General features: G+C 40.6%; 48 protein-coding genes, 4 tRNA genes and 3 pseudogenes (1 of these 55 cut by a window edge). 26 read left to right on the forward strand and 29 right to left on the reverse strand.

Annotated elements, in window-relative coordinates; all coding sequences use genetic code 11:
• Positions 1–650, forward strand: the 3' end of a protein-coding gene (locus PTET_RS12770) for a fasciclin domain-containing protein (protein WP_096038732.1). 1540 nt of this gene lie to the left of the window's left edge; only the last 650 of its 2190 coding nucleotides appear in the window; the start codon falls outside the window, past its left edge; the stop codon is at positions 648–650.
• A 70-nt stretch (positions 651–720) separates the two neighbouring features.
• Here the strand turns inward: PTET_RS12770 and PTET_RS12775 are convergent, their stop codons facing one another.
• Together PTET_RS12775 and PTET_RS12780 are read right to left on the reverse strand one after the other, a co-directional pair.
• Positions 721–1545, reverse strand: coding sequence for a sterol desaturase family protein (locus tag PTET_RS12775; protein WP_096038733.1), 825 nt, complete (start codon positions 1543–1545; stop codon positions 721–723).
• Positions 1535–1984: an SRPBCC family protein gene (locus tag PTET_RS12780; protein ID WP_096038734.1), complete on the reverse strand. Its 450-nt coding sequence runs from the start codon at positions 1982–1984 to the stop codon at positions 1535–1537. The genes PTET_RS12775 and PTET_RS12780 overlap by 11 nt, the downstream gene beginning before the upstream one ends.
• Before the next feature lie 96 nt (positions 1985–2080).
• Here PTET_RS12780 and PTET_RS12785 point away from each other — a divergent pair, with 96 nt between their 5' ends.
• Both PTET_RS12785 and PTET_RS12790 read left to right on the forward strand, forming a co-directional pair.
• Complete coding sequence (locus PTET_RS12785; protein WP_096038735.1) at positions 2081–3079, forward strand: AraC family transcriptional regulator; 999 nt, start codon at positions 2081–2083, stop codon at positions 3077–3079.
• Positions 3080–3172: 93 nt separating this feature from the next.
• Positions 3173–3934 carry a substrate-binding periplasmic protein gene (locus tag PTET_RS12790; RefSeq protein ID WP_096038736.1) on the forward strand — a complete coding sequence of 254 codons (762 nt, stop codon included), beginning with the start codon at positions 3173–3175 and terminating at the stop codon, positions 3932–3934.
• Here PTET_RS12790 and PTET_RS12795 read toward each other — a convergent pair.
• Positions 3931–4341, reverse strand: coding sequence for a nucleotide triphosphate diphosphatase NUDT15 (locus PTET_RS12795; RefSeq protein ID WP_096038737.1), 411 nt, complete (start codon positions 4339–4341; stop codon positions 3931–3933). The two genes, PTET_RS12790 and PTET_RS12795, sit on opposite strands and share 4 nt — an antisense overlap.
• A 252-nt stretch (positions 4342–4593) precedes the next feature.
• Between PTET_RS12795 and PTET_RS12800 the strand changes: the two genes are divergently transcribed.
• Both PTET_RS12800 and PTET_RS12805 read left to right on the forward strand, forming a co-directional pair.
• Positions 4594–6483, forward strand: coding sequence for an AMP-binding protein (locus tag PTET_RS12800; RefSeq protein WP_096038738.1), 1890 nt, complete (start codon positions 4594–4596; stop codon positions 6481–6483).
• A gap of 119 nt (positions 6484–6602) precedes the next feature.
• On the forward strand, positions 6603–7871 hold the full coding sequence (locus PTET_RS12805; protein ID WP_024601319.1) for a mechanosensitive ion channel family protein: 1269 nt from the start codon (positions 6603–6605) through the stop codon (positions 7869–7871).
• A gap of 2 nt (positions 7872–7873) precedes the next feature.
• Here the strand turns inward: PTET_RS12805 and PTET_RS12810 are convergent, their stop codons facing one another.
• Positions 7874–8758, reverse strand: coding sequence for a LysR family transcriptional regulator (locus tag PTET_RS12810; protein WP_024601320.1), 885 nt, complete (start codon positions 8756–8758; stop codon positions 7874–7876).
• Between the two features lie 110 nt (positions 8759–8868).
• On the opposite strand from PTET_RS12810, the gene PTET_RS12815 reads away from it, so the two are divergent.
• Together PTET_RS12815 and PTET_RS12820 are read left to right on the forward strand one after the other, a co-directional pair.
• The gene (locus PTET_RS12815) at positions 8869–10011 is read left to right on the forward strand and encodes an alkene reductase (protein WP_174818636.1); all 1143 of its coding nucleotides are present in this window, start codon (positions 8869–8871) and stop codon (positions 10009–10011) included.
• Between the two features lie 257 nt (positions 10012–10268).
• Positions 10269–11456 carry a GGDEF domain-containing protein gene (locus PTET_RS12820; protein ID WP_231893602.1) on the forward strand — a complete coding sequence of 396 codons (1188 nt, stop codon included), beginning with the start codon at positions 10269–10271 and terminating at the stop codon, positions 11454–11456.
• 70 nt (positions 11457–11526) lie between these two features.
• On the opposite strand, the gene PTET_RS12825 is transcribed toward PTET_RS12820, so the two are convergent.
• Positions 11527–12054, reverse strand: a complete 528-nt coding sequence (locus tag PTET_RS12825) for a hypothetical protein (protein WP_096038740.1) — start codon at positions 12052–12054, stop codon at positions 11527–11529.
• 290 nt (positions 12055–12344) lie between these two features.
• On the opposite strand from PTET_RS12825, the gene PTET_RS12830 reads away from it, so the two are divergent.
• The gene (locus PTET_RS12830; protein WP_024601432.1) at positions 12345–13685 is read left to right on the forward strand and encodes an L-cystine transporter; all 1341 of its coding nucleotides are present in this window, start codon (positions 12345–12347) and stop codon (positions 13683–13685) included.
• Positions 13686–14000: 315 nt separating this feature from the next.
• The gene (gene katG, locus PTET_RS12835) at positions 14001–16268 is read left to right on the forward strand and encodes a catalase/peroxidase HPI (RefSeq protein WP_096038741.1); all 2268 of its coding nucleotides are present in this window, start codon (positions 14001–14003) and stop codon (positions 16266–16268) included.
• A gap of 58 nt (positions 16269–16326) precedes the next feature.
• Here the strand turns inward: katG and PTET_RS12840 are convergent, their stop codons facing one another.
• On the reverse strand, positions 16327–18207 hold the full coding sequence (locus PTET_RS12840) for an MFS transporter (protein WP_096038742.1): 1881 nt from the start codon (positions 18205–18207) through the stop codon (positions 16327–16329).
• Positions 18208–18433: 226 nt separating this feature from the next.
• Between PTET_RS12840 and PTET_RS12845 the strand changes: the two genes are divergently transcribed.
• The 3 genes from PTET_RS12845 (at position 18434) to PTET_RS12855 (ending at position 20337) form a co-directional block, all read left to right on the forward strand.
• Complete coding sequence (locus PTET_RS12845; RefSeq protein ID WP_016900498.1) at positions 18434–19213, forward strand: DUF2189 domain-containing protein; 780 nt, start codon at positions 18434–18436, stop codon at positions 19211–19213.
• Between the two features lie 177 nt (positions 19214–19390).
• Complete coding sequence (locus tag PTET_RS12850; protein ID WP_016900499.1) at positions 19391–19810, forward strand: CBS domain-containing protein; 420 nt, start codon at positions 19391–19393, stop codon at positions 19808–19810.
• Positions 19811–19974: 164 nt separating this feature from the next.
• Entirely contained in the window at positions 19975–20337 is a 363-nt protein-coding gene (locus tag PTET_RS12855) for a DUF2237 family protein (RefSeq protein ID WP_096038743.1), read from the forward strand.
• A 33-nt stretch (positions 20338–20370) separates the two neighbouring features.
• On the opposite strand, the gene corA is transcribed toward PTET_RS12855, so the two are convergent.
• Complete coding sequence (gene corA, locus PTET_RS12860) at positions 20371–21327, reverse strand: magnesium/cobalt transporter CorA (RefSeq protein WP_016900502.1); 957 nt, start codon at positions 21325–21327, stop codon at positions 20371–20373.
• 348 nt (positions 21328–21675) lie between these two features.
• On the opposite strand from corA, the gene dps reads away from it, so the two are divergent.
• The 3 genes from dps to PTET_RS12875 all read left to right on the forward strand — a co-directional run bounded on the left by dps (position 21676) and on the right by PTET_RS12875 (position 24885).
• Positions 21676–22200: a DNA starvation/stationary phase protection protein Dps gene (gene dps / locus PTET_RS12865; RefSeq protein WP_016900503.1), complete on the forward strand. Its 525-nt coding sequence runs from the start codon at positions 21676–21678 to the stop codon at positions 22198–22200.
• A gap of 185 nt (positions 22201–22385) precedes the next feature.
• Positions 22386–24128 carry a SulP family inorganic anion transporter gene (locus PTET_RS12870; protein ID WP_024601437.1) on the forward strand — a complete coding sequence of 581 codons (1743 nt, stop codon included), beginning with the start codon at positions 22386–22388 and terminating at the stop codon, positions 24126–24128.
• 313 nt (positions 24129–24441) lie between these two features.
• Positions 24442–24885, forward strand: coding sequence for a c-type cytochrome (locus tag PTET_RS12875; protein WP_096038744.1), 444 nt, complete (start codon positions 24442–24444; stop codon positions 24883–24885).
• A 72-nt stretch (positions 24886–24957) separates the two neighbouring features.
• Here the strand turns inward: PTET_RS12875 and PTET_RS12880 are convergent, their stop codons facing one another.
• Complete coding sequence (locus tag PTET_RS12880; protein ID WP_028835687.1) at positions 24958–25668, reverse strand: VC0807 family protein; 711 nt, start codon at positions 25666–25668, stop codon at positions 24958–24960.
• A gap of 255 nt (positions 25669–25923) precedes the next feature.
• On the opposite strand from PTET_RS12880, the gene PTET_RS12885 reads away from it, so the two are divergent.
• Both PTET_RS12885 and PTET_RS12890 read left to right on the forward strand, forming a co-directional pair.
• On the forward strand, positions 25924–26700 hold the full coding sequence (locus PTET_RS12885) for a type 2 periplasmic-binding domain-containing protein (RefSeq protein ID WP_096038745.1): 777 nt from the start codon (positions 25924–25926) through the stop codon (positions 26698–26700).
• Positions 26701–26813: 113 nt separating this feature from the next.
• On the forward strand, positions 26814–28148 hold the full coding sequence (locus tag PTET_RS12890) for an MFS transporter (protein WP_058155210.1): 1335 nt from the start codon (positions 26814–26816) through the stop codon (positions 28146–28148).
• A gap of 77 nt (positions 28149–28225) precedes the next feature.
• Here the strand turns inward: PTET_RS12890 and PTET_RS12895 are convergent, their stop codons facing one another.
• The gene (locus PTET_RS12895; protein WP_096038746.1) at positions 28226–29083 is read right to left on the reverse strand and encodes a hypothetical protein; all 858 of its coding nucleotides are present in this window, start codon (positions 29081–29083) and stop codon (positions 28226–28228) included.
• A 312-nt stretch (positions 29084–29395) separates the two neighbouring features.
• On the opposite strand from PTET_RS12895, the gene PTET_RS12900 reads away from it, so the two are divergent.
• The 4 genes from PTET_RS12900 (at position 29396) to PTET_RS12915 (ending at position 32186) form a co-directional block, all read left to right on the forward strand.
• A complete protein-coding gene (locus tag PTET_RS12900; RefSeq protein ID WP_096038747.1) occupies positions 29396–30028 on the forward strand; it encodes an energy transducer TonB in 633 nt (210 codons plus the stop codon).
• 14 nt (positions 30029–30042) lie between these two features.
• Entirely contained in the window at positions 30043–30633 is a 591-nt protein-coding gene (locus PTET_RS12905) for a sigma-70 family RNA polymerase sigma factor (RefSeq protein ID WP_096038748.1), read from the forward strand.
• Positions 30620–31231, forward strand: coding sequence for a hypothetical protein (locus PTET_RS12910; RefSeq protein ID WP_096038749.1), 612 nt, complete (start codon positions 30620–30622; stop codon positions 31229–31231). The genes PTET_RS12905 and PTET_RS12910 overlap by 14 nt, the downstream gene beginning before the upstream one ends.
• A gap of 157 nt (positions 31232–31388) precedes the next feature.
• Positions 31389–32186, forward strand: coding sequence for a hypothetical protein (locus PTET_RS12915; protein ID WP_090493807.1), 798 nt, complete (start codon positions 31389–31391; stop codon positions 32184–32186).
• A 209-nt stretch (positions 32187–32395) separates the two neighbouring features.
• Here the strand turns inward: PTET_RS12915 and PTET_RS12920 are convergent, their stop codons facing one another.
• The 3 genes from PTET_RS12920 to PTET_RS12930 form a co-directional block, all read right to left on the reverse strand.
• A complete protein-coding gene (locus PTET_RS12920; RefSeq protein ID WP_028835676.1) occupies positions 32396–33772 on the reverse strand; it encodes a Na+/H+ antiporter NhaC family protein in 1377 nt (458 codons plus the stop codon).
• 80 nt (positions 33773–33852) lie between these two features.
• Complete coding sequence (gene pbp4b / locus PTET_RS12925) at positions 33853–35493, reverse strand: penicillin binding protein PBP4B (RefSeq protein ID WP_096038926.1); 1641 nt, start codon at positions 35491–35493, stop codon at positions 33853–33855.
• Between the two features lie 30 nt (positions 35494–35523).
• Positions 35524–36696: an exo-beta-N-acetylmuramidase NamZ family protein gene (locus tag PTET_RS12930; protein WP_096038750.1), complete on the reverse strand. Its 1173-nt coding sequence runs from the start codon at positions 36694–36696 to the stop codon at positions 35524–35526.
• Positions 36697–36839: 143 nt separating this feature from the next.
• On the opposite strand from PTET_RS12930, the pseudogene PTET_RS19345 reads away from it, so the two are divergent.
• The 3 pseudogenes from PTET_RS19345 to PTET_RS19355 all read left to right on the forward strand — a co-directional run.
• Positions 36840–37109: pseudogene (locus PTET_RS19345) on the forward strand (hypothetical protein); the annotation flags it as partial.
• Positions 36997–37242 (forward strand): annotated as a pseudogene (locus tag PTET_RS19350) (hypothetical protein); the annotation flags it as partial. The pseudogenes PTET_RS19345 and PTET_RS19350, both read left to right, overlap by 113 nt.
• Positions 37179–37385, forward strand: a pseudogene (locus PTET_RS19355) (hypothetical protein); the annotation flags it as partial. The pseudogenes PTET_RS19350 and PTET_RS19355, both read left to right, overlap by 64 nt.
• A gap of 310 nt (positions 37386–37695) precedes the next feature.
• Here PTET_RS19355 and PTET_RS12940 read toward each other — a convergent pair.
• The 15 genes from PTET_RS12940 to xerD all read right to left on the reverse strand — a co-directional run bounded on the left by PTET_RS12940 (position 37696) and on the right by xerD (position 54274).
• A complete protein-coding gene (locus PTET_RS12940) occupies positions 37696–38490 on the reverse strand; it encodes a LytR/AlgR family response regulator transcription factor (RefSeq protein ID WP_075169808.1) in 795 nt (264 codons plus the stop codon).
• The gene (locus PTET_RS12945; protein WP_244186362.1) at positions 38490–39458 is read right to left on the reverse strand and encodes a sensor histidine kinase; all 969 of its coding nucleotides are present in this window, start codon (positions 39456–39458) and stop codon (positions 38490–38492) included. The genes PTET_RS12940 and PTET_RS12945 overlap by 1 nt, the downstream gene beginning before the upstream one ends.
• A gap of 148 nt (positions 39459–39606) precedes the next feature.
• Positions 39607–42135: a glycoside hydrolase family 3 protein gene (locus tag PTET_RS12950; RefSeq protein WP_096038751.1), complete on the reverse strand. Its 2529-nt coding sequence runs from the start codon at positions 42133–42135 to the stop codon at positions 39607–39609.
• A gap of 50 nt (positions 42136–42185) precedes the next feature.
• Entirely contained in the window at positions 42186–42962 is a 777-nt protein-coding gene (locus tag PTET_RS12955) for a family 16 glycosylhydrolase (RefSeq protein ID WP_024600785.1), read from the reverse strand.
• 73 nt (positions 42963–43035) lie between these two features.
• Positions 43036–45720 carry a TonB-dependent receptor gene (locus tag PTET_RS12960; protein WP_028835671.1) on the reverse strand — a complete coding sequence of 895 codons (2685 nt, stop codon included), beginning with the start codon at positions 45718–45720 and terminating at the stop codon, positions 43036–43038.
• Between the two features lie 1091 nt (positions 45721–46811).
• Positions 46812–46888, reverse strand: a tRNA-Arg gene (locus PTET_RS12965).
• Between the two features lie 43 nt (positions 46889–46931).
• Positions 46932–47008, reverse strand: a tRNA-Arg gene (locus PTET_RS12970).
• A 58-nt stretch (positions 47009–47066) separates the two neighbouring features.
• Positions 47067–47143, reverse strand: a tRNA-Arg gene (locus tag PTET_RS12975).
• Between the two features lie 34 nt (positions 47144–47177).
• Positions 47178–47270, reverse strand: a tRNA-Ser gene (locus tag PTET_RS12980).
• A 128-nt stretch (positions 47271–47398) separates the two neighbouring features.
• A complete protein-coding gene (locus PTET_RS12985; RefSeq protein ID WP_013465804.1) occupies positions 47399–47581 on the reverse strand; it encodes a hypothetical protein in 183 nt (60 codons plus the stop codon).
• A gap of 354 nt (positions 47582–47935) precedes the next feature.
• Positions 47936–49471, reverse strand: coding sequence for a lysine--tRNA ligase (gene lysS / locus PTET_RS12990; protein ID WP_008467803.1), 1536 nt, complete (start codon positions 49469–49471; stop codon positions 47936–47938).
• A gap of 26 nt (positions 49472–49497) precedes the next feature.
• Positions 49498–50596, reverse strand: a protein-coding gene (prfB, locus tag PTET_RS12995; protein WP_096038752.1) for a peptide chain release factor 2 whose coding sequence is annotated in 2 segments (ribosomal slippage) — positions 49498–50520 and positions 50522–50596 — 1098 coding nt in all. Because the reading frame shifts where the segments join, the coding sequence is not laid out codon by codon here.
• A 145-nt stretch (positions 50597–50741) separates the two neighbouring features.
• Positions 50742–52463, reverse strand: coding sequence for a single-stranded-DNA-specific exonuclease RecJ (gene recJ, locus PTET_RS13000; RefSeq protein ID WP_008467799.1), 1722 nt, complete (start codon positions 52461–52463; stop codon positions 50742–50744).
• 83 nt (positions 52464–52546) lie between these two features.
• A complete protein-coding gene (dsbC, locus tag PTET_RS13005; protein WP_008467797.1) occupies positions 52547–53275 on the reverse strand; it encodes a bifunctional protein-disulfide isomerase/oxidoreductase DsbC in 729 nt (242 codons plus the stop codon).
• A 72-nt stretch (positions 53276–53347) separates the two neighbouring features.
• Positions 53348–54274 (reverse strand): site-specific tyrosine recombinase XerD, encoded by a 927-nt coding sequence (gene xerD, locus PTET_RS13010; RefSeq protein ID WP_096038753.1) that lies wholly within the window; start codon positions 54272–54274, stop codon positions 53348–53350.
• 105 nt (positions 54275–54379) lie between these two features.
• Between xerD and fldB the strand changes: the two genes are divergently transcribed.
• Positions 54380–54901, forward strand: a complete 522-nt coding sequence (fldB, locus tag PTET_RS13015) for a flavodoxin FldB (RefSeq protein ID WP_008467792.1) — start codon at positions 54380–54382, stop codon at positions 54899–54901.
• Between the two features lie 47 nt (positions 54902–54948).
• On the opposite strand, the gene PTET_RS13020 is transcribed toward fldB, so the two are convergent.
• Both PTET_RS13020 and PTET_RS13025 read right to left on the reverse strand, forming a co-directional pair.
• Complete coding sequence (locus PTET_RS13020) at positions 54949–55407, reverse strand: DUF2147 domain-containing protein (RefSeq protein WP_016900533.1); 459 nt, start codon at positions 55405–55407, stop codon at positions 54949–54951.
• A 94-nt stretch (positions 55408–55501) separates the two neighbouring features.
• The gene (locus tag PTET_RS13025) at positions 55502–56200 is read right to left on the reverse strand and encodes a tRNA1(Val) (adenine(37)-N6)-methyltransferase (protein WP_096038754.1); all 699 of its coding nucleotides are present in this window, start codon (positions 56198–56200) and stop codon (positions 55502–55504) included.
• Between the two features lie 76 nt (positions 56201–56276).
• Here PTET_RS13025 and srmB point away from each other — a divergent pair, with 76 nt between their 5' ends.
• A complete protein-coding gene (gene srmB / locus PTET_RS13030) occupies positions 56277–57503 on the forward strand; it encodes an ATP-dependent RNA helicase SrmB (protein ID WP_013465810.1) in 1227 nt (408 codons plus the stop codon).
• The last annotated feature ends 168 nt before the right edge of the window (positions 57504–57671 follow it).

Below are 57671 nucleotides of genomic sequence, written 5' to 3' on the forward strand. Positions count from 1 at the left end.
CAACAAATGCGGCATTTAGTAAAATCCCTTCCGCTGATTTAGATGCCTTATTGGCTGACACCGCTGCACTAACAGGTGTTCTGACTCAACACGTATTAGGCGCTCAAGTTGGAAGTACCGATGCATTTGCAGCCAATGGTAAAATGGTCACTACACTTGCTGATAATATGCTAAGCGTAAACGTGCTAGATTTTACCAGTACAGAAAATACAGCAACAGACAGCGTAGCTTATGATGCAACAAATAATCGTTTAGTAACGGGTATGGCCGATGCAATGCCTGGTAAAACCGTGTATGTATTTGATAACGACTTAGGTGAGGCAATGAGCGTATGTGAAGCAGCTTGTGCAACAACGTGGCCACCCGTGTTAGGCACTGCGGCATCGATTGAAAATATTCCGGGTTTATCATTGATTGCTCGCTCAGATGACAGCATGCAAGTCGCTTATCTTGGTCGTCCTTTATATACCTTCTCAGGTGATACGGCAGCTGGTCAGAATAATGGTCAAGCTGTGAACGATATTTGGTGGCAAGTAAGCTTACCGGCTACATCACTACAAGTAGCTGGCAGCAATGTAACAACCACTGATATTTACACTAATAATGGCGTTGTACACTTAATTGATACAGTGATCACAACGGCCAAATAACTAAATTTTACTGTGAGATAAGCCAGGAGTGATGCTATTTGCTCCTGGCTTTTTTTATATAAAAATAGGCTTACTTATTACTACTTTGAGAGCTTGTTGGGTAGCCAAACAACACGTTTAACTTGGCTTGTAACCCTTTAGCTTGGTAAGTACTTTTAAATAAATACTGCCACTGATGAAAGGTGATTTTGATCGGGTTATTACTGTTTAATTGACCAATAATGCCGTATTTACAGGGCTTGTTTTCATCCTCTTCTACATAAGTGCCAAATAATTTATCCCAAATAATTAAAACGCCAGCGAAGTTTTTATCTAAGTAGCCATTATTTATAGCGTGGTGCACCCGATGATGCGATGGGGTATTAAATAATGCTTCAAACCAACCGAGCTTTTTTACCACTTGCGTGTGTACAAAAAATTGATAAGCCAAATTAAGTGCCACCACCGCAAAAACAATCACAGGCTCAAAGCCTATTAATATCATCGGCAACCAAAATAGCCACATTCCCGCCAGCGGATACATTAAACTTTGCCTAAATGCCGTGGTAAAGTTCATTTTAGTAGAACTATGATGCACTACATGAGCGGCCCATAACCAATGAATATGATGTGATGCACGATGAAACCAATAGTATAAAAAGTCTTGCAGTAAAAAAGCGCCTAATACAGTAAATAGCGTCAATTCAATATCAAATAGCCGAAACTGATACAACCAATAAAAAAACGGCATTAATAATAATAACGCAATGGCATCAGCGCCTTGATGTAATAAAGCAAGTAACGCGTTGGCTAAGCTGTCTTTTATATCGTAGTAACGTCTAAATTTTATAAACTCAACCCCTACAAACAGCAAAAAAATAGGGCTCAGTGCCAATAAAATAATTTCAATGCTCATGATGTTTCTCCTGAAAATAGCTGGCTATTTTTTTAAGTGCTTGGCTAACATCTTTTTTTATAAAAAAAGCCAGTATAAAGTCGGGTAACCACAAAGGCGCAATGCAACGAATATGGTAGCTGATCTCGGTGAGTGATGGCTGAGCATTATTGGCTTTTAAGTAAATATCACCACGGTGCTGTGCAACGGGTTTATCCCCTAAAATACGGTAACTAATGTGGCTATTATCGGCCGTTATTATTTGCTCTTTAAATGTTGTACCTTGCATTTTTATTTGTCTAATAGTGCCTTTTCCACCACTTATTTCACCCGAGTCTTGCGGTGTTAACACTTCAAACTGCGCATTAAAAAAGCGCCCCAAATCAGCATGCGCTAATAATAAGATGCATAATTGTTCAGGCGTTGCTGCCACACTATGTTTAACGTTTATCTCAATCATTGTGTGCCCCATATTATTTTTATAGATCTCTAGCATATAAAAATATTGCATGGCAAACTTGCGATTAGATGACTATTTTTTAGCTTTAGGCGACAAATGAAAACCTTAGCCGATCATTACTTTTCTAGCTGTTTGGATTATCTTCAAAGCACAGGATTAGATAGCCAAGAGATACTAACTGCCATTGAATTTGATGAATATACAAATAAGCAAACACAACAATTAGCGCCTCGTATTAGCTTAAAAAGCTATAATGCGCTGCTTAGTTATGCACAGCAAACGCTAAATGACTCCTTATTCGGGTTTGAATTAGGAAAACAAATACGTACCGCTGATTTTGGTGTACTTGGGTATTTAATTGAATCGAGTACTAATCTAGCCAGTGCCATTACTGCATTACTGAGCTACGACAGTTTAGTGGCTAACATAGGGCGTGCTGAGTTTGAACAGCAACAAACACTTTGCAAGGTAACTTGGTTAGCAGACCCACAGTGCAGTCCACAGGCCGTATTACGAAATATGACCGCGTGGGTAAGTGTTATACGCCAACTGCTTAATCCTCAGCTTTCGCCTAGTTGCGTTTATTTTACAGCACATTTTTCAGACAGTGAGTTACAACAATTAGCGCAATGGTTTAATTGCCCAGTAAAAGCTGGCGCTAACTTTAATCAAGTAGAGTTTCCAAGTAGTTACTTAACCCTTCCTTTTAAAACCGATAACTCCCAGATTAACGCTGTGCTAAAGCAAATGTCAGAGCAACAGCTATCCCAGTTTAAAAGTCAGCAATTATTAACAGAAAAAGTTAATCATATTTTAATGGCTAAATATGATTTGCAGGACTGTTCACTGATCAGAACGGCTAGTGCTTTAAATATGACCCCACGCACAGTGCAACGTCATCTAAAGCAAGAAAACACCAATTTTGCCGCTCTTCTTGAGCGAGAGCAAAAACGCCGTTTGTTAACATATATTCCTCATTATTCGCTAAGCAGTATTGCAACTATGTTGGGGTTTAATGATCAAAGCTCTTTTAATCGCGCCTTTAAGCGCTGGTATCAATGCTCACCTCGTCAATTTATAAAAAACAATAATTAAACAATTTGATTACCTAAAACACACATTTAACGTGTACCTTTTTATTGATTTTATTTACACTAGCCTCATGTATTGCTTTAAAGACAATTATTTATGCGTTTGCGTATGATGTTAACTGTTTTTGTATTGGTTTTTTATAGTGCGGCCTGTCACGCAAACCCGGTTACCTTCATCGCTGAAGATTTGCCCCCTTATCATTTTAAAAACCCTCAAGGTGAAGCGCAGGGTGCCTTAGTAGATATCGCTAAAGCAGTATTAAAAGGCACGGCTTTAACAGCAACGTTTGAAATAATGCCGATGGCGCGTATGTTTCAACAACAACAAGCCAATCCTAATGCCATCATGCTGTCACTGTTAAAAACACCAAACAAAAACAGCCAGTTTAAGTGGCTGGGAAAAGTGTATTTTGCAGATGCATACCTAGTAAGTTTACGCAGTCATAACGATGAAGTGATTCACTTAAACTTTGCCAAAGAATACAAAGTAGCCACTATTCGCGGTTATTCTGCACAAGCTTATTTAGAAGCTCAAGGCTTTACTGAAAGTGAGAATCTAGTCTTAGTGAGTTACTACCAGCAGCTATGGAGAATGCTGTATAAAAATCGTATCGATTTTGTGGTGACTAACACCCTCACTCTTGAAAACGAGTTAAAGCGAGCAGGGCTCGACCCAAGCTTAATTACTAAGCGTATACACTTAGATGAGCTACCTTCTTCTCTTCACTTTGCAGCAAGTAAGCAGCTTAACCCGCAAACAGCGAAAATTATTACTGATAGATTAAACGCGATAAAAGAAAGCGGTGAATACCAACAAATTTTAAATAAATGGCAACTCCCTATTCCAACGCGTCTTTAGTATTGAGTAGGTAAAACGCCTTGCGTTAAGTAATTTTTCAAAGAAGTAAATAAAGGTGAAGGTAAGTTATTAATATCGCACCAACGCCACTGTAAACATTTGTTAGGCTCTTTATTCACAGGCTCGCCACCTTCATACTTTGCCCGTACATATAAAGTAATATAGTGCTTGTTCTCGGCGCTAAATATATCGTTGGTAAAATCGAGTTTACGAATATTAGTAACAGTAAGCCCTGTCTCTTCTGCTACTTCGCGCACTGCACATTGCTCAACCGTTTCACCAAATTCTAAATGCCCCCCAGGGGTTGCCCAGGTATTTGCACCATGTGCGCCTATTCGCTCACCGAGTAAAATTTTATTATCATGCATTACTATCACTGCAACGCCTACTCTGACAACTTGACTCATTATTACCACATTAAATAGTTCATCATTTTTATATGTTACCTCATTTAAATCATCAAACTAGTCGTTAGTTCGTTATAAACCATAGCGTTAGCTAAAAACCACATAACCCGTTCATTATTTAACCGACCATAGTCGAATATCACTCCTGATAAAAAGCGCTTAGTTTTAAGGTCTGTTGATCTTTCAAGCTTTAATTTGCAAAGGTCAACAGACCCTAAATAAAGTTATATTAAATTTTGCTCAGGAGCCTTTATGTCAGGTGAATACAAACAACATTACAACGAGTTTAAACAAAACCCGGCAGCGTTTTGGTTATCGCAAAGTAAACGCCTCCCTTGGTACCAGGCTCCCGAAACAGCTTACACACAAGATGAAAACGGTTTATATCACTGGTATGCCGACGGCCAACTTAATAGCTGCTTTTTAGCGGTAGATCAGCATGTTATTGCAGGCCATGGTGATGAAACAGCGTTAATTTATGACTCACCCGTAACCAATACCGCGCGCAGCTACAGTTACTTTGAACTGCAACAAGAAGTCGCTAAATTCGCAGGAGTAATGCAGTCTTTAGGCGTAACAAAAGGCGACCGCGTGGTTATTTATATGCCCATGATCCCCGAGGCCGTAATTGGTATGTTAGCCTGCGCCCGCATCGGCGCTATTCATTCGGTCGTATTTGGCGGGTTTGCAGCGCATGAGCTTGCCGTAAGAATTGATGACGCCAAGCCTAAGTTAGTACTCAGTGCCTCTTGCGGTATAGAAGTGAATACCGTAATTGAATACAAAGAGTTACTTGATAACGCGCTCGAATCAGCCTCTTATAAAGTAGAACATTGTATTATTTATCAGCGTGAGAAAGTAACTGCACCACTTATGCCTGAGCGTGATATTGACTGGGCTGTTGCAATGCAAACAGCTACTGGCGTTGATCCTGTTCCGGTAAATGGCGATCACCCGCTTTATATTTTATACACGTCAGGCACAACGGGTACTCCCAAGGGAGTTGTTCGTGAAAATGGCGGCCATGCCGTTGCCATGCATTACAGCATGGAAACCGTATACGGAATGAAACCCGGTGACGTGTTTTGGGCCGCTTCGGATATTGGTTGGGTTGTAGGCCATTCGTACATAGTGTATGCCCCGCTTATGTACCGCTGTGCCACTATTTTATTTGAAGGTAAACCAGTTAGAACCCCAGATGCCAGTGCATTTTGGCGAGTGGTTGAACAGTATAAAGTAACGGCTTTATTTAGCGCACCGACAGCCTTTAGAGCGATAAAAAAAGAAGATCCCAATGCCGATGGGTTTAAACAATACGATACTTCAAGTCTGAAACGCTTGTTTTTAGCAGGCGAGCGCTTAGATCCTCCCACCTACGATTGGCTCAAAGAAAAAACAGGCCTACCTGTGCTTGATCATTGGTGGCAAACCGAAACTGGTTGGGCGATAGCCTGTAATCCTGTCGGCATTGAGCACCTACCTACAAAAGCAGGCAGTTCAACGGTTGCGACTCCTGGGTTTGACGTACGTATTTTAGATATGAATGGTGACGAATGCGCCCCCAATGAACAAGGTGCAGTCGTTATTAAACTGCCTTTACCGCCAGGATGTTTACCCACTATTTGGCAAAATACCGAACGCTTTAAAGCCGGTTATTTAAGTGAATATGAAGGCTATTATCTTTCTGGCGACGGCGGTTATATTGATGATGATGGCTACCTATTTATTATGGGCCGCACCGATGATGTGATTAATGTCGCGGGGCATCGTTTATCAACCGGTGAAATGGAAGAAATTGTAGCCGCTCATCCCGCGGTTGCTGAATGTGCCGTATTTGGTGTTAATGATGCGCTCAAGGGTCAAAACCCCATGGCCATGGTGGTATTAAAAAATGATTTTCATGGCTCGCATAAAGAAGTAGAGCAGCAATTGGTGCGAACCGTGCGTAATCAAATCGGCGCTATTGCGTGTCTTAAAAATATTATGTGTGTAGAGCGCTTACCAAAAACACGCTCAGGTAAAATTTTACGCAAAAACTTACGTCAACTTATTGATGGTGAAGAACTACAAATTCCATCAACCATTGACGATCCGAGTATTTTTGAGGAGTTAACTCTGCAACTTGCTGAAAATAAAATATAAATATTATTTTTAAAACGTCTATTTAAGCGCGGCTTAAATAGACTTTTCTCGCCCCATCTGCTTAACTAGATTTCATTAAATAGATGAAACTCACGCAAATAAATCTCTTGGGAATATAAATGACTGAAATACGATCGCAGCTGCGAGAATTTTTACTGCAATGGTTTAGTCTTTATTTTCCTGGGAGTGCGCATTTATGGTACAACATATTAGTACTGTGCTGGGTTGGCTTATTTGCGCTCATATTGCACCTCATCTTAAGGTCAGTTTCAAAACGACTACTTAAAGGCCGCTTTAGTGATAAAGTTGTTCAAACCGATACCCACACGCCTGCCGACTTAGCGCTTAAATTAACACGTAATATTTCCTTTGTTTTACAAGGTGCTGTGGTTGTTATACAAGCTAGGCTCTGGGTTCCAGAAGGAACGGCTTTTTTACATATCATTGAGATGTTTACTGATCAGTGGATCATTTTATTTGCACTGCTCTCGCTGTTTTCTATGCTCAATATTTTTCAAGCAATATCTGACAGGCAACCCATTGCAGCTCACTTTCCATTACGTGGTTTTTTACAAACAATTAAACTGATCGCCAGCGTATTAACCGGTATTTTAGCGATTTCATTATTAATGAATAAATCCCCGTTAATATTACTCAGTGGTTTAGGTGCGCTATCGGCTGTACTGCTACTGGTGTTTAAAGACGCTATTTTAGGGCTGGTGGCCGGTATTCAGCTTTCAGCAAACAATATGCTTGCGGTTGGTGATTGGTTAGAAATGCCCAAATACGGCGCAGATGGCGATGTGATTGATATAGCCTTGACCACAGTTAAAGTAAGAAATTGGGATAAAACCATTACCACTATTCCAACCTATGCGCTAATTTCTGACTCATTTAAAAACTGGCGCGGTATGTCAGAATCCGGTGGGCGGCGCATAAAACGGAGTATCCATATAGAAATGAGCAGTGTGCGCTTTTTAGATGAGCAAGAAATCACCGCGCTGAAAAAAGCAGATTTATTAAGTCACTACCTCGAAATTACCCTACCGGTTATCAACGAGCAAAATACCACGAAAAAAATAGATATGAGCTGTACGTTAAATGGTCGTCGGCTCACTAATGTTGGCACATTTCGTCATTATTTAGTCGCGTTATTAAAACATCACCCACATATTCATCAGGGAATGACACTGATGGTAAGGCAGCTAGAGCCAACTAAAAATGGCTTACCCATTGAGATTTATGCATTTACCAATACAACTAATTGGGGTGAGTATGAAAATATTCAGTCAGATATATTTGACCATATATTAGCGATATTACCCGCCTTTTCGTTACGTGCCCATGAGGCACCAACAGGGAACGATATTCGTCAACTAATTAAATAGTACTAAATCCGTTTTAATTGCGCTATTAACCACTGGTGAATATCGCTGTTATTTGAACGTGGATGCCACGCTGCAATCACCTTAAATGGCGGTGGTAATAATTCAACTTCAAGCTGTTTCACTTTGGCGTTTGGCAGTAAACGCGATGGGTAAAAAGCAATTAAGTCAGTACTGCAAAGCAAATCGGGGACAAATGAAAAGCCAGGCACTGACATAACAATATTGCGCGCATAACCCTTATCAGCAAACCATTGGTCGTGAGAGCCTCGTAAGTTAGCACGTGACGCTGAAACCACTAATTGAGGGTGTGCGGCCACTTCAGCAAGGCTCAACGTCGATGAAGAAAACACCGTGTTTTTCCCCGCAATACAAATATGTTGTTCTTCAAATAATGTGTCATAGATTAAGTTTGCAGGGATAAATTCAGGAAAACTAATTAATAAATCCAGCTCTCCTGCACTTATTAATTGATTAACATTATCAGAGGCAAAGTCACGAATAATCAGCTTTAATCCTGGCGCTTCGCGTCTTGTTATTTCTAATAATTGTGGCAAAAGAGCTGCTATAGCGTAATCAGTCGCACTTATTGTAAATACGCCCTTGTAGCTACTTGGGATAAATTGTTTAGGTATTAATAACGCTTCTACCTGAGTTAATATTTGATTAATGGGCTTCTCTAGTGCAATTGCTTTAGGTGTTGCAACCATTGTATTGCCTTGGCGAATAAAAAGCCGATCGTCAAATAAGTCACGCAATTTTCGCAGCTGCTCACTAATAGCCTGCTGGGTTAAGCCCATTTTGCGCGCCACATCCGACACATTTTTTAGTTTAAGTAATGCACTCAATATTCGTAATTGTTTTATATCAAGCCGAGATATACCATTCATAATTGTATCTTAAACAAAAAAGCATTGTTTCAAATTGTACCTTTTAATCCCTATGCTCACCAGCATTGTAATTGGCGCTAAACAGCATTATTAATTTAAAAGGTATTAAAATGAGTCAACCAAGTAAAAATATCGACAGTCTATTTTCATCAATCAATTTAGGCCCATACACACTTAAAAACCGTATTGTAATGCCGCCACTTACACGTTCACGTAGCACGGTTCCTGGCAATATCCCCAACGAGGTGATGGCCACATATTATGCACAGCGTGCTAGTGCTGGTTTTATGGTTACCGAAGGCACTCAAATTGAACCAAGAGGACAAGGGTATGCCTGGACACCAGGCATTCATTCTAATCAACAAATAGCTGGTTGGAAAAAAGTAACTGATGCAGTACATGCAGAAGGTGGAATTATTTTTGCTCAACTTTGGCATGTTGGCCGCGTTTCACATACTAGCTTACAGCCTAATGAAGCCAAACCTATTGCCCCCTCAGCTCTAATAGCTGATAGCGTTAAAGTCTTTATTGAAACAGGACCGGCTCAAGGCGCTTTAGCCGATCCAAGTGAACCACAAGCTTTGACAACCGATGAAGTAAAAGAGCTTGTTGGCATGTATGCACAAGCTGCCCGTAATGCGCTAGAAGCGGGGTTTGATGGTGTAGAACTGCATTGTGCTAATGGGTATTTAGTAAATCAGTTTATTTCTGAGCACACCAATAAACGAGATGATGAATACGGCGGATCTCTTACTAATCGCCTGCGCTTTTTAAAAGAAATTGTCGCGGCAGTAAGTGACGTAGTAGGCCCTGAGCGCTTAGGGGTTAGATTTGCGCCCTTATTTAGCAGTACTGATGAAACCCGTGTTTATTTAGGGTTAGTAGAATCAGACCCACACCATACCTACATTGAAGCGATTAAAGTACTTGAACAAGCTGGTATTGCCTACCTTTCAATTGCAGAAGCTGATTGGGACAATGCCCCTGATTTACCAGAGCAATTTTATCAAGCAGCTAGAGCTGAATTTTCTGGGCGTATTATTTACGCTGGTAAGTACACTGTTGAAAAAGCGGTGGCGATGTTAGTTAAAGGCTACGGTGATTTATTTGCTTTTGGTCGCCCTTTTATTGCAAACCCTGATTTACCAGCGCGCATAAAAAATCAATGGCCATTAAATGAAGCCGATGCAGCCACTATGTATGGCGGGACTGAGCAAGGTTACAGTGACTACCCTTACTACAAAAACGATTAATTAATAGGCCATGGATGGCCTTATTCAATGTTTAAACGCTTTTTACATCGTCTCCCACCTTGTTGAATTTAATCTGCTCACTATTTTTACATTTACTAAAATGTCATACATTTGGTTAAAAAATGTCGATAAAAAACATTAAAATTAGTTTTAAAGTATTGTTTTTAAATAATTAACAAGCATTAAAGTAGTAATATTTTTTATATATCAATACAATAAGCTTTTATTTTTTTAGGCATCGGTCTTTGGAGCATGGGTTGTTAAAATTAGCAGGAGTTAAATCAACTTCTTTGAGTCTTTTAGCCGTGTGTGGATTATTTTTGTTATTAACTCAATTTCAAACCCAATGGCAAAGTAAGCTCTCTCTTATTAATAATCTTGTTTATCCATTACTGATTATTACCGCTATATTTGCCACTCAGTTTAATCGAAGTCGAGTTGCTATTTTGTGCGCGTTTTGGTTACTTTATTTATGTTCACTTGAGTATGCTTTGCCCTGGTCAAGTTGGCTTAAAGCGCAATCTGATTGGGTTTTACTATGCGCTGCAAGTTTATTAATGTTGTTAGCCGTGATAAAAGATCGCGCACTTTTATCAATACACACTGCGACCCGAACCTTATTAATTATTCTATGTGGCGGCGCAGCATTTGCGTGGCTGGCACTGAGTCTGCATTTACAAGGGCTATCATTACAACCTTCTGTTTATACTCAACTGCTTCCTTATTTACCCATAGCTTTACCACTGTCGCTCATTGGCAGCTTACTCATTTGGCAAAGCGTAAGAACACATAACCTGACGCAAACGGCGTTACTCATCACTTTTATTGTGTGGTGCCTTAACCAACAACATGTTATTGATTTTCCTTGGTCTGTCATTGCTGTACTTATGGCTTCTCTGTATTTATTAGCGGTGAGTACCGACTCTTATTATTTAGCTTACAGAGACGATTTAACGAGCTTACCAACGCGCCGCGCACTTAATCAGCTTGCTCTATCATTAGGGCGAAAATACACTGTTGCTATGCTCGATATTGACCACTTTAAAAAATTCAACGACACCTATGGCCATGATATTGGCGACCAAGTACTTAAGCTAGTGGCAGCAAAAATGAGTGGCGTTAAAGGGGGTGGCAAGATTTACCGCTATGGCGGAGAGGAATTTACCGTTGTATTTCCAAGAAAAACAGCTGAGCAGTCAATTCCTGAACTAGAAACACTGCGTCAAAATATTGCAACTTACGACATGGTGATCAGAAACCCAAAACGCACAGATAAAAAATCTCGCAAAGGTAAACAGCCAAGCGACAATAAAACGGTGAACGTGACTGTTTCTATTGGCGTAGCACAAAGAACAGCAAAACAAAGCTTTGACGAGGCTTTAAAAAATGCTGATTTAGCGCTTTATAGAGCTAAAAAGAAAGGCAGAAACAACGTAAGCGAATAATGCTTTTATAACGTGGCACGCTAACGTTTAGTTATAGCATGCCCAAAGGCATGCTAACTTTACCTGCAACCTATTGCTTTTCAATCACCGCTTTTAAATTATTTAACGCAGAGACCGAAAAGCCACGGTCGTAAAAGTAAATAATTTTGCCACTCTCATCAAGCAGTATTATGCGGCTGTTATTCGGGTTTTCGTTACCAGTAAATGCTTGAACCTTATCGCCATCTTTGTAAATTGTGATCACCCCACCCCACAACTCTTTTGGGATCCCTTTGCGCATACCGCTATCGATTAAGGTACTAAACATGCGAGGAACCATACCCTGAATAGTGGGCAACTCATAAGCGGTCACATTCACTGCGCTCATATCTAAACCAATAAGCCAACGATCAATATCAAACTGGCTATCTTGTTTATAACCAATTAACAGCAACGTATTGGGGTTGTTAAAGTCCTCAGGAATGGTGAATGACTTTTGCTCTAAGCTTTCTCCCGTCACAGTAGGAAATTGCTTACCAAGTAGTGCTTGGTTTGGGTATTGGGTTGAACACCCACTAACCACTAAAACCATCACCAGTGCCATTATTGCCTTTAACATACCTATACTCCCTTTTTAAATAAAAACTAAAGTGAACAAATTAATTTATTACTACGTACTAGGGTTACGATTTTATTTGTAGTTAAGATCTTACTTTCATCTAGTAAACGCCATAAATTAAAGAAAATACAATCATATGGGTTAATTTTTTCAACAATGCGCTCATTCGTTATACTTTAATATTATTACTATATTCATTTTAATTCTATACCATAGCGAAAGCGTATTTTGTTAACGTCTTACAAAGCGTTAAAGTGCCGCGCTAATTCACAGCTATAAAAGAGGGTACTATGTCGCTTGCTGTATTATTAATGTTGGCATTATTTGTCGGTTTGCTGTTCGCGATTTATCTTTTTTCGCAAAAAAGCAGCTCTTTATCTCGTACCGTTTTATTTGGCTTAGTGCTTGGTAGCACCTTTGGCTTAGCCCTACAGTTTTTGTTTGCCCACTCTCCAGAGACGATTAAAGAAATACTCAGCTGGGTAAGCGTGGTGGGTAAAGGCTATGTCGGTTTATTAAAAATGATCATCATGCCATTGGTATTAATTTTTATGATTGCCGCAGTGGTAAAGCTCGAAAACCAAGGCTCTTTAGGTAAAATATCATTTATTAGTATTTCTGTTTTACTCTTTACCACAGCAATTGCCGCTTTGGTGGGTATTGCTGTCACCTATGGATTTGACCTCAGTATTGAAGGGCTTGTTTCGGGTACCCGAGAAGCCGCTCGAATGGACACCCTACAAAGCAAAGCTGCGAATGTAGCCGACTTAAGCGTGCCGCAAATGCTACTGAGCTTTATTCCTGAAAATCCCTTTGCTGATTTAAGTAATCAACGTTCAACCTCTATTATTGCCACGGTTATATTTGGTGTCCTTGTTGGTATAGCTGCACGTAAAGTAATGCTGGAAAAAACAGAACTTGCCAGCCCAATTCGTAACGGTGTAAACGCCCTACAAGCTACGGTAATGAGCTTAGTTCGCATGGTGATTGCACTAACGCCTTATGGTGTTGCGGGCCTAATGGCAAGCGTCGTGGCAAACTCTAGCAGTAACGATATTTTAAATTTACTTGCCTTTATTGTTGCCTCGTATGTAGCTATTTTATTGATGTTTGTTGTGCATGGCTTATTGCTTAGCTTTGTGGGTGTAAATCCAAAGCATTATTTTGAAAAAATCTGGCCAGTACTGACCTTTGCATTTAGCTCACGTAGCTCAGCGGCCTCCATTCCTATGAATGTCGATGTGCAAATTAACCAGTTAAAAGTACCTCCGGCAATTGCAAACTTATCGGCTTCTTTTGGTGCCACTATTGGTCAAAACGGCTGTGCTGGTATTTATCCTGCGATGCTCGCAATGATGGTTGCGCCAAGTGTGGGGATAGACCCACTTACATTTGAGTTTATTTTACCGCTAATTGGCATTGTGGTTATTAGCTCGTTTGGTATTGCAGGTGTTGGTGGTGGTGCTACCTTCGCAGCGTTGGTTGTATTGCCTACCATGGGATTACCTATAGAGGTTGTGGCTTTACTTATTTCTATTGAACCCTTAATAGATATGGCACGCACAGCACTCAACGTATCGGGCTCTATGACCTCAGGTGTGATCACCAGTAAATTAATGAAAAATCAATAACACAGATTTTAATCTAATAGCCCAGCCTACGCTGGGCTTTTTTATGTCTGCCACTTTCAAAGCTCTTTAGTGATTTGTTTATTTAATCATTTAACTTTAATAAATCATTTTTATAGATTGTATCAATCGGTTTATTTCGCACACGGTTTTTAGCCCCTCTACTATACTATTCGCACTGCTTAGTCATTCAAGCTTTGTAAACAACAACTTGAATGGAGTAAAAGCTCACTAATTTTTAAATTATTAGATTCTATTTTTAATAATAGTAATACGCTTTGTATATAACGAAATTCGTTAACTTTAAGGAAGCTGACAATGAAAAACCGATCATTTACTAAAAAAGCACTTGTTGGATTTATAAGTATGGCACTTATGTCTGGCTCTGCTTTTAGCCAAGAAAAACCACAAATGTCTAAGCCACAAGGTGCTGTTGGCATGGGTGAGGCAAAAATGGGTGCAACCAGAACCAACCAATTTTGGTGGCCAGATCAACTTAACCTATCTCCTCTTCGCGATCATGATCTACGTTCAAACCCTTACGGTAGTGACTTTAATTATGCAGAGGCATTTAACAGCCTAGATTTAGACACTGTAAAAAGTGATATCGACGCTCTGCTAACCCAATCTCAAGATTGGTGGCCGGCAGATTTTGGTAACTATGGCCCATTTTTTATTCGTATGACTTGGCACAGTGCAGGTACCTATCGTACGCTTGATGGCCGTGGTGGCGCTGGCGGTGGTCAACAACGTTTTGAACCGCTTAATAGCTGGCCAGATAACGTAAGCTTGGATAAAGCGCGCCGTTTACTTTGGCCAATTAAACAAAAATACGGTGAAGCCCTTTCATGGTCAGACTTAATCGTATTAGCCGGTAATGTTGCCTTAGAAAACATGGGGTTTGAAACCTATGGTTTTGCTGGTGGTCGTACTGACGATTGGGAACCAGACATGGTTTACTGGGGTCCTGAAGTAGAAATGCTTGCCAGCGACCGTGAAGATGCCAGCGGCAAACTAGAACGCCCGCTAGGTGCAACTCACATGGGTTTAATTTATGTAAACCCAGAAGGGCCTAAAGGAGTACCTGATCCTATTGGCTCAGCTAAGAACATTCGCGTTGCGTTTTCTCGCATGGCGATGAACGATGAAGAAACCCTAGCACTTATCGCCGGTGGTCACACCTTTGGTAAAATGCATGGTGCGCACAAACCTAAAGACTGTGTGGGTGCAGAGCCTGCTGCAGCAGGTATTGAAGAGCAAGGTTTAGGCTGGAAAAACAAATGTGGTAAAGGTCACTCTGAAGATACTGTATCTAGTGGTTTAGAAGGCGCATGGACACAAGCACCTACTCGCTGGTCATCACTGTACTTAAGCAACCTACTTAACTTTGAGTGGAAACAAACTCGCAGTCCTGCTGGCGCTATTCAGTGGATCCCAACAGATGAATCATTACATAAGTCAGTACCTGATGCGCACGTCAAAGGTAAATTTAACCCACCGGTAATGACCACTGCCGATTTAGCGTTAAAATTTGATCCTGAATATCGCAAAATTGCTGAACGCTTTTTAAATGACCCTAAAGAGTATCAACTAGCCTTTGCTAAAGCCTGGTACAAATTAACTCACCGAGATATGGGACCACCACGTAACTTTTTAGGTAAAGAAGTACCAAAAGAAGACTTAATTTGGCAAGACCCTATTTCAGCAGAGACTAAATCAAACATTGATGCTGGTGCAGTAAAAGAGCTGAAAGCTGCTATTTTAGACTCGAACCTAAGTGTACCTGAGTTAGTACGTGTGGCATGGGCATCGGCTGCCAGTTACCGTGATTCAGATATGCGCGGCGGAGCCAATGGCGCACGTATTGCGCTAGCACCACAAAAAGATTGGGCAGTAAATAATCCAGCAGAAACCACAAAGGTACTTAAAGTATTAAAAGCGATTCAAGCTGACTTTAACGACAGCTTATTTAGCAAAAGCCATGTATCGCTTGCTGATTTAATTGTACTTGGTGGTAATGCAGCGATTGAAAAAGCAGCCAAAGATGCAGGCTACTCAGTAGACGTGCCGTTTAATGCTGGCCGTGGCGATGCTACACAAGCACAAACTGATGTTAATGCATTTAGCTTATTAGAGTTGCCTGCCGATGGTTTTAGAAACTATTTTGATGCAGAGAAAAGCTATAAATCACCAACAGAAATGCTGATTGATAAAGCGGATCAGCTAGACCTAACAGTCCCTGAAATGACTGTATTAGTCGGTGGCTTACGCTCACTTGATGCAAACTATAAAGGCACTGACTACGGCGTATTTACTGATAAGCCAGGCACTCTAAATAACGACTTCTTTGTTAATTTATTAGATATGTCGACGGTTTGGAAAAAGTCATCAGATGCGGGGATTTATCAAGGCTTTGATCGTCAATCAGGTGAGCAAAAGTACACAGCCACTTCAGTTGATCTGATTTTTGGTTCAAATTCAGAGCTGCGTGCAGTTGCTGAGGTGTATGCCTTTGATACATCAAAGCAAAAGTTTGTAGAAGACTTTGTTGCGGCATGGACTAAAGTAATGAACTTAGACCGTTAATAACCATTAAGTAATACAACCATAGCGCTGCAATTAATTGCAGCGCTTTTTTATTAAGCTACTTTAAAGCAACCACTCGCTCGCGCAAATCATTGGCATTAACCTTCTGTGCAGCCACCATTTCACCAATAGTCACACTGACCAACGACCACTTTGGTCTAGGCAATCGCCACTTTGTTTTTCGACTAAACATACTGCCCCATAGTCCATCTAAATGAACAGGAATAACAGGCACCGGTGTGCGCTGAATTATTTTTTCAATGCCACGGCGAAATACATCAACTTCGCCATCTCCACTGAGCTTGCCTTCAGGAAAAATTCCCACCAGCTCTCCACGCTCTAGTGCCTGAGCGATATCGTCAAAGGCTTTATTAAACGCCTTAGGATTTGCTTTTTCGCTATCAATTGGAATGGCTTTGGCCATTTTAAACAACCAATTAAGTGCTGGTGAATAATAAATAGGGGCAAACACGACAAACCGAATTGGCCTAGGTGACGCGGCTAAAATAAACATCCAATCAACAAAGCTAACATGGTTACTCACCACCACGGCAGCCCCATCATCGGGCATATTAAGCGTTCCCTTAGTGCGTACTCGGTACATGCAAATCGCTAGAATATAAATAATAAAACGTAAGAAAAACTCAGGCACTTTGCTATATATGTACAGCGATATCAGTAAATTAAGCCCTGCTAATAACAACAGTAATTGTGAAATCTCCCAGTGTAAAAGCGTTAGGGTAACAATACTTAAAACAGCGCTGCCCACCATAAATAAGGCGTTTAGTACATTATTGGCAGCAATCACTCGTGAACGGCTATCTGGGTGAGTACGCTGCTGAATAAGTGCATACAGTGGCACCGTATAAAAACCCGCCGCTATACCAATACCAGCCATCCAAATAAAGTGCCAGAGCATATCGCCGGTATTAATCACTTGTTCAAGGGTAAGCAGCGATTCATTAGTTTGGCGATAAAACTCAATGCTTGGCTCTTGGCTTAATAAATATAAAAACAAGCTAATTAAAAGCGCCCCAAAAGGCACAATGCCTAACTCAATACGTGAGCGCGATAGCTTCTCACAAAGTAAAGACCCCAATGCAATACTCAACGAAAACACCACTAAAGCTGAGGTAACCACCAGCTCATCGCCTCCCATTACATGTTTTACATAGTTAGGAAGCGCGGTTAATATCACTGCACCAATCAGCCAAAACCAGCTGATCCCCAATACTGATTTACCCACTGACTCGGTTTGTGTGTTAAGCACATTAAATACACTTTTGGTCGAGGAAATAGGATTAAGCGATACCTTTAAATTAGCATCATTCGCGGCACTTTTTGGTATAAAACGACTACTCAAATAACCAATAACCGCCAAGCTCACTATCGCGATACTGATATAAACAGGGCCTGCAACTTGGGTTATATAATAAGTGCCAAATACGGTGCCCAATAAAATAGCCACAAAGGTGCCAGATTCAACTAACCCATTAGCTTTGGTTAATTCATGAGGAGCCACATGCTGCGGTAAAATAGAGTATTTAAGTGGCCCAAAAAAAGTGCTTTGTAAACCCATTAAAAACACAGTACCCAACATTAACCAAACCTGCTCGGTTAAAATAGATACCACGCCCACCAGCATTATTGGAATTTCGCAAAACTTTACGATGCTGATCAACTTTGATTTTTCCAACTTTTCTGCAATTTGACCAGCCATGCCCGAAAATAAAAAGAATGGCAAAATAAATAATCCCGCAGCCACGTTAGAATAAAAAGCACCATCGGCCACCGTAGCAGCCTGAAAAATTAAAATAAGGAGGATTGATTGCTTGTAAACATTGTCATTTAAAGCGGAGAAAAACTGTGTCACAAACAGAGGTAAAAACCGTTTACTGCTCAGTAAAGCTCCTTGATATTGTTGTTTATTTTCCTTCATTACGGTCTCTTAAAATTAGCTACAGCGTTTAGATTACCACTGTGTAAAAGAAATACGAACCCACTTTTTTAAGTACGTGCTCAAAAATATACCTAATCGCTAACACGCAATAAAAATGATTAACAAATGAACAATGCAACTAAATCTTGCGTATAAGTTGTTTATGAGTTGTAAATAAAACATCTATGTTCTAAAACTAAAAGGTGACTAAAAAAGGAGCATCTTTATGCCAACTACAAACACAATAGAAAAAGACACCAAATTCGCACGTTGTTTAGAGTGCAACAAAGTAAATACATTTGCCGCTTTTCATTGGCTTTCGTTAGCGTTTAAGGATATGGCGCGCGCGCCCATGCTGAGCTTAATTTACGGTTTAATCTTCACACTTATTCCCGTAGCGATTGTTTACTCTGTTGTACTTACCGACAGCCACCTTGCCATACTGCCAGCCACGGTTGCATTTGCCTTAATAGGTCCTGTGTTTGCGGTTGGTTTGTACGATGTGGCTTGGGAGCTTGAAAAAGGCCATAAACCTACTTTAAGCCATTCATTAAAATCGATGTTTCGTAACCCTGTAGGTGAGTGGGGTTTTGCCGTGTTACTTATGGTAATTATGGTTATTTGGATGCGCTTAGCTGCAATTGTTCATGCATTGTACCCAAGCCATGCAAACCCAACATTTGAAGAGCTTTCGGCGTTTTTAACCATAGGCAGTATTATTGGCGGTATTTTACTGGTTAGTGTGTTTTCAATTTCGGCATTTACCCCGCAAATTATGATGGAAAGACGCGTTGATATAATGACTGCCGTGGTTTCTTCAATACATGCAGTTAAAGAAAACTTTGCAGCCATGCTGGTGTGGTCTATTTGTATATTTGTACTTGTGGCACTGGGCTTTGCTGCGGGTGCCGCTGGATTCATTATTATTATGCCACTACTTAGTTACGCTAGTTGGCACGGTTACATTGCGGTTATTAAAACTAAAAAAGAACGTGGTTACGAATAACATTCACCCATAGTCATTTTTTATCACTTAATAAAACGCTTTAGGGTGTTTTATTAAGTGATGCCTGTTTCCCTCCTGTGAATTAAATCTGCAAAAACCTTGATCTCAATAAGGTGCAAAGCTTAAAAAGCGCGCTAATATAATGTGATATACCACACGCTTTATAAAGGAATAAACATGAGTCAAAACGTTGCAGACTTAATGACACCTAACCCATTCTCAGTGAATATAAAAAGTACTTTGCACGACGCACATAATTTAATGAAAGAAAAAAATGTTCGTCACATTCCCGTTATCGACGAAGATGGCGCATTTGTTGGCATGCTTACGCAAAAAATTATGGTTGCCAAAGTAATGGGGATCATGGCTACTTTTGGCGCAAATGCATTACAACGCAAAGAAAAACTCACAAAAGTAGAAGATATTATGGTGAGTGACTTTATTAGTGTTACTCCAGCCCAGCCATTATCAGATGTGGTTAAGTTTTTTGTAGAGAATCGCCATGGCTGTATGCCTGTGGTTAGTGAGCAAGGTCAGCTGGTAGGTATTTTAACCTCTTCTGATTTTGTGCGCTTAGCTGCGGCGCTATTATCTTAACTTAATAGCACAATAAAAAACCTGCGTTTTGAATTTACTCAAAGCGCAGCTATTTTATAAACAAATACCTACCCAGAAGCCTCTTCGCATATAGCTAAGTCACTAACAGCCTGTTATGGTAAGCAGCTCTTTTCAGCAGTTATCACTAAAAGGTAATTTGTTATATGGCTAATCAATTAAATGTACTGGGAACTCGCCTACAACTATGTTGTGGCAATGGCGGCTATACTCGCGAAGGGTTTTGCTATGTGCCAGATTCAGACTTTGGTAATCACAGTGTGTGCGCCATTATGACCGACGAATTTTTGCAATTTTCTAAGGCGCAAGGTAACGATTTAATTAGCCCTAATCCTTTATATGATTTTGCAGGCTTAAAAGCTGGCGATAAATGGTGCTTATGTGCGATTCGTTGGTATCATGCCATTGCTGCAAATGTTGCTCCTCCTGTTGTACTTGAAGCAACAAACCAAAAAGCGCTAGATATTATTCCCCTTGAAATATTAAAAGCACATCAATATACCGGGTAATGATTTGAGCGCTCAGCTTGCAATATTAAAGTATTATAACCACCCTTTATGTTTAAAAAATAAATAAGGGGCAAAGCCCGACAGCAACATAATGCCAATTGCAAATGGATAACCCCATTCCCATTGTAGCTCAGGCATTATATTAAAATTCATACCATAAACACTAGCCACTACTGTAGGCGGTAAGAAAACCACTGAGGCAATAGAAAAGGTTTTAATAATTTGATTTTGTTCAATATTAATAAAGCCTTGTGTTGAATCCATCAAAAAGTTCACCTTGTCGAACAAAAAGGTACAGTGCGACATTAAAGTTTCTATATCGAGTACAATTTCTCGAAGAGATTCGCGCTCGTCATTTTGCGCGCCTATACGGCGTATTAAAAACGAAATATTGCGTCGCGTATCCATTAAACATAAACGCACTTTACCATTAGCATCTTCTAAGCGAGCTATGCGACCAACCGCCTCTTCTAAGTCTGAGTTATCTTCTTCAAGTACATAAGCACTGAGCTTCTCTAATTGATGATGCATGTCTTCGAGCATATCCGCGTGGTTTTCAACTTTTTGATCAAATAAAGTGATTAATAATTGTTTTGCTGTATCGCATGCCACCTGACCTTTGCGCGCTCTTAAGCGCAGTAGTCTAAAATCAGCCAATTCCTCATCACGAATAGTAAGTAAGCAATTGTTTTGCAACAAACAAGCTACCGTTACAGTATTAAATCGCCCTTCATTAGGTGACATAAACAATGCATGCACATGTAAACCTTCATTATCGATAAAGCACCTTGACGACGTTTCAATCTCTTCTACATCTACCGAATCTGGAAAAGTTATATTGAGCGTTTTTGCAAGCGCATTTTGCTCCTGCGGTGTTGGATTAATAGTATCAATCCAATGTGCATTCTTTATGGATACTTCAACAGGGGTATCAGGTAAAGGCGCTAACTCTTTGATCACTCCTTGCTCGATGGAAAAAAACCTCAACATACACTTCTCCTTTAATGAATCTTTAAGTTGAGTATATGTAACAGGACATTAATCAACAATGATAATACCTTCATTATAACCACTATAAAGGGCACGCTATTCGCTAACACTTTAAAGTACTGCTGTTTTGCAGAATTTACAAAAAAGTGCATATTTTTCATATGCACTTAATCTTACTGCTTTATCAAGTACTATAAATAAAAATTAAACTGCTATTTTTCAGTTAGTTAAAACTATATCACTATCGGCATGACGATTGCTTCTATAAATACAAGAGGTGTTCGTTATCGCAATTTAAATACTCACTAGAGTAAAGCGAGCACTATTTTTGAAATAGTAGGAGGAATCATGAGTAACAGTAATAATGCAAATAAAGTCGCTGAATTTACCGCTCCCGGTGTAGAAAACGAATCAGCAAATAAAGCAATATCTGTACTAGAAAATCGCATGGTAGCGCTAATTGATTTACAGCTAACTTTAAAACATATTCATTGGAATGTAGTAGGTCCAAACTTTATTGGCGTACATGAAATGCTAGACCCACAAGTAGAAACCGTCCGTGAAATGACCGACACCATAGCAGAACGTATTGCCACTTTAGGCGGCGTCCCAGTTGGCACACCAAAATCGATTGTTGAGCGCCGTACATGGGAAGATTACGCCATAGGTAAAGGCTTAGTAACTGAACACTTAGCCGCATTAGACAAAGTATATAACGGCGTTAACGGTGATCACCGTAAAGCCATAGAATCACTTGCTGAGCTTGATCCGGTATCTGAAGATATGATCATTGCGCAACTTGCAGAGCTTGAGCAATATCAGTGGTTTGTTCGCGCCCACATAGAATCATCTACTGGTCAATTGAACAGCTAATTTTTAAAGCAGTCATTTGACTTACAAAGCCCAGTAACTTGCTGGGCTTTTTTGTTTTTAAACTATATTCCTCTTATTAATACACTAGAAATCCCCCTATTTAGCGCATCTAACACGTTTAGTTACTATACTTATTATTAAAGAGAACTTACTATCGACTCCTAATTATTAGCAGGGAATTTGAAGTGTTGTCGCGTCTATATAGCTTTATGCCAGGTTTACACACCTTATTTAATTATCAACGCCAATGGTTTGCTGATGATGTGAGGGCGGCATTATCGGTTGCAGCCGTTGCTTTACCTGTTGCTATAGCTTATGCGCAACTTACAGGCGTTAATGCTGCAGTTGGCCTGTATTCTTGCGTATTACCTATGATGCTTTATGCACTTTTTGGTACCTCTAAACAGCTTATTATTGGCCCTGATGCCGCAACATGTGCGGTTATTGCTGCAGTTGTTACTCCACTCGCTGCAGGCGATAGCTTTAAACATTGGCAATTAGTGATCACCATGACCGCAATGACCGGTTTTTGGTGCTTTATTGCCAGCCGCTTTAAGCTAGGTGTATTAGCCGACTTTTTATCTAAACCAATTTTAATGGGGTTATTAAACGGTGTGGCTATTACCATTATTGTTGGTCAGTTTTCTAAAGTATTTGGCTTTACCTTTGATGAGCGCTACTTGCTTGAGCGTTTAGGTGGCGTTCCTACGTATTTATCGCAAACTCATATTCCCACCTTGCTAATGGCTTTATTTACCCTCGGCGTTTACTTTGTGTTAAAGCGCTTAAAACCTACATGGCCAGCCTCTATGTTTGCCATTGCACTAGGTGCGGTATTCGTTTGGTTGTTTAATTTAGAGCAGTTTGAAATAAAAACCATAGGCACAGTAACCGGTGGTTTGCCTGTGTTTAACACTCCAGTATTTGACGTGGGTATTATTCGAGAACTTGTTGTACCGGCACTCAACTTAGCCATAGTTAGCTTTGTCAGCATGATGCTAACGGCGCGAAGCTTTGCAGCAAAGAATGGCTACGACATCGATGCCGATAAAGAATTTAGAGCCTTGGGCATCGCTAATTTAGCGTCAGCATTATCACAAGGCTTTGCCGTTAGTGGTGCCGACTCACGCACAGCCGTGAACGACGACTCTGGCGGAAAAACCCAATTAGTTTCGATTATAGCTGCCGCTATTATTGGCGTTATCGCTCTTTTTTTAACGGCGCCGCTTGAGTTTATTCCCAGTGCTGCACTCGGGATTGTATTAATAATTGCCTCTGTTCACCTGCTTGATTTAAAGGCAGTCTGGCAATTAAAATTTAAAGATAAGCAGGCATTTTACTTAGCCTCAGCCACACTTTTTGCTGTGCTGTTTATTGGTGTTATACCAGGAATTACCCTTGCTGTATTACTAGGGTTATTTCAATTTATTCGAACTGTTATGCGCCCATCAGACACCATTTTAGGTGTGGATATAAAAGGCGTAGTAAGAAGCTTAGACGAAACAGATAAAGCCAAAGCAGTACAAGGGGTTTTTATATATCGTTTTAATTCTCCTTTAACCTATTTTAATGCCAGTTATTTTAAACGCCGCTTGTTAGAGCAATATGCAAGACAAAAAGACGACACGCAATGTGTCATTATTGATGCTGTGCCCTGCTTCACTCATCTTGATTTAAGCGTTATGGCCATGCTCGCAGACCTAGATGTGATATTTAAAAAACGAGGTATTCGATTAGAGCTAGCGGGAAGAAAACGCCAGCTACTTTCTTGGTTTAAAACCGCTGGTATCGCCTCAGGTAAAGACGGTATTTATATTCATTCAGACTTATACATTGCCTTACAAAAAAACAGCGTCAGTCAGCATGTCGACGAGGTTACGATGTTTCAATCGCAAAACTCCGAAGAGATAAATGCAGGTAATAATTAGGGTTATTATTTTTCCTCAACTACACTAGATGAGTCATTTATTGTGAATGACTCTTTATAAAACAATAAAGTGTTCAAGCATTTTAATGAATCAACACTTAATAATAAGCGTAGCCTTATTACCTTTTCTTGCTACTTACTAAACCTTAAAAATATAAATAATAGCCAGATGCAAATATCATACAGCGCAGTAAATACATAGTTTAGTCGCTAATGCGGTCGCTTTTAGTTTTAGCTAATTAGCCATAAGTTGTTTATGGTTATGGTTTATCAATTGCCGCTCACCAAACCCAATGAAAGACAAAGGAGCTACCATGAAATATACATTAATAATTTTATGCTTAATTGCACTTGCAGGTTGCGATAAAGGCGTTGATTCTCCAAGGGGGTTTAGCTTACCAGAGGGAAATGCTGAAAAAGGTAAAGCCGTTTTTATTAAGTATGAGTGTTTGGCATGCCATACGCTTGCAGGTGTAGAAGATGACAGTATAAAAAAACATGACGATATTTCTATCAGACTAGGCGGAAATAAAACCAAAATAGTCACTTATGCTGAGTTAGTTACATCGGTTATTAACCCTTCGCACCGCTTTTCAAGGCCTTACAGAGCTGATGCTAGAACCCCCGATGGAGCATCTAAAATGGCGGTATTTAACGACACCATGACCGTTTCTGAACTCACTGATTTAGTGACCTTTTTACAACCAAATTATAAGCTTATTCCTTATCACAGAACGAAGTACTCAGATTACAAATAAATACTTATAAGTAAACATCAACAAAAAAGCCGTTATTAAACAACGGCTTTTTATTATAGATTATGGATAACCCTATTCAGCATTAACCATGTCTTCAAACTTCATACCGGTTAACTTAGTCAGTACTTTAATTACATAAACAAAAATACCAATGAGCATGAGCATAGACGGAATAGCAATTACCGGATAACTCAATAGCGTCATTTCACCAAGCTGTTCGTTAAATTCAACGGAGCCTGCAGGGCTGGTAACAATCCATTTAGCAAGGATGTAATTCATCGTAGATGAAAACACAAAGGTCAGCGCTAAGAGGTAATTAGCATTGGTGATTTTTTGTTTAAAGCTTTGTGTATTGCCTCGTGCATCTAAGGCATCATAAATAGTATCTAGCTTAAATAAAAGTGAGTTTAATAAAAGTTTGGCTAGCAGGGGTTTACCAAAAAAGCCCGACATCAGCACGGTAAAACCAATGATTGCCGGAATAGCTGCTTCTTTAATAGCTAACCACTCAACGTTTAGCTCAAACAAGGCAATACCACCGGTAAGCAAAGTACTTAAAAAGCCTAAAAGCGAGATGAAGTTTAATGAGCCCGCTTTTATAAAATCATAAATACCGTAACTAATAGGGAATATAAGCGCGACAATTAAACCAGTCACACTGCCTAAATATTCAGGGCCAGAAAACTTCATTAAAATGACTGAAGGGATGATGATATTAAAGACTATTTCGATAAGCGGATTATTTTTTTTACGCTTATTTGTAGCTTGATTATTACTGGTCATTTTTAGTTCCAAAAAATATTACTGCTGCCATTAATTTCCCCTAATGTGGAATAAATAATGCTAAATATTGCTTCTTTGCATAATACCCGCAATAAGCCCGCTATTCTAGCATGGCACTTAGTCATATTATTTTATTATATAGCGCTTACTCTGCAGTAATATAGGTATAAATTGAGGCGTTAATTAAATCACCAGTCGTATTTTCAGCCCTCAAAGACTATATTAAAGCTACAAAAAATAAATTAGTTTAAAGTCATGCTCAGTAGTAAGTATTTATCTACATCGTACTTTTGGTTATTTTTATTGATGGTTTGTGTGCATCAAAAGGCCGCTGCCAAACAAATTATTGCTGTTGCCGAATTAAGTGGACTGTTTCAACACGCTGCTAATAATCAACACCAAGGGGTTTATCATGCGTTATTAACCAAAGCACTCGCAGATACAAAACTGAGTGATCAATACATAATTGAAGTCATGCCAATGAAACGCGCTAAGCTTGAGTTTTTAAAACAAACTGTTGCTTGCTATGCACCAGGTGAGGACACCTTTGATGGCTCAGAAGGGATTACATTACCTAAAAACATTTTACACAGCACACCTTTTAACAAAGCACTGATCAAAGTGGTTTCTAATAACCCAAAGCGAGTTATTTCAAACGTAGGCCAAATTAATAACAGCGATATTATTAGCATTGTTCGAGGGGTGCCCAGTAGTCGTGAGCTAGATAGAATAAAAGAAAAAGCCAAAATAGTAATTGAAGTAAATAGCGAAATGGAAAGCTTACAACTTTTATTACTCGGGCGAGTAGACTTAATATTAGCTTTTTATCCCGATATTACGTTTGCCTATAAAGCGTTAAATATACACCCCCATCTACCCTATAGTAATAACTACTCACCGGTGAGCATTAACGATAATATTATTTGCCACCCAAGCTATAAAAAAGACTTTGAAAAAATAAACAAAAAAATTACCGAATATCTGCAAAACGGTGAAATGAAAATATTATTAAATGATTATTTTATTCATTAACCTCTATTTAAAGCCTGCATAGGGTTGCGCCATATAAAACTCCCTTTTACAGCTTGGAAAACCTTCTCGCTTGCTCTAGTATCTAGTTGTCTTAGCTCATAATTTGCATTTTAATGAAATCATTTCCGTCACTGTACTTTGCCAATTTATTTTTAATTATTGGTACCGGTTTACTTACTACCTATTTAGCGCTTTATTTAGGTAAACAAGGCACGTCTACGTTTTGGATAGGCTTAATGACCTCGTGTTATTACCTTGGCTTATTACTGGGTTCAAAACTTGGCTATCATCTTATTAAATCGGTAGGTCACATCAGAACCTTTGCCGCCAGTACTGCTGCAGTGACAGCCTGTGTGGCTGCTCATGGCGTGAGTGATAATCTTTATATATGGTTAGGCCTTAGGCTTTTTGTTGGCTTAGGTATGATGTGTAATTACATGGTGCTAGAAAGCTGGCTGAATGAACAGTCAGCCCCCGAATCACGCGGCCGCGTATTCTCGTTTTATATGATCACTTCATACTTGGGGATGATTTTAGGGCAATTAGCGCTCGCACAATTTCCTGAGCTAGGTTATGCGCCGCTATTTTTAGTCTGCATGGCGTTAGCAATCGGTATTATTCCTATTTCTATCACTCGTAGAATCCACCCAAAACCCTTAAAACCGATAAAAATGAGCCTATTTGATTACGCTAAAAAAGTGCCACAATCGCTTACTGCGGTGCACTTTGCAGGCATTATTAATGGTAGCTTTTATGGTCTAGCACCTATTTTTGCCAAGTTATCAGGCTTTAACGCCGCTGAAATTGCTATTTTTATGTCGCTAACTATTTTAGCCGGCCTGCTAGCACAGTGGCCAATGGGCATGCTTTCTGACCGTATTCGCCGTAGTTTATTAATTCGTACTAATGCCATAGCCATAGGCATTGTGAGTTTGGCATTGTTTTTATTACCAAGCTCACAGTTAATTGCTTACATACTCACCTTTATATTTGGTTTGTTTGCCTTTACTTTATATCCGCTTTGTTCGGCACTGGCCAATTCGCGAGTTGAAGACGAAGAACGCGTAGGCGTGTCATCAGCGTTATTGGTTGCTTTTGGCGCTGGGGCAGCAATAGGCTCAACAGTTAACGCACAGATCATGAGCTACTTTGGTCACCAAGCATTGTATGCGTCTATTTCGCTATTAACCGTAACCATGTATTTATTACTCACGTTTATTAATTCTAAACAAAAAGTAGAGCAGCCTGAACCCAGTGATTATGTGGTGGGTACATCCGATGTTACAAACTCGCCACTGGCAGCGACTATGGATCCGCGTATTGAAGAAACCACCGCGCAAGATCAAATGTTGGTTGTAGATGACGAAGAAATAGACGATGAGTTTTTTGAACATCCCCAAGGGGAGCTGTTTAAAGATCTAGAAAACGAGCAAAATATGAAAAGTTAAACTTCCATTCGAAGCATTGATAAGAATCATAAAAAAGGGGGACTCCCCCTTCTTTGTTGATTTAATACTTAAAAACTTTATTGGCTTATCTGTGGCTTAATATCGCTTAAATCTAAATGGATAGTCATTTCAAAATTCTCAGGCTGTACAGCAACATCACTTAAACCCGTTCTCGCAAAATAATCTTCAAAGTCTTGCTGATATTTAGCCGAGAACTGCGTATACGCGGTAATAAACAAACTTAGCTTTTTAGCTATTATTGGATAGGTAGCGGCAAGTTCCCGCAATTTTTCAGGTTCAGCAAAGGCAAATTCAGCATAAATATTAAAGTCGTTCTCAATATTAGTTTTACCATATCTAGATAAAAACCCATTTTCATAATCAGGTCCTACATTTCTATCTTGCGTTAAAGCCTCATAGTTCGAGGATGCAGGCTTCCACTCTTTTGGCAGCAAAGCTTGCCATGCAAATATAACGAAAGGTGAACGTATATAAATTAATGAACTTAATTCATGGTGAACCCCTTTCAATGAGTTTTCGAAGTTAAAGTTCGTGCCATTTTGATCTGAAATATTTACTAATATTATGGAGTTGCTTGAGTATGTCCCACCCGCTTCAGCTCCTTCCATAAGCATAGGACCAGAGAGGTAAATAGCGTCAATTACTTCAGTAACAAACCCTTGAGGATAGGTCGTTAATGCGGCCTCAATACCATCAAGTGAGTCAGAAGCATCTGCAAGCGTAGTCATTTCCATTTCAAGAATTGGAGGCTCTCCATCACTAACTGCAAATTGTTCAGGAAAAAATAAACGAGGTTCACCAGCTTGAATGTCTACTTGGTATGTTTTGGATAAACGATTAGCTTGCTCTGTTTCACTTTCTAAATATGAACAAGCACTAACTAATAATAAAAAAACAAATATTGCTTTTTTCATTTATAAATCCTTTTTAATGAGCATGCCTGAATAATGCCGCCATTATTGAGAACGAAAGTTTAACAACAGCAGGTAAGCAACTTAAAGCTCTCATTTCATCTACCTAGAGCAAACAAAATAGAAAATAACAGGCAAACCTTAAAATAACTACATTCTTTTAGCCAACCCAAAATAAAAAAATCAAGAGACCTTTTACATAGGTTAAATACTACCCCTGTATTTTTAATTAAATTTTAAAACTATTTAACCCCTTTTCTATTTGCCAGCCGTTATAGCTCTGAAACAACATAATAAGTTAATTTGGAGCGGCTTATGCACACACTTGAATTCCCTAAAAACCACATGTTCAAAACATCAACAGCTGTTATTGGCGGTGCTGCGATGACCTTTATCGCATTTGCCTTTATGCAATACTTAATTAGTGGCGAGCAAAGAGCGCCTATCAAATTGGGTGATGATATTACTGTTGAGATTTTTCAAGCACCTGAAGATAAACAAACCACGCATATTAAAAGAATACCACCACCACCCACACCTAAAATACCGCCTAAAGCACCACCACGTGTCACACCTAGTAATGAGCCAATAACAGCAATAAGCACAGCACCACCCATAGTAATTGACAGGTTTGGTGACGATATGAAGCAAACACTTGCCCGCCCTACGGGAGATGCTTCACCCATTGTGCGCATAAATCCTAAATACCCAACTAGCGCAGCACGTGATGGTATAGAAGGCTGGGTGCAACTTAGCTTTAATATTTCACCCACAGGTGAAGTAATTGATGCCACAGTAGTAAATGCCGAACCAAAACGCATATTTGATCGCGAAGCACTTCGCGCTATTAAACGCTGGAAATATCGTCCAAAAATAATTGAAGGTGTGGCACAATTACAAACAGGTCAAACCGTACAGCTTGATTTTAAATTAGACAGTTCGCAGTAAAGGAATAAGCGCCTATGCTATTGAGTATTAAGTCATGGTTATTTGAAGCGCCAAGCAAAGACTGCATGGCGCGGTATGCAAAAAGTGGCGACAACCGCCACTTAGAGCAGCTTATTATCTTATACAGTAACGATTTATATCACTACCTAGTTACCCAATCTAATACACATTTAGCATACGACGTAAGCCAACAAACATGGCTAAAGGTTATTGAAAAGCGCCACCTTTACCAAGCACAAACCACGCCTAAAGCCTGGTTATTTCGACTTGCACGTAACATTCTGATAGACGAATACCGCAAACAGCAACACTTTGTCGAGCTTGACGAAAACAGCCAACGGCTTGCACAAAATAACAATCAAAGTGAATTAACAAGTAGTGATTCGCATATAGGCGACACACACATAAGTTATGAAGCATTTAGCACTGCGCTCAAGCAACTTAGCTTTGTGCAGCGCGAAGCCATCACCTTACAACAAGAAGGTTTTAGCCTTGCCGACATAGAGCTTATAACGCAAAGCAACGCCCAAACCATAAAAACAAGGCTACGCTACGCCAAACAAAACCTAAAACAATTATTAGGAGATTATAATGAACAAGCCTGATGAGCAGTTTGATGAAAAGCTGTCAAACCACTTTAAAGCGCGTAAAGCACGTACCACTCTTTCGCATGCTCAACAACAGGCGTTAAAACACAGCGTAGCTCAAAAAAAACCTAAAAAGTTAGGCTTTGCCCTGCAACTCACAAGCCTTACCTGCGCATTAGGCTTACTGGCTTTTATAGTGCTCGACAGTAACAACGTGATAAATACTGCCCCTAAAACCGTATTAAACACCATAGACATACACGACTACTCGTTTATAACAACGCATGAAATAGATCAAACAGGTAACTACGCAAGCACTATAACGCAACAAAAACGAGCGCTCGACACCCAACTAGCAAACGACTTACGCCGCCATCAACAACACCATATAGAATACGGCACGCTCGTAAAGGTCGACAACGACTGGTACATAGCCAGCTGCAATGACGAGGTACTGGTACACATTAAACAATCACTGCTCAGTGATTTAAAAGGAAAGCATGCAGTTGAAAGTAATATCAATACCGGCGACATGCTCGCTATGGCACATAACGGCAAAGGGCAGATTGTAGGGCTTAAACATGCGGGGGTTGGGGTTAGGCAGTGTGGGGCATAAAAGTAGTAGTAACATCTACGCTTAAAACTAAGTTTTTAATTTAAAAAGCTATGTAATTAAACTTACAAATTATAATTAAAAACTACAATTATCACTCGCAAACCAGCGAGTAAAACACTTAATATAAAGTATCATATTCAAATAAAATGAATTTAATATGAAAGAGATTTTACTAGATCATAACCAAAAAAATTATTGTATTTATCCTCGTTTAGAGATTGGTAAAAATACATCAGAGTGTAGGTTTTGCAAGTCAAGATCTGCAACGTACAATAACCTATCTCACTCTCTGCCTGAGCTTTTAGGAAATAAAAGTATCTTCACAATAAATGAGTGTGATAAATGTAACTCTATTTTCTCTGACTTTGAAAATCATTTAAGCCGCTTTATCCCTCCTTCTTTCATAACACAGATCAAAGGTAAAAAGGGCTACAGTAATTCTTATGTTAAGGGTGGCGGAAAAATATTTGCTACAAGTAATTTCATAGAGGTAAAAGATGAGCCAGACATATTTTCAAAAGAAGTAATTATATCAAATCAAAAATTCTCAAATGTTAAAGTCTACAAAGCACTCCTTAAGTGCTTAATATCTTTATTACCAGATCAAGACGTAGCAATATTTGATGACGTAATTAAATGGCTTATATCTAATAAAGGATTTAGAGATTTTGATTATACTGCTGTGGCGAATATAGGGTACCGTTTACCGAGTTGTGACAATAAGGAGCTGTTGAGCGTGACGTTATTTAAAGAGAGCTCTAAAGATAAGTTGAGGTACATGTTAAGCGGTAAATTTAATAACTTATTTATTTTACTCCCTTTTTCATTTGTTACTACAGAAAAAGCTAAATTCAAAACTATTCCTGCAAGATCTGAAAGTGAAAAATTTTATTTTCATGAAGTTGATTTTAAAGACTACTCAACACAACATAAATTTAGGCTCAACTTTAAGTAATTATATATTGAATTTATTTCGGGCTAACGCCCGACGCGCTAGCAAGCTAAGCGCCTACAAAAATAATGCATATATTTAACGTTAAAGCTGCAAAGTGGATTGGCGATCCGTTAGGTTTAATGTCACTCAACCCAACCTACGTGTAAACAAAAAAGCCTGCGAATAAGCAGGCTTTTGAGTGTTTGGGGCTGTCTTGCTCTGAAATGTATTTACAACACAATTAAGCTCGTTACTAAGTAAGCTACAAACGTTAGGCCACCGCCTACTAATGCATAGGGTAATTGAGTTTTAACGTGGGTGAGTAAATCACAGCCTGAGGCGATGGCTGATACTGCGCTGGTGTCGGATATAGGGGAACAATGATCGCCAAATATCCCGCCACCTAAAATAGCGCCTACCACCAGCGATGGCGGTAAACCAAGCGCTTGAATAAGCGGTACGCCAATGGGGATAAGTATGGCAAACGTGCCCCACGAGGTGCCTGTAGTAAACGACATAACCGCGCCAGTTAAAAATAGTACTGGCACTATTAAATATATTGGTAAGTAATCGCCAACCAAAGATGCCACGAACACGCCTGTACCTAGCTCTTTTAAGCTTGCACCCAAGGTCAGCGAGAGCAATACAATACTTACCAGTGGGAGTAATTCGCCCATGCCTTTAAAGCCGGTATCAACAAGTTGGTGGTGGGTAAATTGACGCGAACTAATCATTAAGCAATAGGCCACAACAATAGCCAGTACCGTGGCGTACAATACTGATTTTGAACCGCTACCCTCGGCAAGTACCCCGTTACCGGTGTAAAACATAAAGCCAACCATGCTAACAATTAGCGTTAACAGTGGCACTAGCATAAAACGTGCTTTAGAGCCTTTTACTTCTTCTTTTAGTTCGGTTGTTTGTAGCTCTAGTTTTTGTTCAGCCACTTTCATTGGGCCATGTACTTTATCGAACGCAATGGTATAAAAAACAATAACCAAGGTGATTATGGCGTAAAAGTTATAGCCTACACTGCCCCACAGCACCGATACCGCCGACTCGCCTAATTCGTAATTACCTAGCAAGCCCAGTACGAATGCACCCCAGCCGTTTAGTAATATTAAAATACACACAGGGGCGCTGGTGCTATCGATTATGTAGGCTAAACGCGCGCGGCTCATTTTAAATTTGTCGAACAGACCGCGAGATAAAATACCCGAGGTAAGCACACTTAAGTTTGACTCTATAAATACCGCTACGCCGGTAAACATAGTTAAAAAGCCTACTTGGCGCTTACTTTTAGCAACGCCTTTGTTCATCAGCAAATTAACGGTAGCAGCAACACCGCCAGACTCGCGAATATAGGCCAGTAATGCGCCTATTAAAATACTAAATATGAGTATACGGGTATTACCGGGGGAACTTGCTACCGAAATAATGCGCTCTATGGTATTTAAAAATGTATTAAATACGCTATTTCCTTCGCCCTGAATGGCCAGTAAAAACTCTGATGAAGCCACTGCCACCAAAAGAGCCATAATCACTTCTTTACGCCAAAACACGATAGCAATGGCAATCAGTGGCGGTAAAATAGAATACCAATGCATAAACAAACCTTATTTATTTTTATAATGACGACGCTTTACTTAACTTAATAGATATAAGCACTTAAGTCACTTACTAACACTTATTGATTTAATAATGCCTCATAAACAAGCGACACAATAGAGCCGTATTGCGCTGTTTCAAAATTTTTCCCTACAAATTGATAGCGCTTTTCAGTGCCTTTAATAGGAGTATGCCGCGCATTAGTGAGTAAAATAATGGCCAAATCGTAAGCCGGATCAATCACGGTAACTGTCCCTGTCCACCCTGTGTGGCCATAGGCCTGAGCGCTGGCATAAGGGCCAAAGTGCCAGCGCCTTGCTTGGTTATTTCCCGCAAGACGAAAGCCTAACCCGTAGGTTTCATCACTGCTTTGTGGCGTTAAAAATTGCGCTAAGCTACTGGCGTTAAAAATTTGCGTATCGCCATAACCGCCTTTGTTAAGCAGCACTTGGCACAGCACAACTAAATCGGGGGCGTTACTAAATAATCCCGCATGGCCTGCAACACCATCGAGCGAATAATAAGCACGTTCGTCATGCACCTGCCCTTGCAGTACATTGGTGCGAATATTATCAAAATGAATACGCCCATCTCGAGTATTACCGCTAAGCTCCGTGGCAGCAAACTGCTGACGATTAAAACCTTTTTTAAGCGGATTAAATAAGGTGTTATTGAGTTTTAAAGGCGCGTAAATATGCTGCTCTAGGTATTCATCGAGAGGTTGGCCGCTAATTCGCTCAATTAAAACACCTAAAATCATGTAATCAATATCAGAGTAAACATGCGGTGCTGTAGGTTCAGCGGTTAATGGCACGCTTGTTAATAATAGCTGTTTAGTGGTTTCGCTTGTTTGTGAGAAAAACGCATCGCCGTAAGCGGTGTCTTTTCGATGAAAATCAAACACTGGCGGATAACCGGCACTATGAGTTAGTAAGTCTTTTACTTGGCGGTGCTCTCGGCCATTACCCTGATACTCTTTTAGGTATGAATGCACCGTATGATTTATGTTTAACTGCCCCTCGCTGACCAACTTCATTAATGCAAAGTTAGTAGCAAATATTTTAGTATTTGAGGCTAAGTCAAATAAGGTATTGGTTTGCATAGGCTCTGGGCGCAGTAGCATTAAATCACTTTGCTGATATTGTTTTGCATCGCCATACGCGGTTAATTTTAATACCTTACCCGCTTTAACAACCGCTAATACCGCTCCTGGAAAGCCTGCTTTTATATCGTTTTCAATTAAGGTATCAACTTGGCTAAAGTCGATTTCTTTTTTGGCGCTATTTTCTAAGGTAGCAAATGCAAAGCGCAGGGTTAAACTGCCGCCAGCAGGTTGAATATTCTCTACCTTAAAGGTGTTCACGCCGTTATGCGTATAGTGCCCTAAATTAAAGTCGTACTCGGTGTTAGCGCGTAAAGGCTCATTAAGTAAAAGCTTTTTATTATTGATGTATATATTAGCACTGACGGCACTGACATTTTGTAGCAATAGCTGCCCCCGCCCACGGTAGGCTTTAAAGGTGCCACGATTATTTACATATTCTCTGCTGCTGGGATTTGGCTCAGGAAAGGTAGCAATCACCTGAGCATTAGCTAACGCGTTAATATGATTAACAGTTAAAGGGCGTTCTGATTTAATTGCTGTAGAGCGACTACAGCCTGCAATAATAATGCTCAGCAGCAATATAACTACTTTATAGTACGTTTTATTGTTTATCATTTTTAAAGCCCAATGCACGCATCCCTTTTATTAATACAGCAAATAAGGCGCTCTTTGCTGTTTAAACTGTTTTAGCCCGGCTTGCCAACTTTGTTTGATTTCCTCAGCTGAGTGCCCTGCTTCTATGGCGAGCCTTAATTTATCAGTTCCTGCGAGCTTATCCATAAAGTCGGCACGTTCAAAAAACGGCTGTTTAGCCTGAGTCAGTTGCTGGTAAGCATTAATTAAATAATTTAAGTTTAAGCCTGTGGTATCACTATGGCGTAAATCAATCCCTTTCACCATTTGGTTTTTAAACTTTGGATTAAGCGCTGCGCCTTTTATTGAGCGAGGGGTAAAGCTAAAGTCCCCAAGTGCTACTGGTGAATAACCAATAACCTGAAATGCAAAGTCAGTTCCTCTACCTATGCTAACAGGAGTTGCCTCAAAAAAGCACAACGAGGGATACAGCGCTATTGATTGATCGTTGGGTAAATTAGGGCTTGGTTTTACCGGTAAACTATAACGACTGGTGCGGGTGTAGCCGGCAACAGGGATCACGTTTAGCTTTAAATCACGAGCCTGATTGATCCACCCCTCACCTTTGATCATGTTAGCAAGCTCGCCTACCGTCATACCATGCAGTACAGGGATTGGGTGCATACCCACAAACGATTTAAACTTCGGTTCTAAAATTGGCCCGTCAATGTGGCTAATATTAGGATTTGGCCTATCAAGTACTATAAATTCAACACCCTGCTCGGCCGCGGCTTCCATCATGTAATGCATAGAGCTTATGTAGGTATAAAAACGTACGCCCACGTCTTGAATATCAAAAATTATCACATCAACATTTTGCAATGACTCGGGGGTTGGCTTTTTGTGTTTACCGTAAATAGAAATAAGCGCAATACCGGTTTTGCTATCAACGGCGTTTTGTACATGAGCACCGGCATCGTGATCGCCTCGAAAGCCATGCTCAGGTGCAAAAATTTTAGTGATGTTGATGTTTTTAGCCAACAAGCTATCAACTAAATGCGTTTGCCCCACAAGAGAGGTTTGGTTAACCACCAGCCCTACACGTTTGTTTTTTAATTGGGGTGCATACATAGCAAATTGCTCTGCACCTACGGCGATTGCATGTTTAGTCTCATTTGCATGTGTAGCAACGGTAAAAAGTGCACTTAGTATAAAAAAGAAGGTAAAAAACACGGTTTTAAACATACAGCAAGGTCCTTTTAAACAAGGCATTTAAAATAACACAGCTAAGTTTAAAGAGCAGCTTAGGTTTTAAGAATTAGCGGTCAGCGGTCAGCGGTCAGCGGTCAGCGGTCAGCGGTCAGCGGTCAGCGGTCAGCGGTCAGCGGTCAGCGGTCAGCGGTCAGCGGTCAGCGGTCAGCGGTCAGCGGTCAGCGGTCAGCGGTCAGCGGTCAGCGGTCAGCGGTCAGCGGTCAGCGGTCAGCGGTCAGCGGTCAGCGGTCAGCGGTCAGCGGTCAGCGGTCAGCGGTCAGCGGTCAGCGGTCAGCGGTCAGCGGTCAGCGGTCAGCGGTCAGCGGTCAGCGGTCAGCGGTCAGCGGTCAGCGGTCAGCGGTCAGCGGTCAGCGGTCAGCGGTCAGCGGTCAGCGGTCAGCGGTCAGCGGTCAGCGGTCAGCGGTCAGCGGTCAGCGGTCAGCGGTCAGCGGTCAGCGGTCAGCGGTCAGCGGTCAGCGGTCAGCGGTCAGCGGTCAGCGGTCAGCGGTCAGCGGTCAGCGGTCAGCGGTCAGCGGTCAGCGGTCAGCGGTCAGCGGTCAGCGGTCAGCGGTCAGCGGTCAGCGGTCAGCGGTCAGCGGTCAGGTAATAAAAATAAAACACCGAGCCTTTTGCAAGCGCAATTTTTATATTGTAGGCGGGAGTTTACCTCGCGCAGGTTTTAGCAATGAGAAACTGTGTTTCTAACGTAAGTAAGCTCTACGTCCACATTGAAAATAGACGATAATATTATCTCTAAAATATAGCTTGCTGGTGTTTAAATACTCATGGTGATTTTGAACGTCTCATTTACCCCTCATTCATTTCTTTTTGTGCATTTAAGTTTGTAAGGGCGTTATTCACAAAGAGATTAAGAGGCGCTGCGCTTTTAGAGAAGTGATTAAAACATTATAAATCAGAAGCTGCGCTTCTAACGTAAGCAAGCTCTCCGTCCACATTGATAATGTTGACGATGATGTGACTAAAAAACCACCGTTATTGTTTTATTAAGCTCTTTAAGTTTTTACTGTATGTTCTACTTACCTTGAGTGTTTTTTCGTTATCTAACACCGCCATATATTCAGAATTACGTAATGGGTTGAGCTGTTTAATGTGGCTTAAATTAACAATGGTTGATTTATGTATGCGTAAGAAGTCTTCTGGCAGGGTATTTTTTTCAAGATCTTTTAAACGCGCACGCATTACATGGGTTTCAGCCAGTGTATGAACACACATATAATCGCCTGCGGCATCAATCCATAAAATATCTTTAAACGGAATTATTTGAATTGGGTTTTTAGCATCTTGGATGACTAAGTTTTCGGCTTCAAATTTATATTCTGAGTTTTTTGAGCTTTCTAATTCTTGATGTTCGTTTTCTATCAGCGATTGGTGTACTTCAATCAATGTATTTTTTCTGTGGAGTTGCTCTGTTTTTACTACTCTTTCTATGGCTTCTGCAAGGCGAGCTAACTTAACGGGCTTGAGTAAGTAGTCAAGGGCTCTTACCTCAAATGCTTTAACGGCATGCTGGTGAAACGCAGTAACAAAAATAACCGCTGGACAGCTTTCTGGTTGAAAATATTTAATTAGTTCAAAGCCTGATTTTGTTGGCATTTCTATATCTAGAAACACTAAATCAACGTCATGTTTGTTAAGTACTTTAATAGCGTCATCAACACTTTGTGCACTGCCAATCACTTCAATTTCAGCAAAGGCCTCTAAACGAATACGCAACCCTTCAATAGCGCTGTATTCATCGTCAACAAGTAATGTTTTTAATTGAATCATTATTGCAAACCATTAATAGGAAGAGAGATACAAAGCCATGCGCCGCCTGATTTGCCATTGCCTTTCTCAATGCGATGGCTATTTCCATACATTAATTTTAAGCGTTGCTCGCAATTAGCCAAGCCAATGCCCCTTTTCGATTTTTTATTATCGTCAAACCCTTTACCAGTATCTGCAACTTTAATGAGCAATGCGGTTTTTGTTTTTTCAACTTTAATTGTGATCACCATTTTTTGATCTGCGCGCATACCATGTTTTAACGCGTTTTCTACCAATGGTTGAATTAATAAAGAAGGTATTAATAAATCGTTGCAAGGTTCATCAACGTTAATATTAACCTCTAACCGGTCAGTAAATCGACATTGCTCTATATCTAAGTAGGTTTTTAAAATGGCAATTTCTTCTTTAATCGCTACTTTTTCAAGCGGATCGGTATACAAACTATGGCGCAGAAGATCACACAGCTTTTCGAGCATATTCACTGCCTGCACACTTTCTTTTTTTAAGATTAAGGTGCAAATAGCATTAATGCTGTTAAACATAAAGTGCGGATTAAGCTGATATCGAAGCATTTTAAGCTGTGATTCTTTAGCAAGGTGTGTCGCTTCTGCGGCTTTTTGAGTTTGCTCTAAATTGTCGAGATATATTTTGATCCCGTAATAAAAAGCAGTCCATGTTGAGAGCATAGTTAACGATGCAGACGTCCATGTACCAAAGTCAAACCACGACATGGAAAGCCACCAATTGCCATATAACCACTGCAAAGACGCCCATTTAATTTGTGTCCAAATTAATGTGGCAGTTAACAGTAGCACCAGATGCAGTGCTATTTTAACTTTAATCCCTTGCCTATTTGAGCAGTTATAAGCCCTTCTTAAAAGTAAGGTGATTAAAAAGCCACACGCTACATCAATAACTAAATGCGGAATATGTATCGACCATGGCTCGTCGCTTGGTATTTTTATCATTAGCTCGGTCAGCATTGCATACACAATCCAACCGCAGCTCTGAAACAACCAGAAAAGATGACTTCTGGGATTTTTGGAATTCAAATTAATACGTCCAACTTAAAAGGCAGTTGAATAGCTTACTTATTATCAACTGCCTTTGCCTTATTTATTTTGAGCACGTGATTGATAATGCGTCATTATTAGGTTTTGCAGTCAACGCGATATCTGCAACTGCTAAACTTAAACGCTGAGCTGAAATACGAATTACATCTGACATAGATTGTTCAATCAGTTCGCTATCGGCGCAATTGAGTGCGATTGATAAAGTATGCCAGCGCTTATCTGCCATTGTTTTTTCAAACGATGAAAAATCAATACTTCTTAAACAGTTATCTAAATTACACATTACTTGTAACTGGGCACCTTGCTCTGGAGCTTTATCTAATCGCATTTTTAGTTCAAGGTAACCTGATTTAAATTTGCGTTCGAGTAGCGTAGGTTTTAAGTAACTTAGGCTAAGCGTTGCATCTGAGGATTGAGGTTGCCACTTAAACTGCCTTGCATCCTCTTGATACGATAAATTAACCGATTGCATTAACAAACTTTTTTTATCGCCACTGGTGGCCGATGAACCACTAGTTAAAACCTTTGCTGTTGTATCAGCTAACGCCCAAGTGAGATTTTTAGCTAAACTTTTTACAAACAATGGGTGTGCATCGCTTTTAACGATTTTTTTAGGGCTTGTAGTTTCACTCACAACAGGTATGTTTACTGTGTCTTGATAAGTTAGCCCGTAGCCATAGGCAAAGAGCGGGTCGTAATTTACATCGCCTAAGTTAAGGCTAAATTGGTCGTCGTATTTAGGCCACGAAAAACTCAACTTACCGCTAAAATCAAACTGACTGTTACCGTTTTTATCTGTTAGTAATACGTCTGCAACTCCCTCACCCTCAGAGCCTGGTAACCATGCAGCAACAAAGGCATCTGATGCATTGAGTTCTTTATTGACCCAAAGCGGACGACCACTTAAAAATACGGTGACTACCGGAATATTGTCTGCCTTAAGTTTTTTCAGCAGTGCAAGAGCGTGTTTGCTTTCATGCTGAAACTCTAGCATTTCTATATCACCAAACCACTCAGCATAAGGTTCTTCACCAATAACAACAATGGCTACATCTGGCTTGGTTTTATAGTCACCAGACTCACTTAAGCTTATTTCACCGCCTGCTTTTAATACTTGCGACTTTAAACCTGTATAAATAGAGGTCGCATTTGGAAAGTCGCTATTAGTATTGTCTGTGCCCTGCCAAGAAACGCTCCAGCCACCGGCTTGCATATTGATTGCATTGGCGCCTTTACCGGCAACTAAGATGCGGCTATGCGCTTTAATTGGCAAAACGTTTTCGTTGTTTTTTAATAGAACGAGTGACTTGCGAACCGCTTCTCTTGCCAAAGTGCGATGCTCATTAGCGCCTAACCACTGCGGGTGTTGTGATTCAGGTCGCGCTGATGGTTTACCCTTTGTAAACACCCCCCAGCGGATTTTAGCCCTTAAAAAGCGTCTAACCGCATCGTTTATTCTTGATTCGGCTATTACCCTCTCTTTCACTTGCTTAACAGTATTATGATAAAACGCTTCAAAATGCTCTGGCACCATGATTACATCAACACCTGCGTTTATGGCTTGGGCGCATTGCTCTAAATCGCAGCCTTCTACAAACTTATGCGCATTCCAGTCGCTTACTACAAACCCATCAAAACCAAGTTGGTTTTTAAGTACATCCGTTAATAAATGCTTATCGCCATGTACACGTTTGCCATTCCAACTATTAAAGGATGCCATCACTGATTGCACGCCTTCATTAATAGCAGAAAAATAACCTGCGCTGTGAATATCTCTTAATCCTTTTTCATCGATAAGCGTATTTCCGCGATCAACGCCTCGCTCAGTGCCACCATCACCCACAAAGTGCTTAGCGGTGGCAATACGGTTACTGCCTTTTAAAAAGTCAGCGCCTATGTCACCTTGAATACCGGTCACCATACTACCTGCATACAACCTAACTAATTCAGGGTCTTCTGAGTAACTTTCATAAGTTCTGCCCCAGCGATCATCTCTGACTACAGCAACAGTAGGCGCAAAACTCCATTCAATACCTGTGGCAGATACTTCCTTTGCTGTTGCTTGGCCTATGCGTTTAATTAAATCAGCATCATGCGCAGCTCCTAAGCCAATATTGTGCGGAAATAACGTAGCGCCATACACATTACTATGCCCATGCATGGCATCGGTTCCCCATACTGTCGGGATCGCAATACCATCTATGGTCGAGTCCATAGAGGCTAGGTACATTTCATCTGCGTATTTTAACCAAGTTGCTTGATCCGCTCGTTTATTTCCGTAAGGGGCAGTATTTCCGCCATTTAGATAAGAGCCAAATCCATACTTTTTCATTTGCTCTACACTTAAATAACCAATTTCTGGCTGGATCATTTGCGCAACTTTTTGCTCTAAAGTCATTGTTGCGAGCAGTTTATCAATCTGTTTTTCAACGGCTGGATCACGCTTAAGTTGCGTATTCACATAAGGCCAGTTAACTTGCTGATTGTCTGCACTCAATACATTTTGACAGTTGAACATGCCAAAAACAGGCAATAAGCAAAGTAATAATTTAGGGTGTTTTATTTTCGACATTTAAAACCTTCGAGATTAAATACTGTTTTATAAAATACGGACTGATTAATTTAGTGTGGAATATATTCAATAAAATCATAATATGCCCATGAAGGGCTGTCGTAGTATTGACCCGGAAAGTAATTCCCTTGAGTCGAGTTGTCACCATTCCACTGGTTAATCATTATTTTTGTTTTATCAATTGGCCATGCATAGCCGGGAATTTCATTATCGGCTATTACGCCATCCCCATTGTCTTTGTACATCACTCTAATTGTTTTCTCGTTTCCTTGTGAGTCGTACAGATACCAACGAATTGATGAGCTTGACCAATCAAAGCCAATGGTTAATAAGTTTTCTCTGTAATCAAGCCCAAACTGGCTTAAATCGATATCCTTTTCCCAACTTTGATATGTGCCTCCTTGGGGCTGGTAAATCACATTGGTATGAACAACATTGCCTAAAGAAGGTAATAGTTCGATATCTATTTCTTGCCATGCGCGTCCTGGCGAATCCCACCATGAGGTATAAGTAAAAATAGAAGACACGGTACCGGCGATATTGCCCGACTTAACACTGCCTTGTACCTTACCAAAACTATAAAAGTGATTACTTTGCAGCTCAGCACATGCACCTTGTGATAGAGAAAGGGTGATGCCGTGTTGACTTGGGTTAATCATTCTTGGGACAAATTCGCAGCCAAAAGGTGAGCCATTATCGCCACTACGTGCACTCCAAAGAGTCGTGTCAAATCCCCACGAAAAATCGTCTTTAAAATAGTTAGCGTATGTGGCGGGTGAAATAACTATAAGGCCAGCAACTAAGGTTGAAATTAACTTCGTTTTCATTATTAAATCCTTATTTAATCAAGCACCTCCTACAGTACTTTAGCCTGTAGGAGGGTAACTTTTACTCGGTTATTTAGAATGAAAAACCCGCTCTCATACCGTAGTATCTCGGCATACCAAAGCTGCCTTTTGGGATCCCCTTACCAGTATTATTCCAGTATTGAATAGTTTCATCTGAAGCATTATTAACAAACACTTCTGCAAACCAGTTTTGTCCTTGCGGCTCATACTTAATAGAGGCGTTAAATACGGCAAACGCATCGCGGCTATCATCGATATATTTTGTTGCTTCATCTGGCACTTGAAAATCCATGTCATCTAAATGTTTATCAACATTCCATACCGTTGAGTACGACTCATCTTTCCAACTGGCATTTAACCATGCGTGAACAAAACCATACTCTCCTAAGTTGAGTGTATGTGTGTAACTGATATTGGCGGTAAACTCAGGGGTCATTGCTAAATTATTCCCCTTAAGATTGGTAGCTAACAGGGTATTTTCAGGATCTTTTGATTCTTCATAAGAAATATCAAACAGATACTCCGCGTCGTAATCCCATTTAGTATTCCAATCTTCAGTAACTTTTGCATCAGTCCACGTTACGTAACCACTAATTCGACCATTTGGATACGGCTTCCAATCAAACTCAAGCTCAATCCCTTTTATTGTTGAGCCAGGGACATTTTGTGTGTAGTAAGCTATAACTGGCTTGTTTTGAAAATCGAGTACAGGCTCGCCATTACCGTCTAAAACGGGAGAGCCATCTTCATCTTCTACCACAGATAAACGCTCTACGTTACCAATAGAGCCCACTGATGCGTATTGCATGTCGGTGTAATCTGTGTAGAAAAATGCGGCTTTTAGGTTTAATGAGTTATCAAAAAAGCTCGATTTAGCACCCAATTCCCATGTTAGTACTTCTTCTGGGTCGAACTTGGTTTCAAAACGAGTAACGTCACCGGTTCTGTCATTTACCACTTCGTAAACATCACCAATACCACCGGCTTTAAAGCCACTGGCAAGATAGGTATAAACCATGGTTTCAGGTGAAATGTCATAATCTAAACCAACACGAAAATCATGGTGTTTCCAACTTCCCTTATTGTCGTTTTCAAAGTATGACGCATAAATAGAAGGATCTTCGTAGTAGTCAACAGGAAGGTTATTTAAATCAGTTCTATTTAACCAACCTACGGCGCAGCCATCAGCATTAGAACAGCGATAGGTTTTTCCGCCTTTATCTTCTTTTGTTTCATCACTAAATCGATAGCCAAGTGTTAGGTGTAACTTTTCAGTTAAGTTGTATGTACCTTGACCAAATAATGCGAGGGCGTCGGTAGAACGATCGGGTTGATCCCAAAACGCTTTGTCATCCATAGGATTATCGTAATAACCTAAGGTTTTTGTTCTTTCATGAAAGTAATTAATACCTGCAATCCAGATAAAGTCGCCATATTCATCAGATTGTATTTGCAGCTCAGTTGAAAAAGACTCTGCGCCAGTGCCGTCTAAAAAGTAAGTTGCGCCATCCCAAGGGTCTAAACCTACTTCACTATCTTGTGCTGAAGAGCGTTCCATATCTTCATAGCCCAATAACCAGACAAGTGAATATTCATCGTTTATGTTGTAATTAAGGGTGTTTCTTAAGTACGTGATATCTAAATTAAGCTTACCGGGCACATTTACAACCGCCTGATAAGTATTATCGCTGGGTAAAAAGTTAGTGCAGTCTCCCCCTAGTTCAGCACTTCTGCCACGAATTTTATCGCAGTTAACTAAATCTAGGTTGTTATTGCTGTCATTTACATACTTTTGAAAAACAGTGTGGTTTGAAAAATTGCCGTCCAAAGGCTCCCACAAGGTGCTAATTCTAAATGAATATTCATCAGCATTATTGTAAAAATTGCTTTTATCAGCCGGTGTTAGCGCGCGAACTTTTTGCGCTTCTGGATCTGTGCCAGCGCCATCTATCCACCAGTTTTCTCGTTGGGTAATTGTTTGACCCACGCCTTGATAAGAATCTTCAGAGATTACTGGCGCATTAAGAATATCGTCGCTTAAGCGTCTTGAGTCATATTGGTTAGGATCGTAATACCCTTCTAAATAAGAATCCCGTTTCAAGCCTTTTCCTGAAAACCTAACGGCAAATTCATCATTAATAGGAATATTTAAGACTGCATCAATATTTTTACTATTAAAGTTTCCCGCTTCAATACTGACGTTGCCATATAAACCGGTAAACTCTGGTTTTGCTGAAATAACATTAATACTACCCACCGTTGAGTTACGACCAAATAGAGTGCCTTGTGGGCCCCTTAGAGCTTCAACTCTGTCTATGTCGTACATCAATGCAAGGGCACCTTGCATACGTGGTGAGTAAATACCATCAAGGTGAACACCCACAGCCGGATCGCCAAGCTCAGTAATATTAGTAGAGCGTACACCTCGCATTGAAATAACCGGCGCAGCTTGATCTGTTGCAGTTGAAATATCTAAGCCAGGGACTAAGTTAGCAATATCCTTAACGCTATTAACACCGTTTCTTTTCAGCTCGGCTTCAGTTAATGCTGTAATGGCAACAGGTGTTTCCATTAATCTTGTTTTTCGCTTAGTTGCTGTTACCGAAATGATTTCTAATGAAACTGTTTCTTTTTCTGACGCTTGCTCTTTATCCGTAGAAGCTTCTTGAGCATTCAATGGCATTGAACAAGCCAACGCAACGGCTATTGATAGTGCTGTTTTATTTATTGTGTGCATGTTTGACCTTTTGGATGTGTGTGTAAACGTTAAACTTTGTTACTTTTATTTAACAGTCTCATAGTATCCATATCGATTATTTTTATTACTAGTCAAATACGCCAAGACGAGTTAGATATAATACAAACCGAAATCACCTTCTAATTTTTGAAACTAAAGCCAGATAAACATCAAGTATTTTCCTCGTAGTTTAGCTTTTTGACTCTATTTCAGACACAAAAAAACCGACTTAGTGTCGGCTTATTTATAAAAGCGGTAGACGCAGGATATCTCTTGTAAGGGTGAACCTATGACTGCCTGGTTCGTAGCTAGAGGAAACGGCACATCTACGTGAGCAAGCTCTTCGTCTACATTAAAACGTTGTGGTGATATTATTTATAGACCGTAGCTTACAGGCGTTTAAATACTCATGGTGATTTTGAACTTCTCATTTACCCCTCTTTCATTTCTCTTTGTGCATTTAGGTTTTTAAGGGCGTTATTCATAAAAAGGTTACGAGGCGCTGCGCTTTTAGAGAAGTAATTAAAACTTTATAAGTCGCAAGCTCTACGTCTACATAAAAAGCTGCGGTGATATTATTTATAGACCGTAGCTTATAGGCTTTTAAATGGTGATTTTGAACTTCTCATTTACCCCTCTTTCATTTCTCTTTGTGCATTTAAGTTTTTAAGGGCGTTATTCATAAAAAGGTTACGAGGCGCTGCGCTTTTAGAGAAGTGACTGAATGGAAGATTTGGCAGTATGTATCATTAGGTTTAACTGATATCTGAAAGCTTTCTCAAATTTCAGACATAAAAAAACCGACTTAATGTCGGCTTATTTATGAAAGTGGTGGGCGCAGGACGTATCTTCTAAGAGTGAACCTCCGACCGCTTGGTTCGTAGCTTGCTACTTTCCCATATTCACTTTATTTCAGGCACAAAAAAACCGACTCAGTGTCGGCTTATGTATGAAAGTGGTGAGCGCAGGACGTATCTTCTAAGAGTGAACCTCCGACTGCTTGGTTCGGAGTAGGTTACTCTATCCACATCCACGCTTTGATTTATTTCAGGCACAAAAAAACCGACTTAATGTCGGCTTATTTATGAAAGTGGTGGGCGCAGGAGGATTCGAACCTCCGACCGCCTGGTTCGTAGCCAGGTACTCTATCCAGCTGAGCTATGCGCCCACTTTCATATTTACTTATTTAAACTCTAAGTGAGAGTTGAAAGTGGTGGGCGCAGGAGGATTCGAACCTCCGACCGCCTGGTTCGTAGCCAGGTACTCTATCCAGCTGAGCTATGCGCCCACTTTCATTTTGCTTGTTTTAACTCTAAGCAGAGCGTTCTCTAAAAGAGAGCAAAGTATGGTGGGCGCAGGAGGATTCGAACCTCCGACCGCCTGGTTCGTAGCCAGGTACTCTATCCAGCTGAGCTATGCGCCCATACTTTATTTTACAAGATGCGCCATTTAAAAAATGGTGGAGAGGGAGGGATTCGAACCCTCGATAGAGCTACAAACTCTATACTCCCTTAGCAGGGGAGCTCCTTCGGCCACTCGGACACCTCTCCGTCTTGTGGGGCGTATAATAAAGATTTCAGAAAATATGTCAAACACTTTTCTGACAAAAGTGACTATATGGCTATAGATTGCACACATGCCTGGTTTTAAAGTGTAATTAGTTTGAAAAATAATCAGGTTAGGTGTTTGGGGTGCTTGAATTTACACCCATCACTGGCACTAGTTCGTCCGTAAGTTCAGCAAGGTATTGCTCTTGATAGCCTAACTTCTGAAACTCGGCAATACACGCGCGATAATACGCTTCTCGCTGTTGCTCTGTAGTGTTCTCATCAGGTAAAGATTCTACTCGTTTAGCTTTCATATTATTTCTCTAAGTCCTTTAGAAATTTTTATTTTTTACGACTAAGAATGACCGTGTATAAATTTCGGCCACATTTTAGCTAAAAAATTCACATAAATACAACATAATGTTTAAAAAACAATCATACCAAAAAGTTATAACACTGCTGTAATGTTGCTAAGCAGTCAAGCAACTTTATGATAATGAAGCTGAATTAAAGATTAATTTACTTTTATACTTACACTTAATTATCAGTGTAGTACTTATTAATTAAAAGCCCTAATGTGAAGTTTAGGCAATGTCTCACAAACAATAGGGCAAAAAAAACGCCGCTAGTTAGCGGCGTTGATAATTTTTTAGTTTATTCCTTCAAGCTTAGTCTGCTTGTGGGCGCATATGCGGGAATAAAATAACATCTTTGATAGTTGATGAGTCAGTAAACAACATGACTAAACGGTCAATACCAATCCCTTCACCGGCTGTTGGTGGTAAACCATACTCTAGCGCGCGAATGTAGTCTTCGTCGTAGTGCATTGCTTCATCATCACCTGCGTCTTTTTCTTCAACTTGGCGAGAAAAACGCTCAGCTTGATCTTGTGCATCATTAAGCTCAGAGAAACCATTTGCAAGCTCACGGCCACCAACAAAGAATTCAAAGCGGTCAGTTACAAATGGGTTTTCGTCGTTACGACGTGCAAGTGGCGATACTTCCCACGGATACCCTGTGATAAATGTAGGTTGGATAAGCATATGCTCAGCCGTCTCTTCAAATATTTCACATAAAAACTTACCCGGGCCCCATACGCAGTTTTCAGGAATTTTAACATGCACTTGTTTAGCGTACGCTTTTAATTCTTCAAAGTGGTTTTCTGGGTCGTTAAATACCGCAGCATCAAACTCAGGGTTATATTTTAAGATTGCGTCGCTCATGCTTAAACGTGTGAACGGTTGACCAAAGTCATACTCTACTGAATCAATCACTTCACCGTTTTCATCTTTAGTGGTATTAACAACGATTGGGCTGCCCAGTACGTTAGTTGCAACTGTACGTAGCATGTCTTCGGTGATGTTCATTAAATCAATGTAGTCAGCGTATGCTTGGTAGAACTCAATCATGGTGAATTCTGGGTTGTGACGCGTTGATAACCCTTCGTTACGGAAGTTACGGTTAATTTCGAATACACGGTCAAAACCACCTACTACTAAACGCTTTAAGTAAAGCTCAGGCGCAATACGTAAGTACATGTCGATATCAAGCGCATTATGATGAGTTACGAATGGACGCGCAGATGCACCACCAGGAATAACCTGTAGCATTGGCGTTTCTACTTCCATAAAATCGCGGTCTGCTAAAAAGCGACGAATACCTTCAACCACTTGTGAGCGAATGCGGAATGTTTCACGCGTTGCTTCGTTAGTAATTAAATCAACATAACGCTGACGGTATTTTGTTTCTTGATCCGATAGGCCATGGAATTTTTCAGGAAGTGGACGAAGTGACTTAGTCAGTAGTTCGTACTCAGCCATATCTACGTATAAATCGCCTTTACCCGATTTATTAAGCGGCCCTTTAACACCAATAATATCGCCAATATCAAGCTGGCCATATTTTGCTTTTAAATCTTTTTGTACGTCTTTTGATGCATAAACTTGTACACGGCCTTTCATATCTTGAATAGACATAAACGGACCACGCTTAGCAAGAATACGACCTGCAATCGATACTACGTGCTGTAATTCGATTAATTCTTCTTTACTCTTATCACCAAACTCAGCCTGCAAATCTGCCGTGTAATGCTCACGACGGAATTGGTTTGGATGACCGTTGGCTGGGCAATTTGCGCGAATAGCGTCTAATTTGCCGCGACGCTCAGCGATTAACTTATTTTCGTCTTGGATTTGATCAGTCATTTTTTAGCTCTTTTTTAGCTTGGTGGTTATAAACCAGATTTTAAGCTGGCTTCAATAAATTTGTCTAAGTCGCCATCGAGTACCGCTTGAGTATTACGGTTTTCAACGCCGGTACGTAAATCTTTAATACGCGAGTCATCAAGTACGTAAGAACGAATTTGACTTCCCCAGCCAATATCAGACTTGTTGTCTTCTTGGCTTTGCTTTTCTGCATTTTGCTGTTGTAGCTCAAGCTCAAATAATTTCGCTTTTAACTGCTTCATTGCTTGGGCTTTATTTTTATGCTGCGAGCGCTCGTTTTGACACTGCACCACAGTATTAGTTGGCACGTGAGTAATACGTACCGCTGATTCAGTGGTATTTACGTGCTGACCACCTGCGCCTGATGCACGGTAAACGTCTATACGTAAGTCAGACGGATTAATGTCAATTTCAATATTGTCATCAACTTCTGGGTAAACAAACGCAGAAGCAAACGAGGTATGACGGCGGCCACTTGAATCAAATGGGCTTTTACGAACGAGGCGGTGTACGCCTGTTTCAGTGCGTAACCAACCATAAGCGTATTCGCCAGAAAAACGCACCGTTGCGCCTTTAATACCAGCAACATCACCATCGGTCGCTTCAACAAGCTCTACTTTAAAGCCTTTTGCTTCACCCCAGCGTAAATACATGCGAAGTAAAATATTACACCAGTCTTGCGCTTCAGTACCGCCAGAACCTGACTGTAAATCAAGGTAGGCATCGTTTGAATCGTGAGAACCTGAAAACATACGACGAAACTCAAGCCCTTCAAGCTGCTGATTTAAATCAGCCAGTTCACTTTGTGCTTCATCAAAAGTGTCTTGATCTTCGGCTTCAACAGCAAGCTCTACTAACCCTTCAACGTCGTCAGTACCCGCCACTAAGGTGTCAATGGTTTCAACAACGGCTTCTAAGGCTGACTTTTCACGACCAAGGGCTTGTGCGCGCTCAGGTTCATTCCATACGGCTGAATCTTCAAGTTCGGCGTTAACTTCTTCTAAACGTTCTTGTTTAAGAGCGTAGTCAAAGGTACCCCCGAAGCAGTTCAGTACGTTCGCGAATTTCCTTGATTTGATTAATCACAGGATTCACTTCAAACATGTACATTACTCCAAAATGGCTAGGTTATTGCGCACTTAAAAAAGACACTGAGCGCAATTAAAAATCATCAAATAATAAAAACGCCCGATTTTAACAAAAAACCGCGCGTTTTATTAGCCTTTTATGCATGGTTTGAAGATATTTTTTAGCCCACTTTTTCAAGCTCTCTTACAATCAGTTGTAAGCTAAATTTACCTCTAAATTCATTTATATCGAGCTGGTACGCTACTTTAACAAACTGCGCCTCGGTATCTGGCCACGCTTTTACATCAATGCCAAAAGCTATGGCGTCAACTAAACGTGCAGATTGGTGTTTAAGGACTAACTTTAGGTGTTTTTCACCCACAATGCGCTGCTGTATCACTTCAAAGGTGTGTTCAAATATCGGCTCAGGAAATTGCTGCCCCCACGGGCCTGATTGTTTTAAAAGCTGGGCAAAATCCATGCTAAAGCAGTCGTTAGGTAGTTCACCATCAGTAAATACAATGCAGCGTTTACTTTCTTCACTGAGTTGCGCGCTGACCGCACTATCAAACGCACGTTTAAACTCAGTAAATTGCTGCTCGTTAATACTTAACCCTGCCGCCATTGCGTGGCCGCCAAATTTATTAATTAAACCAGGCTGCGCGGTGTTTAATCCCTCAAGTAAGTCGCGCATATGCAAGCCTTCAATTGAGCGACATGAGCCTTTTATTTCACCATTTTCACCACCGGCAAATATCACCGTTGGGCGGTGGTACTTTTCTTTTAAGCGCCCGGCTAAAATACCAATTACGCCTTGGTGCCAATCGTCTTGGTACAAACAAATAGCATCGGGCACACTGTCTTCTTTAAAGGCGAGCCTATCGAGCACCGCTTGCGCTTCTACTTGCATGCCTTGCTCTATTTCACGTCTGGCAAAGTTTAAACTATCAAGCTCGCCAGCTATGCGCCTTGCTTGATTTATGTCGTTGCTAAGTAAACACGCTATGCCTAGACTCATGTCGTCTAAGCGCCCTGCTGCATTTAAGCGTGGTGCAAGCGAAAAACCGAAGTCACTGGCGCTCAAGCGCGCGGCATTGCGATTAGCCACTTCAATCAGTGCGGTAATACCCGGGCGAGTTTTACCACTGCGAATACGTGCCAAGCCTTGGTGCACTAAGGTGCGGTTATTCGCATCAAGGGCTACCACATCGGCCACCGTACCTAACGCTACAATATCCAGCAAATCAGCAATATTTGGCATAGGATGCTGCTCAAAATAACCTTGTTCACGCAGTGCACTTCTCAGGGCAATGAGTAAATAAAATGCCACCCCAACACCGGCTATCGACTTAGAGGGAAAATCACAATCGTGGCGGTTAGGGTTAACAATAGCATCGGCGTTAGGCAGTTGTTCACCCTGCAAGTGGTGATCTGTTACCAGCACTTTAATGCCTGCGGCTTTAACAATATCAATGCCTGCGATACACGATATGCCATTATCGACGGTGATCACTAAATCGGGCTGCATCGTCACTATTTGCTCAGCCAATGCTGGGCTTAAGCCGTATCCTAAACTAAAGCGGTCTGGTACTAAGTAATCTAAGTGGGTAAAGCCAAACATGGCCAGCCCTTGCATTAAGGTGGCGGTGCTGGTTGCGCCATCGGCGTCAAAGTCGCCCACAATAAGTATTTTGCTTTGTGCGTGTAGGGCTTCAATTAACAGTTGGCTGGCTTTGTCTATATCTTTAAAAAGTTTGAAGTCGTGGAGTGTAGCTGCGCTATTGTTTAGCTCATCGGCATGGGACACATTTCGCGTGGCATAAATTTGCTTAATAACAGGGTGAAGATGGCTCGGCAGATGAGAGTCGTCAACGGGTTCTCGCGCAATGATCATTTTTTTCATGCTAGTTTTTAACTTATGATGTTCATGATATAAGACAAAAAAAGGCCATTAAGGCCTTTTTAAACACATACTCGCGGTATTGCTTAGCCCGCTTTGTTAGCCTCAAGCGCTGCGCTTAATGCCGCAGCAGGCTGATAACCTGGGATCATCGTGCCATCTTCTAAAATAATAGCCGGTGTACCGCTAATACCAAAACTCTGGCCTAACTGATAATGCTCAGCAACAGGTGCGCTACAGCCTTTAACAATTTGGGTATCTGCACCTGATTTAGCTTCAGTTAATGCTTCTTGCTGATCTTTCGCACACCATACATTCATTAAATCAGCGTAACCAGATCCTTGCAGACCGCCACGCGGAAACGCTAAATACTTAACGGTAATACCCGCATCAAGTAAGTCATCTAGTTCACGGTGTAATTTACGACAGTAACCACAGCTAATATCGGTAAATACAGTAATGCTGTGCTTCTCTTCAGGTGCTTTGTAAACAATCATTGAGTCTTCGTATTCTTTTAACCCTGATTGGCGCACACCATTAAGTGCTTGCTCGGTTAAGTTACTACGGTTGTTTAAATCGATTAGCGTACCTTGCATTAAAAATTGACCGTCAGGACTTGCATACAGCACACCTTTATTGGTGATCAATTCTTTTAAGCCTGCAACTGGGCTTGGATTAATTTGTTTAACGGTCACCCCTAGCGCGGCAAATTTTGTCACGATAGGATCTGTAGCATCCGGAGTGACTGCAACGCTATTAGCAAAAGCGCTCAAACTAGTGCACAACATGGCACCTGCTAACATTAATTTTTTCATAACGGGTTCTCTATCCTAAAAATACTTATATTATCGTGTCTATATGACCGGCTTAGTGACAAAAAAATTCGCTTAAGCACGAGGGTGATGCTCAGCATGCACCGATTTTAATCGCTCATTCGCTACATGCGTATAAATTTGGGTAGTTGATAGGTCGCTGTGGCCAAGCATCATCTGCACCACACGCAAGTCAGCCCCATGATTTAATAAATGCGTTGCAAATGCATGTCGCAAGGTATGGGGTGATAGCGGCGACTCAACGGATGCCAAAATAGCATAGTGTTTAATCCGATGCCAAAAAGTTTGTCGTGTCATACCCACCCCTCGCTTTGAGGGAAACACAAAATCGGTGGCGTGTTTTATCATTTGTGCGCGCCCGAGCTTTAAAAACTGCTCGAGCCAATACATAGCTTCTTCACCTAAAGGCACTAGCCGCTCTTTGTTTCCCTTACCTTTTACAAACACCACAGCTTGGCGCAAATTTATTTGCTCCATTCTAAGCCCCACCAGCTCGGTTACCCGCAGGCCTGTTGCATACAGTAACTCCAGCATGGCTTTATCGCGCAGCCCCATTGGCTCTTCAATGTTGGGCGCACTTAATAGCGCTTCTACTTCGGCCTCAGATAGCGTTTTTGGTAACGACTGCCCTGCCTTTGGCTGAGCAATATTGACCATAGGTGAGTCGCTAATTATTTTTTCACGCACAAAGTACTGATAAAAACGTTTTAATGCACTAATACTTCGCGCAGTGCTGCGTGGTTTTAGCCCTAAATCAACGCGGTGTGCTAGGTAACTTTCAACATCTAGACTGGTTACCGTCATTAAGCTTTCGCCTTTTAAAAATTGGCAAAACTTATCTAAGTCACTGCGATAAGCGCTCAGTGTATTTTCACTTACGCCTTGCTCTAAATAGAGGCTATCTAAAAAGGTTTCTAAAAAGTCGCTATTGCTGCTTAGCTCAGTATTTTGTTCAAGTAAATCGTCAGATAGCGTTGTCACGTTGTGATCTCATATTGGTAATACCACGGGAGAAGGTATCAATTAAAAATACCTTACGGTAAACTTGAGCCTATCATAACAGGCAATTACACAGTGATAAATACGATGCAGATTGGTTTATTTTTTGGTTCTACTACCTGCTATACCGAAATGGCGGCAGAAAAAATACGCGATATTATTGGCGCCGACATTGTCAGCTTACATAATATTAAAGACGAGCCGCTTAAAAACGCTGAGCAATATGACTTTATCATTTTTGGTATTTCTACGTGGGACTTTGGCGAAATTCAAGAAGATTGGGAATCAAAGTGGGACGACATAAAAGACGTTGACCTAAATGGTAAAACTATAGCCTTATTTGGCATGGGCGATCAGCAAGGGTATGGCCAGTGGTTTCAAGACGCATTAGGCATGCTTCACGACGAAATAAATGCCCAAGCCATTACTCAATTAGGCTTTTGGCCGAACGACAGTAATTACGAATTTGAAGCATCAAAAGCACTTACCGAAGACGGTAAACAGTTTGTAGGTTTAGCATTAGACGAAGATAGTCAGTACGAGCTAAGCGACGAGCGTATTGCCACGTGGGTAGAACAAGTGATGACAGAGTACGCTGAAACCCTATAACTCACTATTGCAAAGAGCGCTGCCATGCAGCGCTTTTTAATTCTTAACTATTCTACTTTTAACCAGTATTGGTTACGGTAAAAAAAGCCCACATAACCGCGCACTTCTAGTTTTTCGCCATTTTGCTGCGGTGTTAAACGCACGCTGTAGGTTTTACCATTATTTGGGTCGAGTATTTCACCGTCTTCCCAACTACCGTCACCCGCATAGGTCACATCTTCAATAATGGTCATCCCCAACATAGGCTGATTCTTTTTATCACCATCACACTCGGTGCAAAGTGCATCTTGCTTGGCTTTATTGAGTATTTTTTCAATTTTTCCAGTCAGCACGCCATCTTGCTCAGTAATGCGCACGTACGACTTAGCCTCGTTAGTCTCTTCGTTAATAGTTTTCCAAAGCCCAACCGGTGTGGGGTTAGCAAAAACCTCAGAGGTGTTAAATAAGCTGCCCGCTAAAAGGGCTAGTAATAGTATTTTTTTTGTTTTTTTAGTTAATAAATTCATCAGATTACTTTAAACATGAGTCAATAATGGCGCCATACTAACAATCCTTTATAAAACACTCTACGTAAAAATGCTTTAGGCATACAGCGTGGTATTACATATTTAAATAAAACGCCTTGCACAGTGCAATGTAGTCTTGACTGTAAGCATTACTTAACTCCCTTATGCATAGGGTGCTTTTACTTACTTCGCCATCATCATAACTAAAAGTCATCAAACTGCGGCTAAAGGGCTTATTTGGCATAGCTTGTACTTGGCAGTGACGATTTAAATACAGCCCTTGCTGCTGTGCTAATGTTATAAATAACTGCGCCTCAGTAGTGGGTAAAATAAGATTAAAACGCGAATGTTGATGACTTAGTTGCCTAAACGCACCAAGCAGTTCTGCAAAGCTTAAACCATCGGTATGGCGAGCGGTATTTCGCGCTGCATTATCACCTTTTAAACTGTGATTAAAATAAGGCGGATTAGCTATAACACAATCAAATAAACCTGCAGCCTCAAACTGCTGAATAGGCTGATGGTAAATACTAATATCCGGCCAAGGGCTTTGCTGGCAATTTTGTAAAGCCTGTTGGTAGGCGGCTTCATCAACTTCAACCGCGCTCACCTTTAAATGTGGCGCTCGTTGCTTACACATTAGAGCCAGTAACCCTGTACCTGTTCCTATATCAAGTAACGTATTTGCGTGGCTTAAATCAGCCCATGCGCCCAGTAAAATACCATCGGTAGAGACCTTCATGGCGCACTGGTCGTGCTCAACCTTAAATTGTTTAAATGCAAAACCAGACATTTTTTCACCTTTTCATTCACCAAGCAGGTTTAAGTGCGTATAATTAACGGCAATTGTCCCCTATTTTTGACACTCTATGCAATTTTCTGAATTTGATCTTGATGATAAGCTACTCAATGCTATTAATAAAATGGGCTATGAAACCCCCACTAGCATTCAACAACAAGCCATTCCTGAGGCGTTGCAAGGACGCGATATTTTAGCGTCGGCACCAACAGGTACGGGTAAAACGGCGGCATTTTTAATTCCGGCAATTCAATATTTAATGGATTTCCCACGTCGTGATCCGGGTTTTGCACGGGTATTAATTATGACCCCAACGCGCGAGCTTGCTTATCAAATTCATGAACAATGTGAGTTACTTGCAAAACAAACCCAGTTAAAAATTGGGGTGGTTACCGGCGGTATAAACTACGGTACACACAAAGAAATTTTTGAAAATAATAATGACATTTTAATCGCCACACCTGGGCGTTTAATGGAATATTTAGAAACCGAAAACTTCCATGCAGAAAACGTAGAAATGCTCATTCTTGATGAAGCCGACCGCATGCTCGACATGGGTTTTCGTAAAGAAATGCTGCGCATTTGTGATGAAGCTAAAAACCGTCGTCAGTGCTTTTTATTCTCAGCTACTCTTGAAGGTGACAGCGTAGAATTATTTGCAGAGCGTATTTTAAACGATCCCGCGCTACTTGAAGCCGAATCATCACGCAAAGAAAAAGCTAAAATTCATCAATGGGTTCATTTAGCCGACGACTACCGCCATAAACTAGAGCTATTAGTTAACACCTTAAATGGCCCTGATGTAAGTAAAGCGATTGTGTTTGTAAAAACCCGTGAGCGCCTTGAAACCCTAATTGGTGAGCTTACTAATAACGGCGTAAAAGCTGCGTGGTTACGTGGTGAAATGCCACAAGACAAACGCATGAAAGCCATGGAAAACTTCCACAGTGGCAAAACCCGTATTTTAGTCGCTACCGATGTAGCGGCCCGCGGTATTGATGTAGCTGATATAAGCCACGTAATTAATTTTGATATGCCTCGCACTGCAGATGTATACGTACACCGTATTGGCCGTACAGGTCGCGCAGGTAAAAAAGGTATTGCAATTTCACTCATTGAAGCGCACGACATTGGCATACTTTACAAAGTAGAACGTTACATAGAGCAAAAGCTAAAACGCCGTGTATTTAAAGGATTAGAGCCAAAGCATAAAGAAGCCAAGCCACCGGTTAAAAAGCGTAAAGATCCAGTAAAAATGAAAGCAAAGAAAAAAGCCAAAGCTAAAAAGAAAAAATAGCTTTAGCTTTAACACATTTAATTGAGCCGACGTTTGTCGGCTTTTTTGTGGCTTAAAAACAGTGAGTAAGCTATTCATAGTAATATGTAAAAAATACTTAGCTGAATAACTAATTAATAAAATAGTAAGTTATTTCAAATAGTTAATCTTGGAATGAAACTTGTAACC

Origin of the sequence: Pseudoalteromonas tetraodonis (assembly GCF_002310835.1) — a bacterium.
In the GTDB taxonomy this organism is placed as follows: domain Bacteria; phylum Pseudomonadota; class Gammaproteobacteria; order Enterobacterales; family Alteromonadaceae; genus Pseudoalteromonas; species Pseudoalteromonas tetraodonis.

What these genes read in the sequence shown, in the direction of transcription:
- PTET_RS12775 (WP_096038733.1), bottom strand. Translation starts at nt 1,545, where the DNA reads ATGAGCATTGAAATTATTTTATTGGCACTGAGCCCTATTTTTTTGCTG.
- PTET_RS12780 (WP_096038734.1), bottom strand. Translation starts at nt 1,984, where the DNA reads ATGATTGAGATAAACGTTAAACATAGTGTGGCAGCAACGCCTGAACAA.
- PTET_RS12785 (WP_096038735.1), top strand. Translation starts at nt 2,081, where the DNA reads ATGAAAACCTTAGCCGATCATTACTTTTCTAGCTGTTTGGATTATCTT.
- PTET_RS12790 (WP_096038736.1), top strand. Translation starts at nt 3,173, where the DNA reads ATGCGTTTGCGTATGATGTTAACTGTTTTTGTATTGGTTTTTTATAGT.
- PTET_RS12795 (WP_096038737.1), bottom strand. Translation starts at nt 4,341, where the DNA reads ATGAGTCAAGTTGTCAGAGTAGGCGTTGCAGTGATAGTAATGCATGAT.
- PTET_RS12800 (WP_096038738.1), top strand. Translation starts at nt 4,594, where the DNA reads ATGTCAGGTGAATACAAACAACATTACAACGAGTTTAAACAAAACCCG.
- PTET_RS12805 (WP_024601319.1), top strand. Translation starts at nt 6,603, where the DNA reads ATGACTGAAATACGATCGCAGCTGCGAGAATTTTTACTGCAATGGTTT.
- PTET_RS12810 (WP_024601320.1), bottom strand. Translation starts at nt 8,758, where the DNA reads ATGAATGGTATATCTCGGCTTGATATAAAACAATTACGAATATTGAGT.
- PTET_RS12815 (WP_174818636.1), top strand. Translation starts at nt 8,869, where the DNA reads ATGAGTCAACCAAGTAAAAATATCGACAGTCTATTTTCATCAATCAAT.
- PTET_RS12825 (WP_096038740.1), bottom strand. Translation starts at nt 12,054, where the DNA reads ATGTTAAAGGCAATAATGGCACTGGTGATGGTTTTAGTGGTTAGTGGG.
- PTET_RS12830 (WP_024601432.1), top strand. Translation starts at nt 12,345, where the DNA reads ATGTCGCTTGCTGTATTATTAATGTTGGCATTATTTGTCGGTTTGCTG.
- katG (WP_096038741.1), top strand. Translation starts at nt 14,001, where the DNA reads ATGAAAAACCGATCATTTACTAAAAAAGCACTTGTTGGATTTATAAGT.
- PTET_RS12840 (WP_096038742.1), bottom strand. Translation starts at nt 18,207, where the DNA reads ATGAAGGAAAATAAACAACAATATCAAGGAGCTTTACTGAGCAGTAAA.
- PTET_RS12845 (WP_016900498.1), top strand. Translation starts at nt 18,434, where the DNA reads ATGCCAACTACAAACACAATAGAAAAAGACACCAAATTCGCACGTTGT.
- PTET_RS12850 (WP_016900499.1), top strand. Translation starts at nt 19,391, where the DNA reads ATGAGTCAAAACGTTGCAGACTTAATGACACCTAACCCATTCTCAGTG.
- PTET_RS12855 (WP_096038743.1), top strand. Translation starts at nt 19,975, where the DNA reads ATGGCTAATCAATTAAATGTACTGGGAACTCGCCTACAACTATGTTGT.
- corA (WP_016900502.1), bottom strand. Translation starts at nt 21,327, where the DNA reads ATGTTGAGGTTTTTTTCCATCGAGCAAGGAGTGATCAAAGAGTTAGCG.
- dps (WP_016900503.1), top strand. Translation starts at nt 21,676, where the DNA reads ATGAGTAACAGTAATAATGCAAATAAAGTCGCTGAATTTACCGCTCCC.
- PTET_RS12875 (WP_096038744.1), top strand. Translation starts at nt 24,442, where the DNA reads ATGAAATATACATTAATAATTTTATGCTTAATTGCACTTGCAGGTTGC.
- PTET_RS12880 (WP_028835687.1), bottom strand. Translation starts at nt 25,668, where the DNA reads ATGACCAGTAATAATCAAGCTACAAATAAGCGTAAAAAAAATAATCCG.
- PTET_RS12885 (WP_096038745.1), top strand. Translation starts at nt 25,924, where the DNA reads ATGCTCAGTAGTAAGTATTTATCTACATCGTACTTTTGGTTATTTTTA.
- PTET_RS12890 (WP_058155210.1), top strand. Translation starts at nt 26,814, where the DNA reads ATGAAATCATTTCCGTCACTGTACTTTGCCAATTTATTTTTAATTATT.
- PTET_RS12895 (WP_096038746.1), bottom strand. Translation starts at nt 29,083, where the DNA reads ATGAAAAAAGCAATATTTGTTTTTTTATTATTAGTTAGTGCTTGTTCA.
- PTET_RS12900 (WP_096038747.1), top strand. Translation starts at nt 29,396, where the DNA reads ATGCACACACTTGAATTCCCTAAAAACCACATGTTCAAAACATCAACA.
- PTET_RS12905 (WP_096038748.1), top strand. Translation starts at nt 30,043, where the DNA reads ATGCTATTGAGTATTAAGTCATGGTTATTTGAAGCGCCAAGCAAAGAC.
- PTET_RS12910 (WP_096038749.1), top strand. Translation starts at nt 30,620, where the DNA reads ATGAACAAGCCTGATGAGCAGTTTGATGAAAAGCTGTCAAACCACTTT.
- PTET_RS12915 (WP_090493807.1), top strand. Translation starts at nt 31,389, where the DNA reads ATGAAAGAGATTTTACTAGATCATAACCAAAAAAATTATTGTATTTAT.
- PTET_RS12920 (WP_028835676.1), bottom strand. Translation starts at nt 33,772, where the DNA reads ATGCATTGGTATTCTATTTTACCGCCACTGATTGCCATTGCTATCGTG.
- pbp4b (WP_096038926.1), bottom strand. Translation starts at nt 35,493, where the DNA reads ATGATAAACAATAAAACGTACTATAAAGTAGTTATATTGCTGCTGAGC.
- PTET_RS12930 (WP_096038750.1), bottom strand. Translation starts at nt 36,696, where the DNA reads ATGTTTAAAACCGTGTTTTTTACCTTCTTTTTTATACTAAGTGCACTT.
- PTET_RS12940 (WP_075169808.1), bottom strand. Translation starts at nt 38,490, where the DNA reads ATGATTCAATTAAAAACATTACTTGTTGACGATGAATACAGCGCTATT.
- PTET_RS12945 (WP_244186362.1), bottom strand. Translation starts at nt 39,458, where the DNA reads ATGATAAAAATACCAAGCGACGAGCCATGGTCGATACATATTCCGCAT.
- PTET_RS12950 (WP_096038751.1), bottom strand. Translation starts at nt 42,135, where the DNA reads ATGTCGAAAATAAAACACCCTAAATTATTACTTTGCTTATTGCCTGTT.
- PTET_RS12955 (WP_024600785.1), bottom strand. Translation starts at nt 42,962, where the DNA reads ATGAAAACGAAGTTAATTTCAACCTTAGTTGCTGGCCTTATAGTTATT.
- PTET_RS12960 (WP_028835671.1), bottom strand. Translation starts at nt 45,720, where the DNA reads ATGCACACAATAAATAAAACAGCACTATCAATAGCCGTTGCGTTGGCT.
- PTET_RS12985 (WP_013465804.1), bottom strand. Translation starts at nt 47,581, where the DNA reads ATGAAAGCTAAACGAGTAGAATCTTTACCTGATGAGAACACTACAGAG.
- lysS (WP_008467803.1), bottom strand. Translation starts at nt 49,471, where the DNA reads ATGACTGATCAAATCCAAGACGAAAATAAGTTAATCGCTGAGCGTCGC.
- recJ (WP_008467799.1), bottom strand. Translation starts at nt 52,463, where the DNA reads ATGAAAAAAATGATCATTGCGCGAGAACCCGTTGACGACTCTCATCTG.
- dsbC (WP_008467797.1), bottom strand. Translation starts at nt 53,275, where the DNA reads ATGAAAAAATTAATGTTAGCAGGTGCCATGTTGTGCACTAGTTTGAGC.
- fldB (WP_008467792.1), top strand. Translation starts at nt 54,380, where the DNA reads ATGCAGATTGGTTTATTTTTTGGTTCTACTACCTGCTATACCGAAATG.
- PTET_RS13020 (WP_016900533.1), bottom strand. Translation starts at nt 55,407, where the DNA reads ATGAATTTATTAACTAAAAAAACAAAAAAAATACTATTACTAGCCCTT.
- PTET_RS13025 (WP_096038754.1), bottom strand. Translation starts at nt 56,200, where the DNA reads ATGTCTGGTTTTGCATTTAAACAATTTAAGGTTGAGCACGACCAGTGC.
- srmB (WP_013465810.1), top strand. Translation starts at nt 56,277, where the DNA reads ATGCAATTTTCTGAATTTGATCTTGATGATAAGCTACTCAATGCTATT.